Genomic DNA, 44,897 nt, shown 5'->3' with positions numbered 1-44,897 from the left:
GCACTGGGCGATGATGTCGACAATGGCATTACCGATGCAGAGCACGTCATAATCCGCATCAAAATCTCCGCCAAAAACCCGAGCCGGCTTCTTGCCATGCCGGCCGGGCGTGGTCTCGCGAGTTGAAATGGGTTGCCGCATGCGCTTGATCCAGCCGCCCTCACGCAGCTGCCGGTCCTGCTTCACGCAGCAAATCGTCAGCTTTGTCCGTCTTCTCCCAGGTGAACTCAGGCTCTTCACGCCCGAAGTGTCCGTATGTCGCCGTCTTGCGGTATATCGGGCGTAAGAGATCAAGCATCTTGATGATGCCTTTCGGTCGGAGATTGAAAACCTCGAGAACAAGGCGCTCGATCCTTTTTTCCTCGATCCTTGCGGTTCCGAAAGTATTGACCATGACAGAAACCGGACTGGCCACGCCGATCGCGTAGGCAAGCTGAACCTCGCAGACCTCCGCAAGGCCGCTGGCAACGATGTTCTTCGCGACATACCGGGCGGCATAGGCCGCCGAGCGGTCAACCTTGGATGGGTCCTTGCCCGAAAAGGCACCGCCGCCGTGACGCCCGGTCCCACCGTAGGAATCGACGATGATCTTCCGTCCTGTGAGGCCGCAGTCGCCGGCAGGCCCACCGACCACGAACCGCCCTGTTGGGTTGACCAGAAATCTGATCCCCGAAGTATCCAGGTGGGCCGGCAGGACCGGTTTTATGATCTCCTCAATGACGCCTTCGCGTACCGTGGCTTGTGAGACCGCTTCGTCATGCTGCGTCGACAGGACTATGGTATCCAGCGCCACCGGGCGGAGCCCTTCGTAGCGTACGGACACTTGAGATTTCACGTCCGGACGCAGCCAGCCAAGCTGTCCCGCTTTCCGGACCTCGGCCTGTCTTTTCGTCAAATGGTGAGCGAGTTGGATCGGCAGGGGCATCAATGTATCCGTCTCGTTGCATGCGAATCCAAACATGATGCCCTGATCCCCTGCCCCCTGCCCGAGATCCTGCCCTCGTCCTTCATCAACGCCCTGGCTTATGTCGGGCGACTGCTCGGTGAGGGCCAGAACGACGGCGCAACGTCGACCATCAAAGCCAATCGCATCATCGTCGTAGCCAATATCGAGTATCGTATCGCGGGCGACTTGGCTGTAATCGATGTGGGCATGGCTGGTGATCTCGCCAGCCACAACGACCATCCCCGTCTTCACCAACACTTCACAGGCGACGCGCGCCTTCGGATCGGTGCGCAGGACCGCATCGAGAATGGCATCGGAGATGTTGTCTGCCATCTTATCGGGGTGTCCCGCGCCGACGGATTCGGAAGAGAACACGAACTGCCTGGTCATAAAAATGCCCTCGCTTCAAGTGCTGGAGTTAGTGAGGAGTTTCTGGATTGGGGTGGCTTATCGGTCGGGGATGCCGGGAACATCGAACGCAGTGCAGAAGTCGGCAACGTCTCTTCGTACGCTCGCATGAACTTCCTGGTCATCGGGCTGGCGGCAGACCGAGTCGATGAAAGCGGCGATCTGCACCATCTCCGTTTCGCGCATGCCCATGGACGTCACCGCTGGTGTCCCTAAGCGGATGCCGCTTGTCAGCGCCGGATGCCGCCGGTCGCCCGGGACCATATTGAAATTCGCAATGATGCCTGCACGCGATAAGCGCTCCGCATAGGCTTTGCCTGACAGCGGCCGGTCCCGAAGATCAAGGATCAGCATGTGATTGTCAGTGCCCCCGGTGACGAGTTCATAACCTCGCTCCAGAAGCGCCTGGGCCAGAGCCTTGGCGTTGTGGACGATCTGCTGACCGTAGACACGAAAGGACGAGTTCGCTGCTTCCTGCAAAGCGACGGCAAGCGCGGCGATAGTATTCATATGCGGTCCGCCTTGCAGAAGAGGGAACACGGCGCGGTCTATACGTTTGGCCAGATTGTGTTTGCTCTTCGGATGATGGAGGGGCTGATAACGGTCTTCATTCCTTGATAAAATGAAGCCACCCCGGGGACCGCGGATCGACTTGTGAGAGGTGCTGGTGACCACATCGCAATGGGGCACGGGGTTCGGATGCACTCCTGCGACAACCAGGCCGCTGATGTGGGCGATGTCAGCCACCAGATACGAGTTCACCTCCGAAGCAATTTCGGCCATTGCCGCGTAGTCAAAAATACGCGGATAAGCAGTTCCGCCGACCCAAATTAGCTTCGGGCGTTCCCGCTTGGCGGTCTCGCGCAAGTGGTCATAGTCAATTTGCTGTGTCTTTTCGTGCAGCCTGTACGGGACGCGCTGATAATCGCTGCCGGAAAAATTGACGGACCAACCGTGAGTCAGATGGCCGCCTTCGGGTAAAGGCAAGCCCATCACTTTGTCACGGGGGCTCAAAAGCGCGCGATAGACAGCCTGGTTGGCTGGCGAGCCTGAATAAGGCTGGACGTTGGCGTGTTCACTGCCAAATAGCGCTTTCAGGCGCTCGATCGCGAGGGTCTCAAGCTCATCGACGATCTCGTTTCCGGCGTAGTAGCGCGCACCGGGGTATCCCTCGGCATACTTGTTGGTGAAAATCGACCCGGTCGCTTCCAACACCGCCGAGGAGGCAAAGTTCTCGGAGGCGATCAGTTTGAGAGTTGTCCGCTCCTGGCGCTCCTGTCTTAGAAGCAGTTCGCGAACGCGGGAGTCGACGGCGGCTAAGTGAGGCCGCCCGTAAGTGTCGGGCTGCGCGATGGCGCCGCCGGCGGAGTTATCCATGGTAGTCGCGCTCCATTTGGACTGATCTATTTCACGATCAAGCAAGCGGTCCCTTCAACCGCGCGTCTTGTATTGCTTCCAGGCGTTGTAGGTCTCTTTTATGATGACCATCATCGTGGGGCAGGAGATCGACCACCAATTGAGCCAGCCCGCCATCCTTGCCTCCTGCTTGCATATGGTACGAAGACTGCGGACGTTGTTCGTTGCAGCAAAGAAAGTTGGCTCTGACCAGCCGCCGGACGTGGCGTCGAACCTGCTCGCGAGGCAGACTGGTAATATCGGCCAGCTCGCCGACGGTTAGATCCGCATGCGCGCAAAGGCCCAGGATTCGAAGGCGATCAAGATGCGCTGCCGTCCTTACGCGATTTACCAGTGTCAACATTGGTTGGCATCAACCCGGACGGGATGCAGCAAGCCGCTAGCCCTTCTATCCCCATCAATCCGCATGAGATCTCTTCTTGTCATTTGCTGTAAATCCGCTGGTATGGATGCTAATGGAAGATGGATCACAGTCCTTTCTACGACTAAGACGCCAGATATTGGGGCTAATGTACCACCTGACAGGAGACTACGCTCACGAACATTATGTGAATTTTTTTTAACGTTGCTGAGAATCAAGGGTGAGGTTTGGCGAATGTCTCGCCGTCGACTGTCGAATCCTGCCCGACGGGATTATGGGGTGCGTAGCCTGCTTGTCCTTTCCACATGACCAGCGACGATGGGGCGAAGGCGGCAGACATAGCTCTGGAGCATGCTGCGGTGTCTTTGGCCTGAAGCCGAGGAAGGCGGACCGTGGCTTCCGCGCCGCTGCCGGGAGCCCCCGAACAGGCCAAGTGGATCAGCCGGGTGTTGCCGTCATAGAGCGTGAGACCCAAAGCTGGCCAGCCGCGCCCTGAGGCTGACGCACCGCTCAGCGTCCACCTTGCTCTCGAAGCCCATCGGCATAGCGCCGATAACGACTTGACCGCGTGCGTGTCGACGAGCGATCGGTGAGCGCAAGGATCGAGGGTGCAGTGCAGGATAATGCTGTTTTAGCGCTGTTTTCAGCCGACTGCCTTGAGCGTGGGCACAAGGATATAGGCCGCAGGAGATCATCGTCTGGCTGTTCGGGAGGCCGCCCTGGGCGCGCGACAGCCGTTCCTTCGGCTGCGCCAGCTCCGCCACCATCCGCGCCGTGCCTTCCGGAGACCATTCCCGCTGCCGGCCGGCGCCCGTGAAAACCTCGACCCGGCGCACCGGCTCGAGATGGCTGGGCTCAGCGTAACTCTGAAGTCGTCATATACCGAAGCCTTCACAGACTTCGGACATCTCCCTCACAGTCCGATCAAGATGGCGTCAGGAACACCGCTTGCGTTGATGCGGATGAACCCCTGCTTGTGCCACAATGACCCTTATCTCAGCGCGCGAGCCAAAGCTTCCGCGCAAGGCGACGGCTAGGATAAGGCAATGCCGACGAAGGGCACATTGCTTGCCACACTCTGGAATGATGGCATGCTCGGAAGGCCTAGGTTTTGCTCAGGGCCGCCTGCAAGGCGCGCTTGGAGGTTATTCACATAGCCTTCTGCGTAGTCCTGCGCCGTCGAGACCGAAAGATCAATGCCTGCCGCCAAGGCCTCTTCCATCAGGTGCTTTACGAGCCCATTTCGAATGGCCAGCTTGACCTCGGGGCCTGCGATAAGGCCGATCGCCTGCGCGGCCATATTGAGGCCAGCTTCCTCCAGCGCTCGCTTCATATCGCCTCCGTTAATGGCCGTACGCAGGAGATTGGCTGCTTGCGACTCAGCCTCGAGAACCATCGAGGCAAGATCGGCTACTTGTCCGAGGCCCGGAATGAAGCTGAGCAGTCCCACCGCCGTTGCCGCCAAGTCGAGCACTTTCGTCTCGATTTTGAGCACGGAGTCGACGACGTGCATGACGGCCCCGCCGTTCTTTTTGGCTGACTTAATGTCAGGCTGGTCCATCAGGCCCATCTTCATGTCCGCGACGGCATTCTGCTCTTCTGCGGTTTGGGCGCCGTGGGTGATTGGCTGCTGAACGTTGCGGTTCGCAGACGACATGTTTGTGCAAAAATGGGCAAAGTCTTTTTTGCTGATATTGCCGGAATCAACCGTATGCCCGCCGCCAAAGTCGAAGAATTTATGATGGGTCTTATAGCCCGTGATCGAATTGTTCAGGAGGCCAAACAAAAGAGGATCTGAAAGGAGCTGAGAGGCTGCTTCCCGCACTTTCGGATCAAGGCTCTTGTCGTCTTTCATTTTCGCCAGTTTGTCGCGAGTCAGAACACCGCTTCCAAAGAACGTGTCCTGATGGTCCTTGATCATCTCGACCGTATTCAGCTCAGTTTGCGTGAGGCTCATCGACGATGAGGCCACTTGCAGGAAATCCTCTTTGTGCATCTTCCCTTTCGAGCCACCGCACAACTGGTTCCAAGCATCGGGGTGATCGAGGAAATATTGCGCCGCCGCAATGACCTGGGGCGGAAATTTGCCGTTTTTCGATTCGCCGCCGACCATTTTCTTGAACTCATCCAGACTCAGGTCCTTGGACAGATTTTCGGAGTACCGGTAAAACTCCCGCAAGGCATCGCTCAAGGTCATGACCGAAGGCTGCAAACCTCCGCTGCCGTCGGATGGTATGTAGTTCTGCTCGTAGCTTTGCGCTTGGGCTTCCTGAAATGCAGCAACTTGTGGGTGGTGGTTTGAAAATCCGGCCAAGTCCTTGGCGTTGATCTTGCCTCCACAGCGGCCGTCGCCCTGCGAGCCAATCGCATAAAAAAGTCCCGAATCCTGCTGCAGTCCCTTGATCGCCGCTTTCAGATCCGGTGGCGTAGAGGGATCATTGGCTTTCTCGGTCAACGACTTCCAACTAAGCGGGCATTGGTCCTTGTGACGGTTGAGTACCGCAACAATCTGCAACTCAGCCGTGGTCAGCGACCCACCGTTCCACGTGATTCCGGGGCTCGGCCTGGGAGCCGGCTCGATCTTCGGGGTGACGCGGAGCAGATGTTGGGCTTCAGTCGCCTTGGAGCGTTGCGATTGGTCCTCCTTGAGAGCCGCCCTCATATGTGGCGGCAGCAGATCCAGTGGGTGTTGCTCCAAGCCCTTCAATGTCGATTCGACATCCGGTGCCAGATGGCCCAAAGGGTCCTGCCGCAATTTATCCATTGTCGAATCAAGATTCGACGTTGGCAGATCCCCTTGCGCGAAAGAGCCGGGCTTGTTTGCCAGCACACAAGTGGACAGCATCGCTTCGAAGCACGATGCACTTTGCTGATGCTGGGTCGCAAAATGGGAAACTTTCAGGCCCGGCCAACCCCTTGCGGACTGTAGCGAATTTGAGCGGTAGAAAGTTGAAAGATTGCTGGCCGACATTGTGCATCCTCAGACGTGACGTTGAAATCCCCACAAGAGACCCCGACAGAAGATCCCTTGCGTTTCACAAAATTCGACAATTCCAAGCGTCGGCAGGTCACGAATGCGCCTGCCCTGCCTTCAATTGCTGTGTTCCGGGCCGGCTCCAAGGTTCGGTCCAACACAATGGCCGGAGTCACCGCGAGAGCTGCCGGGACTCATCATGAGCGGATTAGCTTTCGAGAAACTGACGAGTTTGCGAAGAGTTCACAAAGGGGTAGCCGCAGTCATGTTCTTCAGAGCTGCGGCAAATCCTCAATGTTCATTTCTTGCCCAGCTCAGGCTTCCCGCCAACGCTATCCTGTTGTGGGATGTCAGAAGAATAAGAAGCATCCGGTCGTCCGTCGCGAACGACCGTAGTGGAGGAGCCGCGAAACAAGATCAGCACTGATTCCTTTGGCGTGGCCGCTATGTGAGTCTGCGCCTGCGCCTCCGCCACCAAGCCGTTAAAGGTCTGCTCCACGAGTGCGACGAAGCGCGGTGGACCGGAAACGAAGACGAGGCCATTGCCTGGCACGGGTTTGACTACATAGCGCTCGTCGGAGATATCAAGCTTGTCGAGAGCCCCCTTGAACGCATCGAAGCGAATCGACGTCATCAAAAGCATTCGAGTTTGCGATTCTTGTGCAGCAGACACATAGAGCACAAGGCCGTCATAGTACCATTGGAGACCGTAAAGGTTCGTCAAGCGGTCGAGGAACGCGCGCGGTGGCAAATCAGGCATACGTCCGCGAATTCGCCCCTTCACCGCAGGACTGATGTTGACCCTGATATTCAGGTTGTTGCCGAATTCCTGCAACGCTGCAGCGAGTTCCTGATCCAGAACCGTGTATCTATAGGGTGTCGCCGGAAGGGACAGCGGGACTGCGTGCGCCGGGTGAATCCCGGTGGACAGAAAAAACCCGGCACAGAGAAGTCTCAAAACATGCAGGGTGACGGGTTGGATAAGCGTTCTCGGCATGTCGCACTGATAAACCAAACGCTGAAATCATCACAAGTGACTAAATTGCCGAAGAGATTTTAGATGTCGAAATGACGCCGCCGTTAGTCAGCTTGTTGTCAGCTTGCCCCCCTAGGAGTGTTGCGCCGACACCGGGTGATGAATGGGCGGGGCTCGCCCGGTCAGAGAGAGCAACCGAGTCCTTACATGATGATGCCTGTCACGTCGATCTCTGCCACTCTAACGGCTGGCCTCCCCAGGGTCGGATCACCGTCGATTGTCGAGCAGGCCCAGTTTGAGCGCGCCTTAGGGCATGCAGCCGACTCGCTGAAAAACGATGCCGCCGCGGGGCCAGCGAGTGCGGCGCCAGTTGCTGCGGCGATGGATGTTCAGCGCGCGGCTGCGCCGACGAGCGGCATGGGCGATCGCGTGTTGCAGACGATTTCCTCCCTATATCCACACAACACTGTTTCCTTCCCCGCGCTCGACCATGACATAGCCCTTTCGAAGGGCGCTCTACCGGGACCGGCGCAGAAGCTTCCCGTCGCAGGTGAGGCGGGAACCGGAATCTCGGGCATTCCTCAACAAGGGCAAGACTTCGAAACGATGATGGCTGGTCTTCGGGATGTTTACAACGGCGTCACCCAGGTGGCGCTTATCTCCAAAGGCGTCAGCGGCATCACATCATCCGTGAATAAACTTTTGAAGGAAGGCTGAACCGGGCGCATGATTGGCTTGGCCAAGGGCGAAATCATGCGTGGCCTGTCAGGGTGGCGGTCGATTAGACTTGTCATGCTGCCAGTTCTCGTCGCCCTCAGTGCTTGCAAAACCGACCTCTACACGCAATTGCAAGAGCGTGAGGCAAATGAAATGCTCGCACTTCTTGAAGACAACGGGGTCGCCGCGATCCGGGTGGTCGCCAAGGATGGGACCAGCACGATCCAGGTTGACGAAAAGCTGCTCGCCTTCTCAATCAACCTTCTGAACGCCAAGGGGTTGCCGCGCCAATCCTTCAAGAACCTCGGTGAGATATTCCAAGGATCAGGCCTGATTGCCTCGCCGACCGAAGAGCGTGCCCGTTACGTGTATGCCCTGAGCGAAGAGTTGTCGCGGACGATCAGCGATATCGATGGCGTTTTTTCTGTACGTGTTCACGTCGTGCTGCCGCATAACGACCTTGTGCGAGCCGGCGCCACGCCATCCTCGGCCTCGGTGTTTATCAGGCACGACGCCAAAACAAATGTCGCGGCTCTGCTGCCAAAGATAAAGATGCTGGTAGCCGACAGCATCGAAGGCTTGTCCTACGATAAGGTGGAAGTGGTTTTGGTGCCGGTAGAACGGTCCGCACACGAGCAACGGCCCGATCCGACTGCTGTTTTGCCACAAGCATCAATACCTCTTCCTGCGCCAATTCTGGCGACCGTGACAGGTTTTGCCGCAGCCGTATTCGCCTTGGCCTGTTATCTCTTGGTCAGCGTTGTTACGCGTCGGCGCAAGCAATCAACCGGCGTTTCCAAGGTCGAGGGGCGCCGGGATGCTTCTGCTGTCGAGGCCATTCGCAAAAGAATGCCTGCAATTGGACGTGGGTGACATCTCATTGCAAATGCCTATACAGACCGCCCGACCTGATGGTCCGCACCAATTGCGTTTTCCGGGCGCGAGCGAGCTTGCGGCTTCGGCCCATCCGACCCGTCTAGCGGCGCGTCTTGATCCGGCGTTATCGGCAGAAACGTTAGTGAAGTTGCAGAAGTGTTCCAGACTGCATCCAAGGCTGGCAGAATTGCTGGGCAACTATGACGTGGATCTGAACCACATCGGCTGCAGGCCGGACCTTCTACGCGGGCACGATCCATATCGAGCTGCCCTTCTTGCTGGTAGTATCTGGCATGCCCGTTCGCTGGTCGCGTTTGTCTCTCAGCCTGAGCTTGCCATCCTTGTTAAACGCATCGGCGTGGATGCACACGCATTCGGAATCCGACACCTGCTGCATGCCGTTGAGAACAGACTGATCGCGGACCCAGAAAAACTCGCTCAGCAAATCGAATACGATGGACATGCATGTCTTGGGGCTTGGCTCCAGGACAGTTCAGCGACCGAGCGTAACCGCGTGCTTCTTCGGTTGCCCGAGGGGACTGCCGCGGAGACTCCAGCACCTGAGCATTGGACCGCCGCCGGCCAATTGCTTTCACTTGTACTAGCTCATTTTGAGACAGAGACCCCGGTGAAATGACAGCCGAACTTTCCGAGGGGCCAATAGCGCCGCAGATGCGTCCAGTCGGACCACTGATACCCGCGAGCGAGCTCGAAACCTGGCACAGCGCCGCGCAAGCGCTTGCCGCGGCAGAACGGCATCGGCAGCGCGTTCGAAACTGGGCACGCGCCGTTTACCAGCGGGCGTGGGCGCGCGGCCACATGGAGGGCTCGAATGCAGGCACCGAGGAGATGGCAGGGCTGATTGCGGAGACAATCTCCGAAATCGCGCGACGAAAGGCGGCTCTGGAGCAGGAATTGCCGCAGCTCGTGATGGAAATATTGAGCGATCTTATCGGCGCTTTCGATCCGGGCGAGCTATTGGTGAGGGCTGTTCGTCACGCCATAGAGTGTCAATACAGCGGCGCCGAAGTTTGCCTTCATGTTTCTCCCATGCAAGTCGACATGCTTGCACGAGAGTTTGCTCGATGCGACGGCCAGGATGGTCGACCAAGGGTGCGGATCGAGCCCGACCCGACGTTGTCGCCGCAACGGTGCGTGCTGTGGAGCGAGTACGGCAATGTCGACCTGGGACTTGACGCCCAGATGCGCGCGCTGCGCCTTGGTTTCGGGACGCTCTGTGAAAAAGGCGAGCTATGAGAAAGCCCGTCCCAGAACATAACGCTGACGCCGACACTCGAGCTCTCGTTCCAGCAATCTCGTCGTTGAGGGCTGCGGCCAAGCGAATTGACACGCGTGCGGTGCGGGGTCGGATCACGCGGGCTATCGGCACACTGGTTCATGCCGTCTTGCCAGACACTCGTATTGGGGAACTTTGCCTCCTAGAGGACCCGCGAACCGGGCTGTCGCTCGAGGCCGAGGTGATCGGCCTGTCGGGTGATGGTGTATTGCTGACACCGATCGGGGACTTGGTGGGCCTATCCAGCCGCGCAGAGGTCGTGGCCACTGGCCGAATGCGTGAGGTGCCCGTCGGCGGCGATTTGCTCGGTCGCGTGATCGACAGTCGTTGCCGCCCATTGGACGGCAAAGGCGAAATCAAGACCGTCGAAACTCGGCCACTGCATGGCAGAGCCCCCAATCCGATGACGAGGCGCATGATTGAGCGGCCATTCCCGCTTGGGGTCCGTGTCCTCGATGGTCTGCTGACGTGCGGCGAGGGCCAGCGGATCGGGATTTATGGCGAGCCAGGTGGTGGCAAGTCGACGCTGTTGTCACAGATCGTAAAGGGTGCCGCCGCTGACGTCGTCATAGTGGCGCTCATAGGCGAACGTGGACGGGAAGTTCGTGAATTCATCGAAAGGAATCTTGGTGAAGAGGGCCTTCTCCGTACGGTCGTCGTGGTTGAAACCTCCGACCGCTCGGCGGTGGAGCGTGCGCAATGCGCTCCAATGGCGACTGCGCTCGCGGAATATTTTCGCGATCAGGGCCTACGCGTTGCTCTCATGCTGGATTCGCTGACGCGCTTCTGCCGCGCTATGCGCGAAATAGGCCTTGCTGCGGGTGAGCCGCCGACGCGACGGGGCTTTCCTCCTTCCGTTTTTGGCATGCTGCCAGGCCTGCTCGAGCGCGCCGGCATGGGTGAGCGGGGCTCAATCACGGCCTTCTATACGGTGCTTGTAGAGGGTGATGGCACAGGTGATCCAATCGCCGAGGAATCGCGTGGTATTCTCGATGGCCATGTCATCCTCTCACGCGCTATTGCGGCGCGATCGCATTTCCCCGCTATTGATGTGCTGCAGAGTCGCAGCCGCGTCATGGATGCAGTCGTTTCGGGGACACATCGCAAGGCAGCATCCATTTTCCGCGAGCTCCTATCGCGCTATGCCGAGACCGAGTTCTTGATCAATGTTGGCGAATACAAGCCAGGTGGAGATCCCCTGACTGACCGGGCCGTCGCGTCAATCGACGAACTGAGGGAGTTTCTGCGCCAGAGCGAAGATGACGCGTCAGATTTCGAGGAGACGGTCGCATGGATGTCGCGTCTGACCGCGTGAACTGGGTTCAGTCTTCGAGGTTACGGCTTCTGAAGGAAATGCAAGAGCGTCGTGCCCTTGGCGAGCTGTCCAAGAAGGAAGCCCAGCGCGATGTGGCCGCCTCAGCCGTACAAAATGCCGCTAGGGAGCTTGCAATGATACAGCAACATTGTTCAAGAACAGAAGCAGCGCTCTATCAGCATCTGATGTCACTCGACAACTTGTCTAGCGCAGCGCTCGACCGTCACCGCCTTCACACTGAACAGCTTGCCGCTGAGATCACTTCCAGACGGCAGATGCTTGATGATGCCCAAATCGCTCAAGAGGAGGCTGAGATGGCGGCGTCCAGGACGAGGGAGCTATGGGTCATATGTTCGGCGGCAAGGGACAAATGGCAACAAATCGAGGACGACGTGCGGCGCGCCGTCGAGACTCATTCGGAGGCCGCAGCCGAGATCGAGGCCGACGACGAGATACTGCTGAAATATGCGAGGGGGTCGCTTGCCTAAATGCCGCGCAACCGGATCCGACAGTCGCAAGAGGTCGTCCGAATGACACGACCGTGCAGTCTTTGATAGCCGCTGCGGTCACACCCGCCATGTTCGAACCAGTTCTGAAACTGTCCCGCACGGTTGTCTCGTGGCTCAATGATACAGCAGCGCCCCGCACGCCGTTTCAAAGCCGGATCAACGAGGTGCCGCTATCGGTGCGAACGGCAGGGCTTGTCTGGCAGCAGGAACCTGCTGCCATTCCGATGCTTGACTGCGTCTGGAGAGTGGGAGCCGAGACGGTCATCTTGTCGCTGTCGCGCCCGCTCGTAGAGGAGTTCATCACGACAGTGCAGAACGGCTTGGCCTTCCCTTCCGAGCCAACTGCTTCGCTTATTCTCGAACTCGCTCTTGAGCCGCTTGTCACTCGACTGGAGGAGACGACGCGTCTGAACGTGCAACTCGTGCGCGTATGCGAAGCCACGATGCTGGCTCCTCATCTTGAACTCGACATCATTTTCGGCGCGGTCAAGGGCAAGGGCCGTCTATTCCTGTTCACGCCTCTTGACGGCTTAGTACCGCCTGCGTTTCGCGCGCTAGGCGAACTGCTTGCCCAGTTGCCGCGGCAGCTGGGCGGGCTGCCTCCAGAGCTCCCGCTCATTGTTGCAGGAGAGGTCGGCACGCTTCGCCTTCCTGCGGCGCTTCTTCGAAGCGCATGTGTCGGTGATGCATTGTTGCCCGATATTGCGCCGTTCGGCCGCGGCCAGATCACCCTAGCTGTCGGCCAGTTGTGCGCCGGGGCGGATCTTGACGGCGATGAATTAATCTTGCGGGGGCCTTTCCGCCCGCGACCGTGTCCTTTGGAGAATGCGCATATGACACAACCCGGATCGCAACTGGAGCTTACTAAGGATCTCGACGATGTCGAGATCGTGCTTGTCTTTGAATGCGGCCGCTGGCCTATTTCTCTTGGGGAATTAAGAAGTGCCGGCGAAGGGCATATTTTTGAACTTGGATGGCCGATCGACGGCCCGGTCGACATAGTGGCCAATGGTCAGCGTATCGGGCGTGGCGACATTGTCCGCATCGGAGAAGAGCTGGGCATCAGGCTCCGTGGCGGGTTTGCATGCAATGAGTGAAGCTCAGCCGACAATCCTGGCGCTTCTTGCGGTTACCGCCGGACTCGGTCTGCTGGTTTTAGCAGTTGCCACGACAACGGCCTTTGTAAAGGTATCAATTGTTCTTTTCCTCGTCCGCAATGCGCTCGGGACCCAGACCATACCACCCAATGTGGTGCTGTACGCCGCGGCGATGATCCTCACTATGTTCGTTAGTGCGCCCGTTGCTGAGCAGACCTATGACCGCATGTCGGATCCCAAGCTCCACTATCAGACATTCGACGACTGGGTAAGCGCCGCTAAAGCCGGAAGTGAGCCCTTGCGCGAGCATCTCAAGAAATTCACAAATGAAGAGCAGCGGCGATTTTTCCTATCTTCGACAGAAAAGGTCTGGCCAGAGGAAATGCACGCTGCAGCCACGCCTGATGACTTTGCAATACTTGTACCATCTTTCTTGCTATCAGAATTGAAGCGCGGATTTGAGATAGGATTTCTACTTTATCTGCCTTTTATTGTTATAGATCTGATAGTGACAACTATCTTGATGGCAATGGGTATGTCGATGGTCTCACCAACTGTTATATCTGTCCCGTTCAAGATCTTTTTGTTTGTTGCCATTGATGGTTGGTCAAAATTGATGCATGGGCTTGTGCTGAGTTATACGTTACCGGGAGGCTGATCATCACTGAATCCAGCATCATTACTCTTATGAGCCAATCACTGGTGGTTTTCATGATCTGGATTCTACCGCCGCTCATTGCATCAGTGGTTGTCGGCCTCGTCATCGGCATCCTCCAGGCGGCGACGCAGATCCAGGATGAAAGCTTGCCGCTCACCGTGAAGCTTCTGGTCGTTGTCGCGGTGATTGGGCTGTTTGCTCCTGTGCTAGGCGCCCCGCTCATAGAGCTAGCCGATCAGATCTTCACCGAGTTTCCCGCAATGACACTTAGCTACTAGTCCGCCCCATGGACGCGCCATCGGCCGATATTCAAATTCTGATCCAGACGGCTCTCGAACTCGTCGTTGCGGCAGGTCTTGGGGCAGCCCGCGCGATGGGCATCATGCTGATCTTTCCCGTATTCACACGCTCGCAGATCAGTGGGCTGATCCGGGGCTGTTTGGCTGTTGGCTTCGCACTACCATGCCTGGCACACGTCAGCGGCGGATTGCCGGCGCTGGATTCTGATACACGCCTGATCCAGCTAACCCTGCTCGGATTCAAGGAAGTTTTTGTCGGTGTACTCCTTGGCACTTTTCTTGGCATTCCGCTTTGGGGCCTTCAGGCTGCCGGGGAGCTTATCGACAACCAACGCGGCATCAGCAGCCCGACCGCTTCGGCCGATCCCGCGACGAACAGTCAGGCTTCCGCGATGGGCGTTTTTCTGGGGATCACTGCGATTGCCATATTCGTCGGATCAGGAGGCCTGGAAACTTTGATCAGTGTCCTGTACCGCAGCTACTTGATCTGGCCGGTGTATCAGTTTCACCCGACACTGAGCGGGCCAGGAGCAATGGAGTTGTTGGGGCTTCTCGACCGCATAATGCGCACGGCATTATTGGTATCGGGGCCTGTCGTGTTCTTCCTGATACTGATTGATATATCGATGATGCTGCTGCGTCGCTTTGCCCCGCAATTTAAGGCGAGCCAACTGTCTCCGGCAATCAAGAACATTGTCTTTCCAGTTCTCATGGTCACCTACGCTGCCTATCTGGTGGAGAGCATGAAACTGGAGGTCACACAAGCCAACGGCGCGCTGGAGTGGTTCGACAAATTGCTGCCATGAGCGACACAAGTGAAGAGAAGACACACGCCGCCAGCCCGAAGAAGTTAAGTGAAGCGCGCAAAAAAGGACAGCTGCCACGTAGCTCCGATTTCGTCCGCGCGGTCGGGACTTGCGCTGGGCTCGGCTACCTTTGGCTAAGAGGCAGCGTGATCGAGGACAAATGCCGGGAAGCGCTCCTATTAGCCACCAAGTTGCAGAGCCTACCTTTCGATACCGCGGTGCCGCAGGCATTGGTTGTGCTCGTCCAACTCACCGTCGCGGCTGTTGGCCCGCTGCTTGGAACCCTCGTCGCCGCGGTGATTTTGGCCAGCCTGCTAGCCAATGGTGGATTTGTCTTCTCTCTGGAGCCGATGAAGCTCAGCTTTAAGAAAATTGACCCCTTTGAAGGGCTGAAGCGCTTGGGGTCTGCTCGTTCCATGGTCGAAGTCTGCAAGACCATGTTCAAGGTATTGGTTCTCAGCGCAACCTTTTCCATTGTCCTTCTCGGGATGTGGAAGACAATGGTCCCTCTGCCGATCTGCGGCATGGGCTGTGTTGGCCTCATCTTTATGGAGACAAAATTGCTGATGGGAATTGGCGCCGGCGCACTGCTGGTCGGCGGACTGATCGATCTCCTGCTCCAGCGCGCGTTGTATCTGCGCGAAATGCGCATGACCAATACCGAAGTGACGCGCGAGTCGAAGGATCAGCAAGGAGCGCCAGAGTTGAAAGGTGAACAGCGTCGCATCCGCGAGGAGGCGGCCGACGAGCCTGCGCTTGGCGTGCATCGCGCCACGCTGGTCTTAACAGGAAGGGCGGTCCTGATCGGTCTGCGTTACGTTCGCGGTGAAACCGGGGTGCCGTTCTTAGTTTGCCGTGCCGAAGGTGAGCGCGTTTCACATGTGTTGAGTGAGGCGCGGGCACTACGCCTGACGATCGTCCATGACCATGTCTTAGCACGTCAGCTGATAAGCACTACAAAACTCGGCAACGCCGTTCCTATGCAATATTTCCAGCCTGTCGCGAAAGCACTCTTTGCCGCAGGCTTGGCCTAGTCATTGGAAGTCCACGACTGCCCAGTTCAAAACTGACCTGGCTCCATGCTAGCTAGTGGCAAATGTCGGCTGGCCATCCGTGCCCCAGTGTCTCTGTCAGGCCAACCGCGCAACCGCGGGCCTGGGGCAATCACTCCCCTCGGATCTGCCACCCAGCAACTACGGCAAGTCCTCCGGCATGACCTTGCAGCCTCTGCTGGCCGGTGCGTGGCGCAGTCCGAGGTTTTGAGGCCGGCAGTGCGGATTTGATTCGTGCAGCCGTTGGAATGCCCTCGTCAGCTAGTCGTCAACTAAGCGACCTATGTTGAACAGCCGTGCTAACTTGAGCTCGGTTGCGAAACATAGGAGTACGAATCGTCATGTATGGTCGAATTGGTGGCTCATCCGATAGTTACCGCGCGCATAATGCCGGCGAGCAATCGGATGCAGGAAGCGAAGGGTTCGCGGACACATTTGCCCGAATGCACTTATCCGGATCGGAAGGTAGCGGCGCCTCATCATCGGCGGCTCCCCAAGCATACTCCCTCAATTCCCGACCTCCTGTGGTGGAGATCAACAGGACTTCCTTCAGGAGACAGGTGAGGCAATTTCATGGTGATGAAATCACGCACATCGCCGACAATCCTCAAGAGTATTCGGAGTTCGTATCGTCACGAGCCAGGCGCACCGCGGACGTTGCTCAGCAATATGGCATCCGTCGAGATACGGAGCACGCGCGATATTTCAGTTACCAATTGGGAGACCGGAGTGCCGGACTGCTGAGAATGGAAGGCGGATTCAGCATGAACGAGTTCGAATCGGAAAGTTGGCGGGAACAATTTCCTGGTCGAACTGAGGTCACTTCCATAGTGGATCTTCAAGTCGCCCATCCGCTCGTCGAAAATGCGGGCGATATTCTGCTGGAGCATCAACTTCGGATAGACGGCGACCGACCGTTGCTGAATTGGCGTGCGGCTAATCCGGAAGCACAAGCGCGCGCGCAGACGATGGGGTTTGTTGAAGTGGATCATGGCGACCTGGTGCTTGACCCTACGCAGCATCCCGACAAATGGACGAAGAACAGTGCCGGTGAGTGGCAGCGTGCAGGCAAACCTCCACTCTATCTCCACAAAACCGAGGACAGCGACAGCAGCGATAGCGGGTCCGACGACGATTTCATGTGATTTGTCGACCCGCCGCCGAGCCTTGCAACTGGTGACGGTTGCAAGGCTGTTGGCAGTGAATGCTGATTGTCCGGCGATCAGCCCCGCCTTAGCGCCAGCGCCGCCGAGCAATCCAGCCCATCTCCCAGACAATAAACTGCGGATGCGCATCGTGGGTGCAGCGGGCGAGCGGATTGTATTCGGGCCGGAACTCCGCCTCTTGGATACGAGCTCTCCCGAATCCAATTTTCTCCACCACACCGTTGGGTCGTTGCAATGCGCCGATCCCGATCGGATCGGCTATGCCTGCTCCGCGCTCGCAGGAAGACCTTCCGCCTCGATCTTGGCGGCGCGATCTCGGCGATAAGTTGGATGGGAGGCAAGATACGCCGCCACGTCAACAGCAGGTAACGCGACATCGCAAATCGGCCCTGACGGTAGCCGATCGACTCCAATCGCCGGACCGCAACTCGCGCAGCGGCATTCGCGGTTTGGCCAGGAGAAATGCTCGCTGACTCACAGCGTGGCCGGCCGCATTCTGCCCTAGACCCCAAAGTACGTGCCCTGTCATGCAGCCTGCGCCGACGGGAGCTCGGCACGCGAATGGCGTGGTTGGCGGCCAAGCCCCGAGGTCAACAAGGACTTACAGAAAGCGGGGGTGAGTTTGCCGCGATGAATTATGACCTTCTCGCGACCGGACCTAGCATCGGCTTCCTCTCGCTCTCGATTGTAGCCGCGCTGTTCGTTGGATTTAACGTGGCAAGCGGTGAATTCGGAATCAGCCAGCCCTTCCAAGTTTCTGGCCATGACGGGGCGACTCGTGTGGATGTGCACCCACATCGGGCTCGGCATCCCACCATTGACCAGCATCTTGGGCTGCAGCTTCATCTCAAACAGCTTTCCTGGCTCGCCACGCAGCGCGACCGGTGCCTCCGGCGGCATCAATTCGTCGGCATTGCACAAATGTTCCAGGTATTTTTGCGCCGGAAATGCGTAGGCCTTCATGCAATCAGTCGTAATGCCGGCTTTTCCTTCATTCAGTGCGTTGGCCTGTCCCAGCACCATGTTCAGCAACCCTTTGAGCTGGTCTGTGCGTTCGTGCACTTTGGGTAGCTGGGTGGAGGTGAGTAGCAGGCGTACATTACGCCCCTGCAACCCGGCGAGACAGGTTTGCATCTCAATGGCCTGGGCTCGCAGGTACTGGGCCACATCGTCCACGACCTTACCGGCCTCCTCAGGCTTCATCTGGCGCACTTGGGAGACGACGCTTTGCTGACCGGCCAGATCGAACTGCAAAAGTTCGTCCAATCGTTTGAGCCGCTCCGTCAATACCTCCATTGACAACGCGGCGCCCCCGATTGTCGAGCCTGCCCCCGACGAACTCGCAGCCACCTCTTGCGCTCTCACCTGTGTACTCGCAACTTGATCCGAGCGCGCGAGAACCTTGGCTGCTGGCACTGTGCCGGCGTTCGCAGCGACTGGTGTTGATGGCTGCCCGGCGGCAGAAGTCCCGGCGCGAGCTGCCGACTTATGCTTTGACTTCCCTTTCCTTCGCCCTGTAGTGCCTTCTGACACTGCAGCCGTACCAGCAGTGTCAGCCGGTATCGCAGCGCCTGCCCTGGCCGGCATCGCAGCGCCCGCCTGGGCCTGTGGCGCCATGATGGCTGACGGCGGAGACTGCAGGTTCAACAAGTGCATGGCATCGTGCGCAGTGATCCATGCATCGTCCACGATCCGTTCGAACAGTTTCAATGGGAGGCCGGCATCTGGGTAGGTATGGCTTAGCTTGGTATGCACCTCGTGCAACGCCAATCCAAAATCCGAAAGCCGCTCCATGATCTTTTCTACAACCGCGCAATCATGAGCGTTGAGTGCTTTGCCATCATCCATTATGCCCTTCGCCAAAGAGAGGGCGCGAAGAGCTTCTTGAACGGCGCTTGCCATCAGCTGCACCACTCCATTTCGACCGACGAGGAGTTCCTTCAAATCTGGCTCGAACCTGCTCGCCCGCAGTTCAATCTTGGCCCGCGCAAGACCGATCCGCTCACGGACCAGCCAGATCCTGACACTCAGTACCGAGCCGGCACGCAGCCGCAGTGCGCACCGCTCGGCTTCCCGCATCACGGGCGTTCCACTGGATAGGCTAGCGGTGGCAGCGCAGGCGGATCGCTGCCGTTCGGAGCGCCATGCCTTTTTTTCCCACCACTTAATTGCCGCCGTATGGTGGTTCTCCACATTTAAAATCAACAGCTCCTGCCGGTCCGCCTGGGAGTAGGAGTAGAGTTTATCGACCATACCTGCCGCTTTCTTGGTCTTTTTGTCCAATTTCGTGATCGTCGACAGGCCAAGTTTGTCTACTTCATTCGCGGCGTCGCACACGATCTGGCAACATCTACGCACCTTGTCGTCTGGCATAATTGTCTGCGCCTCAGCCGCAGGCAGGCTAGCGCGGTACTCCAGAATTGCTGAGGCTGCATCGACGACCCGACTGATCAGCTCCACCGCCTCCTCGGGGACGTCGGTTTTCCTGGCCGCAGCCTCGCAATCAGTCAGTTGTTGAACAAGACTGTTCATTCTGAGCTGTGTCGGACTGATATCTTCATTTGACGATGAGCTGGTGCCTTCCACCTGCGCGGTTGATAGTTGGCTACCGACCGGCGCCATGGCTTCGCCCTCAGACATGGAGGGAGAACCGCGCCGCCTTGCGGCTGCGCCACGTGGCGCTACGGTTCCGCGTGGTGGCGCAGCGGCTCCACGTGGCGGTGCGTTCAGGATTTGATCTTCGCCAATCGAGGCGCCTGGCAGACTTTCGCGGGCATCGCCTGGACCGCGCGCAACTGGAAGGGAGGAGGGCCTCCTATCGGCGTCCCCAGAGCGCATCTGCTCCACAACGGAATCGAATGACTGTCCACCTTCTCCCGCAGCAAGACTTGATTGCGAAAGGGAACTGCTCGCCCGCCCCGCGCGGCTGGCTCCAGTTTCAGCCTGCGATTTCCGTGGTCGGCCAATGCCCTTCATATTGCGTCTCCGTAGTAGGCGAGAATGTGCTGCTATTGTGCTGGCGGCTGACGAGACCAGCGGCATCTTTCGGTTAACGTCACGGTCAGCCAGACCCGCGACGGCGTAATGTTCCCGCCAAAGTGCTTCTCAGTAGCAGGCCAAGATTGGCCCGAGCTCACAGGACTTTCGCATATCGATGTCCTGAGATTATCAGCGCTTCAGTCCGCCGATTTCCAGGAACAGCGAATGAAATCAGACCAACTCGGCTAGCTCCCCTTCCTAGACACGTGCCTGACGATTTTATTGAGGCGTCACTCCTCTCGTTCGCCACCGACAAAGTCACACATTTGCTTCAGAGAAGCGTGTGCGTTGCGTATCGCGCGGGAAACCATTTCGATCTATAGTTACAAAAAGTGTCGAGACGGGACCTTTGGATCCGAAGGTCAGGCACGGCCGGCCTAGATAGACCGCTTGGCTGACGATTAGCTGACGATGGGAGTTCTCACGAACAGGGCAAGAAAATCCGACCGCTTCAAGCTTTCGATATGGTGAGAAGAGGATCCGCACCGGCCTCCCAAAGCCGGCAGACCATCCCATGTTCGTACGGTCGCCGACCTTCTCGAAGCCAATGAGCTCACCGCGCCGGGCCGTGATGTGCAGGCGAGAGAATGGTGATGCAAAGACCGAGTTCCTGCTCGTTGCGTGCGCCCGTGGAGCCAGCAAGAATACGGTCATTGCGGTCATGCAGCACGTGGACCGTGTCTCCTGTTCGACACCACAGCATCGAGGATGCAAACGAGCTGCTGCGGCTGCCATTCGGTCGCGGCATGCGTGGACGGCGGGATTGGCCGAACAGCCGAGATCGTGGTCGACTGTTCGATGCGAGAGCAACATCCTGCAGAGCATACGTTTTTGCGCTGGCCGGTTTTTGTCAAAAGCCGTCAGGTTCTCGAAAGCTCCCGCCCTTAGCTTGATCGAGGTTAACCTTTAACACGTCGCCGCCAATGGCAAATGCCGGAGTACCTGATGATAGCAGCAATTGGGAGTGGAGTTGGCAACCTCGGGACTTCCTTGATCCGAAAGGGCCATGGGGATTCGAAATCCGAGCATTCTGGTGATGGCAAGCCGGCTGGTGGCAATGATGGCAAGCCAGCTGGTGGGAATGATGGCAAGCCAGCTGGCGGGAACGATCGGGCGGATAACCGGACCGTTTCAAATGATCAACTTCAAGACAACTCACAGTCTGCAGCACAAAGTGAAGCCTTCCAAAGTATCCTGCGATCGTTCGCGTTCCAATTCGCGAACGATGCGATGGCTGAGGCCGATGAAGCTTTGGATGACACAGAAGATGCCTGACGCGGGAAAATCCGGCGTGAGGTCATACAGGCCGTTATTGACGGCACAACTCCAACAGAAAAAGGAATGATCATGGCTGCAGTTGATAATAATAAAAAATCAGGCAATACCAACACCAATAGCACTGGCAACACCGATAAAACTACCGGTAGCACTCCCGGCAATACAAGCGGAGCTGATGCTACTGCTTTTCAGGCGCAAGTGCAAGAACTAACCAATGTTAGCTTGGAGGCGACGAAAAGGAGTGTCCAGTTGCGCACTCTAACGACCAATCTCCAGACCATCAAGAAGGCCGCCGACGAACGCGTTTCGTAATGTCGGAAGCGGCTTTTAGACTGCCCCTAGCGCGTCTCCTTATTGACGCGACGTAGTCCCGAAATGAGCCGCATGGCAATTGCCGTGCGGCTTCTATCCTGTTTGAGAGATGCTCTGTGGATGACGCCGTTTCCCTCCGTTTCGAAGTGCTTTCGGGGCTCTATTGCGGACTGACCGGCAAGACGGATCTTCAAACGTGTTTAATCGGCAGCGGCTTCGATGCCGATTTGGTCTTTGTCGAGCAAGGACTGGCACCGCATCATCTTCGTGTAACTCTTCTTGGCAAGTCGATCGAACTCGAGGCGCTTGCACCCGGACTCAGTATCGAGGGCAACCGGAATATCGCCGCAGGCCAGTCCGTTGTTGTGCCCCTTCCTGCCGTCCTGCTCGTAGGCGAGATGTCCATTGCTTGGTCCGTGCAGGATGCAGAGCCGCCTGGTTCGACCGGCATACCGCGCCTACCGATCGGTGTGCTCGCCATGGTCATAATCAGCTCACTCGGGATCGGCGCGCTTTCGGGCATGTTCTCCTATCTTGGCAATGCAAGTGGATCGAGCCCCAATTCACTTCGGGCTGAAGTCGCGTCCAGAACGATCAGTCACCGCGCTGACAATGAACTTACGGGGGCAGCGGCCAAAGAGCTGCAGGAGGAAGTCGATCGAGCGGGTCTTCTCGACGTCAAGATTGGCTCCGCAAAGGGTGTTGTGACCGCCGAGGGCACCGTCACGTCTGAATCGGTCATCAGCTGGCAGAAGCTTCAGCAATCGTTCGATCGTCGCACCAAGGGTACTCTAACACTGGTGAACGGAGTGCTCATCAAAGAGGAGAAGGCGCCATCCGCAATCGCGGTCGAAGCTGTGTGGCATGGGGCCCAACCGTATCTTGTCATCGACAGCGAGAAGTATTTTGTCGGGGCCATTTTGGCTGATGGATGGGTAGTCGATCGTATTGAGGACAGCCGTGTGCTGCTGAGCAGGAATGGCCGCATTGCTGCTCTCCCATATTGAAAGCTCGCAGGCCCCATCAAGCAGCACTCTATGGCCAGCCAAACATCCTGTCGCGCTCGGTGCTGACAAGCTGGCTGCGTTGGAAACATTTGCTGCCCAGCCATTTCGCGCCTGTTTGTGGCTCTCATGCAGGGTCACGCGCTGGCCAAGGCCGAGGCGCCTTCGGAGTTCGAAAGCTACGTTTCAGGGCGTAACAGCAGAGTAAGTCTCAACCGATTGCAAAGGTGTCTCGATGGCCAACGTCCTGCGTGACTTCATCAAGCGTGCGCCGGCCAGCCCGGATTTAATGGTTGCGTTGATGCTGCTTCTGGCTGTCGCGATGATGGTCATGCCTATCCCGGTCGTGGTGGTCGACGCACTGATAGGATTCAATATGGGGTTGGCCATACTGCTGATGATGGTTGCCCTGTATGTCAGTACTCCACTTGATTTTTCCTCTTTGCCCGGCGTTATTTTGATTTCCACTGTATTCCGTCTCGCGCTGACGGTCGCAACGACGCGACTGATCCTGGCCGAGGGGGAGGCCGGCAGCATTATTCATACCTTTGGCGATTTCGTCATCTCAGGCAATATCGTGGTGGGTTTCGTCATATTTCTGGTCGTCACCATGGTGCAATTCATGGTCCTCGCGAAGGGTGCCGAACGGGTGGCAGAAGTGGCGGCGCGTTTCACGCTGGATGCTCTGCCGGGCAAGCAAATGGCGGTCGACGCAGAGCTACGCAACGGCCACATCGATGCCAACGAATCCCGCCGGCGGCGCGCCGAATTGGAGAAGGAAAGCCAACTATATGGCGCGATGGACGGCGCGATGAAATTTGTGAAGGGCGATTCCATCGCCGGGCTGGTGGTTATCTGCATCAACATGCTGGGTGGAATTTCGATCGGTCTGCTCTCCAAGGGCATGTCCTTCGGCGAGGTGCTGCATCACTATACTCTGCTGACGATAGGCGATGCATTGATATCGCAGATTCCGGCCCTTCTGCTCTCCATTACTGCGGCGACCATCGTCACCCGTGTGACTGGGACGGCGAGGATCAACCTCGGTACCGAAATGGTCAGTCAGCTCACGGCCAGTACTCGAGCCTTGCGGCTGGCGGCCGGCGTCCTGGTCGTGATGGGGTTCGTTCCTGGGTTTCCCCTCCCCGTCTTTCTGATGCTGGCCGCAGTGTTCGCTGCGGTAAGCATTGTCAAGGCTGATGTGCTGGGCGCCGGCACTGCCGATGCGAAAGATGGAACTGCAGCGGAGCCTAAGCAAGCCGCGCCTGCGAAGGAATTCCCGATCGCATTTTTTTTAGCGCCAAATCTTATGCAGGCGATCGATCAAGCCGAATTGCAAAAACATATTGGGCGCGTTTCGCTCCTGGTCACAGCCGATCTGGGCATTATCGTTCCCCGCATCCCTGTCTTGGTTGACGAGCAGCTGCCTACATCGCAATTCCGGATAGATGTCGAGGGCGTGCCAGTCGAACAGGACGCGATAGATCCAAGCCAGATGACGCTCCGAGCCGATGTAGCGCACGTCGACTCGAGCGGTATCCCCCTTAGGCGTGAGCCGAAAACGGACAGACTCCCGGTCGAACATACCCCTGCACAGGCCCTTACGGGCGCCGGCACGGAGCATTGGGCTCCCGGCGAACTCCTCGCCTTGCGCGTCCATGCAACGTTGACCCGCTACGCACCGCGATTGGTGGGCATCCAAGAGACCCGACATTTCCTGGGCCGAATGGAGCAGGAATATTCTGATCTTGTGAAAGAGGTGCTGCGCACGACGCCGATTCCTCGGATTGCCGATGTTCTGCGCCGCCTCCTGGAGGAAGGTATCCCAATCCGCCACACCCGTCTCGTGTTGGAGGCATTGGCCGAATGGAGCGAGCGTGAGCAAAACGTTGCCCTGCTGACGGAATATGTCCGTTCTGGTTTGAAGCGACAGATCTGCCACCGCTATGCCAACACCGAGGGCATCGTGTCCGCCCTGGTCGTCGAACGCGAGAGCGAGGATGTGATGCGTGGCGCGGTTCGAGATTCGGATGCAGGCCCCTATCTCGCACTGGAGGATCGGCAAAGCGAAGCGATGCTATCACAGATACGTCAGGTCCTTTCGAACACAGAACCGGGTCAAACCCGCCCTATTCTGTTGACGTCAATGGATGTCCGACGTTTCGTCCGCGGCTTTCTGACGCGAAACGGGATCGATCTCGCCGTGCTGTCTTATCAAAACCTCGCCTCCGACTTTACAATTCGCCCGGCAGGATCCGTCAAACTCCCGCACGGATCGAACAGCGGATTGTTAGAGTAGTTCCACCTTTCCTAACTGAACGCGACCCGCCTCCCTGATAACCGAGAGATAATATGAAATTTGTTAGAAATACAGTTTCTCCATCGCCTATGTTTCTGCGCCGGAGCTCACTTCTTTTTGCCGTACTCGCCATTCTGCCTTTGGGCGGTTGCGCCAGCTGGCAAAAGCCCGCTCTTTCCGTGCAGGAGACATCTTCCCCAGAGTTGCTCAGCGCCGATCAAATCGATCCGGCTATGCGCGAACGCATTTTGCGCGAAGTTGGTCAGGATGTTCAAGAGCGGGCTTTGCGGGATGAGGTGAAGCAGCACCCGGACAATGTTGATGCGGCGATACGGCTTACAAAAGCCTTGGTGGCCCAGAAGCGCCCGCACGAAGCGGTTGAGGTGCTCGACAGCGTCTTGGTTGCAGCCCCAGCAAACGTACGTGCATTGAATGCGAAGGGCGTGATCTTGGACATTGAGGGGCGGCATGACGCGGCACAGGCCCTGTATCGGCGAGCTCTCGAAACCGAGCCAGGGAATCAGATGGTGCAGCATAACTTCAATCTGTCGCTTGCCTTAACGGCAAGTCCGAACAGCCAAGGTTAGCACGATCGCAATAGGTGGGCACAGCGCATGTGCAGCCTATTCCCCGGCTCGAGACGCGCTCGGCTCCCATCATAGATGGCCTCTGAAGAGAGCCATATCTGCGCAAAGCTGTTGCTCCAGATCTGGCCGGCAGAGGTCGGCAGGAGAGCCGGATGACATCTCTCGGCCACCCGCAAGGCCATCCGCCTCGCTTCGTTGCCAGAGCGCCTTCGTGGTTGCCACGCGAGATACGCTCAGGATGGATTTGATTAATTCACGCGCGAATGCCTGCCTCTAACTTGGGGCAGGCGCGACCGCTCCCATAATGCAATACGCTGCCTCTAGGCCGATGGACGATGACGGGATACTTCCCCGAGACTTCAATGGTGGGGAGCAGCGCACCCGTCGATCCATTTGCTTTCAGCGTCAACCGCCACTATGTAGCGACACTTCGCCCGACTGTGTTTCAAGCTGCCCGGAGAAGTTTATGACAGAAGAAGCCCACAACACCGACATCCTCATCGAGCTCACTGCCGATGTTGTATCAGCCTACGTCTCCAACAACCCCGTCCCGGCGGGGGAGCTTCCTGCCCTGATCGCCCAAGTGCACGGGGCTCTAAAAGGCACGGCCGGACTAATACCGGCAGAAGAGCCTGTGCCTGTGAAAAAACCTGCTGTCCCGATCAAAAAGTCGATCGAACCGGACTACATCATTAGCCTTGAAGACGGCAAGAAATTCAAATCGCTAAAGCGCCATCTGTCGACGCACTATGGTCTGACCCCGGACGAATATCGCGCCAAATGGGGTCTGCCGTCGGATTATCCGATGGTGGCGCCGAATTACGCCGCTACGCGCTCCGCCTTGGCCAAGACCATCGGACTCGGCCGCAAACCGAAAGAGCCGGAAGCCCCGGTGCCGGCGCCGGCGAAACGGACCCGCAAAAAGGTCGCAGCCTAAATCCGTATCAACAGTCGTTCGGGACGCGCGGCAGCCGTAGGCCCAATCTGCGCGGAATCAAAAGGCGGGGACGAGCCCCGCCTTTCCCGTCCAAGAGCCTCATTCCAGAGGAATTCGCGACGGCTCCAGCAATCGCTGCCGCGGCATTACCTGGTTGCATGCTCCGGCCGGGTTTCGAGCCGGTCAATGCGTTCGGAGTATGCCGCATCCTTGCCGCACGCGTTAGCCAGCCTTGCTGAGGCTGCCTGCAGAGGACTTGCCGGTGCGGCGATCCTGTTCGACCTCGTAGTTTATCTTCTGGCCCTCATTAAGGGTCGACAGGCCCGCTCGTTCAACAGCGGAAATGTGGACAAAGACATCCTGACCGCCGTTGTCGGGCTGAATAAAACCAAAACCCTTGGTGCTGTTGAACCACTTCACCGTTCCAGTCGCCATATATCCATTCCTTTGTAACAAGTCGCAACTTAGGCAGGCCATTCACGCCAGCCTGATTTGTACACGAGACTTTAGGCGCAGCAAAATCGGAAAATTGCAAGGCCCACTCGACCGCCTGATCTCCAGCAGCACCTGCCACACATGCGAGGCGCGTGCCAGACGAGGCGTATGCCAGACGTTTCGTCGTGCGCTGTCGCTCAAACGTCGACAGAAACAATGACCCAACCCTGCAAACTCGGCACATCTTGTGGACGTGCTTGGGTCGCTGCTCGACCGCAATACCCGCTCCTGACCGATATCGTCGGCCAAAATGACGATGTTTTTGTCATCAGACCGAAAGATCAGGCGCGCAGCGACACTGCACACTCAAACCGAGACCCGCGAACCTCGATTAGCTTCGGCCTGCTACGAAGCGCGGTTGCCTGCTTCTGAGGCGGGCCATTGTCGGTTTGAATCAACTGTCGGGTTCGGAACCCCAGACTGTCGGCAAGTTGACAATGCGCGTTCAGACGGCACAAACCACCCGATCGCTTGTGAGCGAGATGGTTTGGCAGATTGAGCAAGGGCGGGACTCAGCTATGCCGCCCAGGCTGCTGACAAGGCCAAAGCAGCGTAGGTGCGGAGTGAAATCCAAGGTCCACATGGGTCGTCGCGCGTCCCGTGCGCCTGGGAAGGCGCCGGCCCCGCCAAGCTTTTCCCAGATCGTCCGGATGACGCAAGCTTCGCTGAGCGTCAATGAACGTTCGGGCGATGACCAAAGGCGTCGTGCGTTGCAATCTGGACTGTCCAGGATATCAGGAGTTCCATGGCCTCAGCCCGCTTGGCTGGCCACACTTGAAGCTCCAACATACCGGCTGGCACAGGCCAATTGGACTCTGCGCTGCCCTCAATGCGCTGGTGGCACGGTCAATGCTTGTCTATCGATCCGGCCGCCCATGCGTGATGCTGTCGGTCGACGTTCGCAAACCAGACCCTCGGCGAACCCAGCGAAGGGGCTCGCCGGTACGACGAGGGACCTTACCTCTTTATGCGCGGCATCATTGTCGAGGATGACATGTTGCCTTACACGTCGTCCCCTCGCGCTCGGGGCTTTGAGGGGCGGATGAAGTCCTGATGGCGGTGGCACTGCTGCATGTTTGCGTAAGACCCATCATTCACGATCGCGTTGTCCTTCGATGTCGCGGTGCTGATAGGCGGGCAGATCGGTGTGCGCGGCGCCCGCCAAAGGATCGTCGTCACGCCGGAGGAGGCGAGCGCCGTAGCCGGCGCGCCGGCGAAAGGCGCTTTCTGTCGGATGCCCGACAATGTCGGATATCGCAAGTATCAAGGTTGGATCAAACCTTGCAAATCGGGGCTTTCTTACTTGGCACGGCGCATGCTCAGGTATCCGCAAACACCCAATGGATAACGAGCAGACTTCCCATGGCCCCACCAAAATACTGCCGAACGTTCCCCGGACGCATCCAAAGATGAGGCCCGCGTCAGGCCCGGCAACACGCTGACGGCTCATCTGGCTCGGCGTCGCGTGCCGATCCACTTTCTCCCAATAGGCGTCGGGAGACATAGAGCCTTCAAAATGAGGAACAAATCACTTTGCCAGGAACCCAGCCCATAATCCCACTCTCCCTATCAGAAGCAAGCCCCGCACTCACGGGCTTCGCAGGACGTCCGTTGCGACCGAGTTGGGCGGCGCGAGGACGGCTCCGGTCCCCGTCGCATGGGAGGACGGCAAGGCGACGGATTTCGTGCTCGACAACGGCATGGAGGTGGTCGTCATTCCCAACCACCGGGCGCCGATCGTCAGCCACATGGTGTGGTACAAGATCGGCAGCGCCGACGAGCCGCCGGGCAAATCCGGCATTGCCCATTTTTTCGAGCATCTGATGTTCAAGGCGACGACCAACCATGCGGCCGGCGAATTCGACCGCGCAGTGTTCGAGATCGGCGGCTCGCAAAATGCCTTCACCTCCTCCGACTACACCGCCTTCTATCAGACAGTGGCGCCGTCGGCGCTCGAGCTGATGATGAGCTTCGAGGCCGACCGAATGCGAAACCTCATCCTCACCGACGATGTCGTCAAGACCGAGCGCGACGTGGTCATCGAGGAGCGCCGCTCAAGCACCGACACCAACCCGCAGGACGTGCTCCATGAGGAGATCGACGCGACGCTGTGGCAGAACCAGCCCTATCGCATCCCGATCATCGGCTGGATGCAGGAGATCGAGCAGCTGAACCGCGTCGACGCCACCGCCTTCTATGAAAAATACTACTGGCCCAACAACTCCGTGCTGATCGTGGCCGGCGATGTCGAGCCGGAGACGGTGAAGGTGCTGGCCGAGAAGACCTATGGCAAGGTGGCGCGCGGGCCCGACCTGCCGCCGCGCATCCGGCCGGTTGAGCCCGAGCAGAACACCAGGCGCACCGTCACGCTCTCCGACGCCCGCGTCAGCGTGCCCAGTTTTTCGACGCAGTGGGTGGTGCCGTCTTACCATACCGCCAAGCCGGGCGAGGCCGAAGCGCTCGACCTGCTGTCCGAAATCCTCGGCGGCGGTAACCGCAGCCGGCTCTACCAGGCGCTCGCTGTCCAGCAAGGTATCGCTTCCAGCGCCTGCGCCTATTTCCAGGGCACCATGCTCGACGACACCAGGTTCGCCATCTATGGCGCGCCGCGCGGCGATGCCAAGCTGGCCGATCTCGAAGCGGCGGCCGCTGCCGAAGTCGCTCGCATTGCCAAGGATGGTGTCAGCAGCGAGGAACTGGGCAAGGCCAAGGAGCGCTTTGTGCGCGATATGATCTTTGCCGAAGACGACCAGGACGACCTCGCCTGCATATACGGCTCGACGCTGGCCACCGGCGGCACCGTGAAAGATGTCGAGGAACGGCCGTCTCGCATCCGCAGGGTTACCGCCGCGCAAATCAAAGCAGTTGCCGCCCGCTATCTCGCGTTCGACCGTTCGACCACGGGCTATCTCTTGCCCAAGACGGAGAATGAAGAGATGACGCTCGGCGCTCAGCCCCATGCTGCGATGAACATCCAGGAGGTGAAGTCCGAAAAGGGCATGATCGCCTGGCTGGTGGAGGACCACACAGTGGAAATCGTCAACATCGGCTTTGCCTTCAACGGCGGCATCAGGCAGGACCCGGTCGGGAAGGAGGGGATGGCCAATCTGATGGCCGGCCTGTTCATCGAAGGCGCCGGTAATTACGACAGCGATGCCTTCCAGATGAAGCTCGACGATGCCGGCGCCGAGATGGGTTTGGAGGCGCAAAGACACTACATCTGCGGATCGGTGTGCATGCTTCCCAAACAGCAGGACGCCGCGTTCGGCCTGCTTCGGCTCGCACTCAACGCGCCGCGCTTCGACCAGGGGCCGATCGATCGCGTCCGCGCCGAGATTGTCTCCGACATCGTCGGCAGCGAGCGCGACCCTGACGCAATCGCTCAGCGCAAATGGCTGCGCGCGATCTATGGCACGCATCCTTTTTCGAGGCCGGGAGAAGGCACAAAAGAGAGCCTGGCCGGCATCACGCCGTCCGACCTCCTCGCCTTCCACAAGGCGATTTTCGCTCGCGACGGGCTCCATATTGCCGTGGTCGGTGACATTGATGCAAACACGCTGAGGGAAAGGCTCGACCAGCTGTTTGGTGACTTGCCTGAGCAACAAACCCTCGCCCCCGTCGCCGATGTCGTACCGAAGCTCGGCCAACTGGTGGAGGAGAACTGCGACCTGCCGCAGACTTCGCTGCGATTGGCCTGGCCTGGCGTGAAGCGTAGCGCGCCGGATCACTTCGCCACCGTGCTGATGAATGACATCCTCGGCGGCTCGGGCATGACTTCCCGCCTTTTCGAGGAGGTGCGCGAAAAACGCGGCCTTGCCTATCACGTCAGCTCTGAACTGACCCTTGACAAGCTTCTGGTTACGACAGAGACACGCTCGGACTGCGCCGCCCAAACGCTGAGCATCGTGCGAGATGTGGTAAAGCAGATGGCGCAGCAAGGACCGACCGGGGCCGAGCTCAAGGCGGCGAAGAAGCACCTGATCGGCACCTATGCCATTGACCGTCTGGGCTCGACCAGCTCGATTGCAGACCGGCTCCTGGATTTGCAGATTCACAAGGCCGACGTCGACTACAACCAGCGTCGCGCCCGCAGCATCGGTCGGGTGACGCTCAAACAGGTCAAGGCGGCGGCCAAGAAGCTGCTTTCGGCCGAGCCCGCCATTTTGGTGGTCGGCCCGCCGCTGGGCGGCAAGGATGAGTAAAGAAACTCATCTCGCCTTCCTTCTTCCTTGGGGCTTCTCGTGGGAAGAGCGAATATGGAGGCCGGTGGGCCAAGCAGATCATGCAGACCCGCGGAGTCGTTTCGCGGGCCTTGCGCGGCATTGGCGGTCCAGGCGGGCCTCTCGCCGAAACGGCGCTCCTCAGCATGTATGCCGCCTTTTGCAGAATACACTCGCACGCCACCAGCAGGCAGCGGGTGGATGAAGCAAACATCCGGCTGCTCAATCCATCAACTGATGAACCGCGGGCACTCAAACTAACGGAACTGTTGTCGTATGTTTGGTCTACCAGCTGCTTTGCCGAGGCCCTAGGACGAACCCGCTGGTGCAGAATACACACCGACGGCCTGTCGACCTGGATGTTCGCTGCGTTGAGGAGGAATCCGGTATTGCCCCTGTGCCTGCCGATGATCCGCCGTCTGAAATCCCCGCACCTGTTTGGAGCCATGGACCGCCTGCCGGCACTCGGCAGACCGGTTGGCAATAAGACGTTCGAGGTCGTCAATCCGTCGACCGGCGAAGTTTTGGCAGAGCTTCCCGATATGGGCGTGGAGGAGACACGTGCTGCGGTAGACAAGGCCTATGTTGCGCAGTCGGGATGGGCCGCGTTGACTGCCCGAGAGCGTAGCGACGTTCTTTGGCGATGGCATCAGCTGATCATCGACCATGCAGGCGATCTCGCCGCGATTCTGACTGCGGAAATGGGCAAGCCGCTTGCCGAAGCCATGTCAGAGGTATCGCATGCGGCGGCGTATCTGCAATGGTATGCCGAGGAGGCCAATCGCGTCTATGGCGAGACGATCTCGGCACCCTCGACAGACCGCCGAATGCTAGTGATCAAGCAGCCCATCGGCGTTGTTGGCACGATCACGCCATGGAATTTCCCGGCCTCCATGGTGGCGCGCAAGATCTCGCCGGCCCTGGCGGCGGGCTGCGCGATCGTGCTCAAACCTGCTGAACAGACGCCGCTCGTGGCAGGTGCAATATTTGCCCTCGCGCAGCAAGCCGGCTTTCCTGACGGCGTTGTCAACCTGGTCTATGCGTCCGAAGGTGATCGCGTGGGGCCGCGAACTCTGCTCCAATGCCAAGGTCCGAAAGATCAGCTATACAGGCTCCACTGAGGTTGGCCGACTGCTCATGCGCCAGTGCTCGGACCAGATCAAGAAGGTCAGCCTCGAGCTCGGCGGCAATGCGCCCTTCATCGTCTTCGACGACGCGGATATTGACGCTGCCGTTGACGGCGCGATCCAGGCGAAGTTCCGCAATGCCGGCCAGACTTGCGTTTCATCGAACCGGCTTTACGTCCAATCGAGCGTTCACGATGAGTTCGTCGAGAAGTTCGTGGAGAAAGTCCGGCACTTATCGGTTGGCGACGGCTTCGCTCCGGGAGTGGACGTCTGACCACTCATCGACATGCATGCTTTGGCCAAGATCGAGTCCCACATCGCAGATGCCGTTGCCAAGGGTGGGATAATCGATGCGGGGCCAAACGTATCGGCAAGGATGGCACCTTTTTCAAACCCACAGCCTTCACCGAGATCTCCAGCATCATGGCGGTTGCGCAAGAGGAGACTTTCGGGCCGTTGGCGCCGATCATCCGCTTCCACGATGCGGATCAGGTTGTCTGTGAGGCAAACGACACGATTTACGGGCTCGCCGCCTATTTCCATGCCTCGAACCTGAGGCGTGTCTGGCGCGTGGCCGAGGCATTGGAATATGGCATGATTGGCATCAATACGGGGCGTATGTCTTCGGATGCGGCGCCCTTTGGCGGCATGAAGCAGTCCGGCATCGGGCGGGAGGGTTCCCGCCACGGGCTCGAAGACTACCTCGAAATGAAGTACCTCTGCATGGGTGGAATCTAAATGACGTCGCCCCGAGTTTCTCCAGTTTTGGGTTCGTTTCCGGCGTGGGTTGTGCGCTGCTGGGCGGGTGAAGCGACGGGGGCTGGCGCGGAGCCTTTCGCATAGCGCAGCGCGAGCGACCGTCGCGGATTGAAGGTGGTGGCGAACTTGGCCGGTGTCTGCCAGGCGATTTGGGAGTGCGGCCGCGCGGTGTTGCAGTCGGCGCGCCACAGGCGATAGCGATGCTTGCCATGCGCATGGAATGCCATTCGACCGGTTCTGATCCGCGCAGGAGAGGATGGCGTTCGAGATGAACTGGCTGGCATTATCACTGACCAGTGATGAGCCGGTCAATTCCCGGGCAACCAAGTGCCCTCGACCGTGCTGAATAGTGCGCCTTTGCCATACCGGCGGATTAGCGCGGCCGACCTTACTTCGGCATGATGCGAGCAATTTCTGCACCAGGCGCGCAACGTATGCCACTCCCTCAGATCGCCCAGCGATACGTCTGGGCCTGCATGTTTGCTGCCTTCTGCGATGGCTTGCCGACACTTTCGGCTCGCCGGGTGTGATGATCTTCTTCTGCGTCTTTCCCTCTCGGCGATATTGCCGTTCGGCCGTCCCGACCAAGGCCAAACCTCGGGCCGTTTTCCCGTTCCCGGGTCGAGCTTGAACGTCTCGTCGATGATGTTCTGGCGTGCTGCGAGCTCAACGCCGAGGCGCTTGGCATCGATGCATGGCACGACATATTGCGGCGGTGTCGCACGTGTTCGACGGTTTGGGCTTCAGGATCGTGCGGATGGGCCACGCTTTTCTGGCGGCGCGAAACACGGGCAATGCGCGTTCAAAACCTGACAAAGGCAGAAACTTGTCAGGTTCAATCCAACCGCCATCCGGGCACTGCGGAGGTTTTTCAAAGCATATTCATGCACTTGCGCGCTGAGCCCGCTGGCATGGACCTTGCAACGCTTGCAGCAGGACGGTATGCAATGGAGCAGACGAGGATGTTCTCTCCCCTGAACCGTGTGCCGTCTCTGAGAGGGAAATAAGCTCGTGCAGAAAATCTCACAACCTTTGACAACGGCTTTGGAGAACAACGTGGTGTTGCAGATCGAGTCCCCGGCTCCTTCGATTCAAGCGGAAACCTGGCTGCGTGGCGAGCCCCTCACCAGCTTCGAGCCCGGCAAAGTGTACATCGTCGAATTTTGGGCAACTTGGTGCGGTTCGTGTGTGGACGGGATGCCCCATCTGATGCAGCTGCAGGAGAAATACAGGGAAAGCGGCGTTGAGATCGTAGGAGTCGCGGCTAGTGAACGCGCTCCAACGGCCGATGAGGCCCGAAGCACGTTGGACGCTTGGTTGACGGAAAAGTTCCCGAATCTGAACTATCGGATCGCATTCGACTCCACAGGCGAAATGGACAAGCTTTGGATGGAGCCCAGCTTTTCTTTCTGGATTCCCACCAGTTTCGTGGTCGACCGAGACGGCTGCATCGCCTTTATTGGTGAACCGACGGAACTCGATGAGGTCTTGCCGAAGGTGCTTAACGGCAGCTGGCGCACCAGCGATCAGGCAAAATCCGCCGATGCGGAGCGGATCGCGGAAGGCGAACCCATAGCGCGCGAACAAGCGCTGAAGAAGCCGATCAAGGACAGATATCGGGCGGCGGTGGAGAAAAAGGATTGGAAGACGGCGCTCTCGGCGATCGAAGAAGGCATCGCCTTGATGCCGGACAACCTCGGTTTCCGCCGTTCTCATGTGAATCTGTTGCTTCACAAAATGAAGGACATGCAGGTCGGCTTGCCCGTCATGCGCCAATTCGTTCGCGACGCGATCAACAGAAACTCCGAGAATTGGATGGTTGCGGCGTTAGACGAGCTCTTCTTTCCGAACCTTGACCATTCGCACTTTCCGTCTGCTGAGCGCTTGGCGATGGGAAAACAGCTGTCCGAACACATCCTGGCACTGAATCCCCCGGAAAGCGACAAACGTAAGCTCCTGCCTTATCGTTTGGCAGCCCTGTACTATCACGAGAGCGGCAACAAAGATCGGGCGATCGAGTTGATCGAGATGGCATTGAAATCGCAGGGCGGTCCGGAGCGTATCCGGGACCAAGATGAACAGGACGAAATATCGCATTTGCTGCAGTTCCTGGCCTACTTCAAGGGTGAGAAGGTTTGTTACGGCGCTCTGTGTGCGGCTCCAAACAATGGCCGATTCGACAGTTGGTATACCGTTTGCGGCTGACCGCCAGCTTATGTGAGGGACAGAATTGGCCGGGCGGACAGCTCTTGATGCGAACGGCGCAAACCCCCGCCCGGCTTGCGAAATCACCTGGGCCGCTCTTTTGGACCTAAGTCCGAAGGACTGCGGCCTTCTACGATGCCCGCCTTTGTTTAGGCGGGCTATGAGCTGAGCTACGGGTTTTGCCCGCTTCTAACCGTTCGCCAGCCTAGCGCAGGTGCCTCTCAACACCTCCACCACACCAAGGTTTCATGCGGGTAGCGAATTCGATCTTGGCGGCATGGCCATTAAGCACATGGGATGGCCTCGCTGGCGGCATGCCTGTGATCTGGTGCTGCAGCCCACGCTTGCCTCCGCCAGCGGTTCGATGAGGCAGCCTGTCGCACAATTGATATCAGGACTTCAATGCCGGAACACCGGCGCCACCCTCAATTCAATAAATGAGGTGTCGCGCACCACGGTTGGCTGCTTGATCCAGGCAATTCCGGCCGCCGTCATCCTCAATGAGGTGACCTCGACCAGAGCCTCGGCCTTGAATGGCATGATCGAGGTGCATGGGTGCGGCCACCGTCATTTTCGTCAATCCGAACGGGATTTCTTGCAACCGCTTTGCGGCTTTATCCAACACGCCAAGGGCCGCGCTGTCGACAGGTGGCGCGAGCTTGGCGCCGAGGCGTCCACGTCAACAGATTCTTCTGACAATCGGGACTTGTACGATCACCCCAGGGGGGCGAGAGCCCATGACGATCATCGTCGCGCCGGCCGCGATCTGAAGCAGGCGTCGGCGCGCCTCCCGCCTATCTTCTGGCGAGGCTTCGGTGAAAGACGCCGATGGCGGAACGGAAACACCAGGACCGGCTGAATAGATCCCGAGCTGTGCGATCGCGTTCGGCCAAGTTGAGGAAAGCGAGCTGAATGCAGGACTTTGCACGCTAGCACCGCGTTGCCGGGCCATATAAGAGATTTGGCCCGGCGCGAGAAGCGGCACTCGTGGCCAAAGAACGGGATCGCACCGGCCGCCACGCTGTCAAAATGCCGAAGTTGTGATCCGGCACGACGCTTAGCTTCTTCCCGCTCTTTGGCGATGAAGCGTTCCAGCGTGTGAATCTTGAGCACACCTGAAATCACTTCGTCGCCGAGAACCAACGCCGGCGTGACGTTGATGTACAGCTCCTTGGCGAGCGCGCAATTGCGCTCGAGGACGTTTTCGATGGCGCGGTCTTCCATGTCCCGCTTGAGCTGCTCAACCTCGAGGCCAACGTGTCGTGCGATAGTCAAGATGTCGAATTGGCTGAGCTGGCCGCGAGCAGCCATAAGGGCGTGATGGAACGCCTCATATTTTCCCTGTTTGCTGGAGGCGAGCGCCGCCAGTGCGGCAAATTTGGAACCCGGTCTCTTGCCCGGACAATGTTTGTAGACAACCTTCAGCATGGGATCATGCTTGAGGGCTTGCTGGATTGTACGGTCTTCCGCCCGGCACCGCGGGCAGTTGTAGTCCAAAAATAAGACGAGAGGGACGTCGCCATTCGGGTTGCCAGCAGTTGGCGCAGCGGCGTCGTTTAAGAGTGCGTCGCGCCGCTCTGGAATGAGCTTCCGCCAAAACGCGACGAGCCGGCTATGGTTTTCATGCTGGCGCACGTAGTCTTTGGCAACTGGACCATATTGCGTCGCCAGCCCGAAAAAAAGCAGGGCTAGGGCTGAAAGAGCGATACGGCCGGCTTTTGGCGTAAGGCATGGTTAGGCTCCAATTAACAGTGAACGGCAGGGCGGCAACGGCTGGCCTTTTGACGTCAAAGGGGGCACCGCTTTAATGCCTCACCCGCTGTTCGCGGATGACGGGAGGTCAAGGGGCTCGTGCTATTCGAAGAGATGCGGTGGGATGGCTGGGCCCAACAGCCGACCCATCCGTGAGCGGCGCTGTGTGCGTGCGAACTGCCCCCGCGGTCGCCGTTCGCCGAGCGGCTTCAGGCGGCCGAGTGCGATGGCTGAGCGTGACTGCAGCAAACACCTGCACGTAAAGCTGGGATAAGAGGGCTTAGGGCGCGCGGGACTCGCGCTGCGGTGTGCGGGATTATATTCAACAATTCTTGTCTCCTAACCGGATCGAGGCAGGTTCCTCCCTCCCGGGCATCTCCCGTCGCTGCGCTCCGGTCGAACGTTGCACCAAGGGTCCTTGCAAGCCCCGCGCCAATCGCGATGTCGGCACTTCAGGAAGTGATTGCGCGGGCGGCAGGTGGGCAGTGGTCAGCGCGCCTTTCCAGAATATCGCTCGCATAAACGTCCGGCGAGCGGCTCCGAGCGTACCTGCCATCGCCGGGCTCTGCGACAGCCTGAAATCTATCTCGAACCAAATCCGAATCGCTCGTTGAGTCTCGTCCCTCCCAGCGCGGTAAACCGCGCCTCGATCTCGGCATTCCAGCAAGCCTCCCACGAAGTTCGCCCGCTGGACAGGGTGAAGGTCTGCTGTCCGATTAGCTGGTTTAAGATCAGCTCAGGCTGCGGCGGCCGCTCGATCTCGCAAAACTCTACAATTCTGCGAATGGTCTCGAGCTGAACTTCGCGTCCTTGGTCGCCTATGATCTGCTCATAGCTCAATCCAAGAACATTCTCCTGATCCGCCCACGGTGCCACTGGATGGCAGCGATCATTGAAAATGAAAGGCGCGATCTCATCGAAGTACTTCAGCATTTTGTCAGGTCCGTCCGGCTCATTGCGCCACGTAATCTCAGCCCTCTCAGGCGGGCACCAATCGCTGTCACCTACATATCGCATCTGCGACACAATTGCCGCACGCATTTCGCGCGAAAGAAAGACGATCTTGAAATCCGCTAAACAATGGCGAGTGCCGATGTCGCACGGTAGATGCCCATAGCCAAACTGACCGGGCTGAATAAAGCGCGAGGATATCTCGATCGGTATCCATAGAATATTTTCGGAATGAGTGAAGCGAGCTCGCTCGACATCCACAAAGCGGAAGTCTCCAAGATAGTCTTTATTAAAGAACACATCGGACTGTACAAGCCCGAGCAGTCCAAGCAGACGGGCATATAGGTGGGTGCCCGCCTTCGGAATGGAACATATCATAACCCGCGAGCTTGAGCGGCCGGCCGTCGGCTTGATTGACCAAGATTCATTCGAGCAGGGATAAAGTGGAAAGGGTTGACCCGCGATATCGCGCAGCTCTTCTGGAAGCGGGTGAAACATTGTGGTTTCCTCACTGTTGCAGCGGCTTTTTTAAACAGCCGGAGCCAATGCGCGACAGGACAAGTTCCTGACCAGCTTGACCCCAAGCAGTCGCGCCCTCTGTTGCCGTACCAGAGAAGTAAAGCCCGTCGCATGCGCTAGCCGCGAGACGAACCGCTAGTACGGGTGGCATCGGCAAGCTCGTGGCCAACTTGCTGAGATGAGCTATTTACCAAACGCCACGTCGGCGTTCCCTAGAGATGTAGTCACCTTGTCATGCCCCCGTTTTCGATCGGACGATGAACCTAATCATAGAAGAATGCAAGTAAGATTGGTTATGTCGCCAATATACTAATGAATATATTTTCCCAGACGGCACCGCTTGCGTTGCCGTGCAGTCGTCCCCACTGCCCTGACGACGAGGACACCACGGTTTGCGCGGCGCATGCGCAGCCAGTAAAGCAAGCTCCATTGACAGCATCGGGCCAGGAGACGTCGTTAAACGAGGCCACTCGCAAGACCGCCTCGCGAGCGGCCGAGCGCATGCCCTCGCGTCCATTGCCCCGACTGCCGAGACATGGGCGCGAACGGAGCGGCAGCCGGAATCCGATATCGACCTTGTCTATGATCTGCGTCAGTGAACCGTCAGCGAGACTCGAATATGCAGGGCTTTGCTAGGCCTTCGCGGGTCGACTGCCAGCTTGGAACGAACACTAAGACACATGCGGAAGCCCCGACATACACAGAAATTGCTGCTAGACATCATCTATGATGCAATTAACACGGCTCCGAATGCGCTCGCACGTATAGCTCTGTATGTTGCACAAGACCCCGAGGCTGTTCTGGCGCTGTCCATTGCCGACCTTGCGCGCAACACCGCTACCGGTTCTGCTTCAATTGTAAGATTTTGCCGAACCTTGGGACTCGCGGGATTTCGCGAGTTTAAGATTGCGCTCAGCGGCGAAATTGAGCGGCGGAAGTTGAGCGGCGAACTGGCTGAACGCGCGCCATCAGAAGCTGTAGACACAGCTCCTCGGATCGCCATCCTCAGTTCTGCTTTACAAAACTCAATTTCCGTGTCCGCTCGTGGTTTTGACGACCTTCAAATTAGTGGGTTTGCCAACCGCATCCGAGCGGCCCGATGCGTCGAACTGTTCGGCACGGGGCCGTCATCCGTCTGCGCTGATATTCTGGCCATGCGACTGATCTGCCTAGGTTTCCCCGCACATTGCTCGGGGTCCGCCACCGTGTCTCACGCTCTCGCGCGAGGGCTTGGCTCGTTGAGCCTCGCCATTGGCATTTCGTCGCGTGGCCACACTGTGGAAACCAAGGATTTTCTGGCTATTGCGCGCGAAACCGGAGCATACACGATTGCCATTACGACCCGCGTTGACTGCCCGATCGCCCGGACTGCGGACGAGGTGGTATTGTTTACCTCGGCTGAGGCTTGGCCACAGGCCGGGTCGGCGATGCACGTGCCGCCTCTGGTGTTGCTGAGCGAATATCTTTGCCAGTGTCTGCAGATGGCGGAAGTCTGAATCCCCACCAAGGCCAATTCGGGCAGTTCCGAGGTTATTTCCGGATCCCACCTCGGTCTTCGTCGCGCGTGCTCGCGTGCACGAGCCATTGAAGCGATAAACTTGAACCGCACTTTCGACTGTGCGTACTGCGTGCTTGTTACATGGAAACGACGAACTCACCGAGCAACCCTCTTGCCACGGCGCGCGGGTGTTTGGTGATCATAGGGGAAGCTTCAACAATTGAGAAGCTGACGAACTACTACACCGGGATCAAACCGGAGGACAAGGCAGGTTCCTCGTCGTTGGGCAAGGCTGCAGCACCAGGTCGACTCCGTGACCTAGGCGGTCCATGCGCAAGGTTCGACGGCGCGCTCGCCGACTGAGTGGCGCTGGAGGGCCTCGAGAGGGCATGGGTCGGCCGCAGCAGCGTGGGACGCAGGAAGGCAGGCAAGATCCTAGCTTCCTTCTTCACCGACAGCAAGTCAGCGGCTCCTTTTGCCGGTCGACAGATCGGTGGACCAGGTCGAGCTTCTTCCATGTCCACTTCTACGTTTGCCACGGTGTTCGGGAATTCCTGGGAGATTGGGGGCTGACATCTATCGCGTGCTGCCACGAAGGTTGGTATTGACGTATTTCGCGAGGTCTAGCGCGGAGATGCTACCAACCAATTGGTCCAGACTCATTTCGGCCGAGATTGAGGCGGAATGCTCCAGGAGTGCAAGGAGATCATCCCTGTGCTTCGAATGGTGGTTCTCCAGGTGCATCTCGACCTTTCGCGCGATGACGTCCGCGAAACTCGCCCTTGTCCCAAAAAGCGGATCGTTGATTAACGCCGTCGGTCGTTCCTGTTCGAGAACCCAATTTATCGCCAGGGTCCCGTTCGATCTCAAGAATACGATCTCCAGCTCCGCGTCGGCAGGTCGCGATGTGGCAATGGAGAACCCCGCGTCCGCCAGAGCCCTGGTATCCTTATCCACAGCCTGATTGAATGCGGCCAAATTGACATGATGAATGTCAATGTCGTTCGGCGCACGCTGGATGAACTGCGAAAGGACGCTACTGCCCGCTACCCAGCTATCTTTGCTCCGATTGCGCGAAATGGCGACCAACGCAATGCGCATCAGCTCGGGCATCATGCGCTTGTGGCCTTCTTTGATATTGAGAACAGCCTGTAAGTTACTTTGACGTCGGGATAGGTCCCGGCTCGCAGAAGCACAGATGTGAGATCATTTGAACCCGCAATCTTTTCAAGAAGGTCGTCACGGGCATTAGTGCCGAACCCAAGAACGATACGACCTGATTCCGTAAGGAACCTTGGGCCATCTGAAAGAAATCTCTCGAGCAAGTTGTACCCTGGATCGATCGCACCACCTTCGAGGTCGTGGACAAACTCGTAATCTTCTGGAGCGTAGCTCGACGGGTAGTTCCAAAATATGATGTCGAACCTTCTGCCAGGTGGAACATTGTTAAATATATCGCTTGCGATGACCTCGACGTTACTAATGCCGTTTCTTGCAGCATTCTCCAACGTGTTCGCGACGGCCCTCGGATTGATGTCACAAGTCAGCAACGACAGCGCGCCAGTCTTTGCCAACAGAAGGCCGGGAAGACCGAAACCGCAGCCGATTTCTAAGACGGTCTTTCCGTCGAATGGGGGAAAATTCTCGCTAATCCAACGCCAACTCTGGAAGTGCTCTGGAGGAAAAACCCCTTCCTGTACGACCAGATCCAGTCCGAATGCCTGCATCTGACGCGGGAAAGTGGCTTGTTGACTTGTCCGAAGCGTTGTCCTGATACGATCAAGTTCGCTCATTGTTCTCCGGCCTTCCGGCGCGGTGCCATGCCTGGTTGTTTTCCCGGCTCGACGGCATCAACGGTTCGCTTCAGTAAGCAATTCCAAAGAGGCATTGAAAACAGACCGGCCTCAAGAATGAGGCGGTCCCAAGATGAGCGGAGGGGTGCATACCGGAAGAGGCCTTCTAGACCGGCTCGATCCCCCTGGAAATACCGCTGGACGGCTGTCGTTAGGCCCGACTTTGCTGCGGTTAGGAGTGCTCTGTCGTAACAGAATCTTGCGTGGGCAAACGCGCTACCATCACTCCGATTGTCCGGCATCGGCGCAGCTCCCCTGTCGCCGAGAACGTTTAGCAACATTTGGAAAGATGAATGGGCAATGTAGCCGGAATCGAGAGAAATCCAAGCAGTCGCTTCGTCGCCCAACGACCGGCACCTAAGTATTCTCAGCTCAGCATCCATTACTTGATGACTATCGCTCACATGAAGGAGGTTCGTCACGGGATTATCGCAGAAAAAGAGACTACGTACGGTGCCGGATAAAGCCTGGGCCGGCTGTGTGTTACCCTTCAGTTTTTGCGACAAGTGCAGCGCATTAGGTCCGCTCCAGATCGTGGCGCAAACCGGACGCATGTCGAATAAGTCCAGCACCAATGGCCAATGCTTCCCGCCGGTGGAACAGGTAAGGGTATAAAACGCATCAATGGATTTGCGACTATGAATCGAAAAGAACCGTTCCGAGAGTTCCAAACCGGTTCGCCGGCGAATAAATTCGTCGAGCAGCGAGGTTAGGCCAGAGCGCGCGACTTCCGGGCCATACACTATCAGCGCCGTGGATGACATCATGCCGCCCCCCCCAAAGGGTCGCTTGTGATATGGGCCTTCCTGCTCGCGACGGTGATCCTAGTCGCTCTAACGCGTCTCCCTTCCAGCCAATCGGCGAGACGAGCGGGATGACGGGCATTAATCACAACGCCGGGAAGGCTTTTCTTCGCCATGAATTCGACCGCGCAGGCGTCAATCGAGGTGTGGCCGAGAAGGACAAGATCTTGAGCAGCGATCTGCTCTATAAGTGCAGCGGGATCGTCGGTTGCTCCACCGCGATACACGCCATCGACATCTGTCAAAATCACCAGCTGTGGTGCCCCAGTTAACCAAGCGATCCACGCGGCAACGGCGTCGGATGTGACGTCCCAACTCCATTCCACTGGGTCAGCCGCAAACAGCAAACGGGAAGGCAGCAGCACTGGAATCTTCCCAAGTCTCGCGAGAGTTCGGCATTCGCCTAGGCTGGCCGATGGAACTAGTTTGGAAGAGAAGGCGGCATCCGCAAGCAAATACCCCGTTTGGTCCTGTGCTAGAGCACACGCATGATGCGCGGTACACGGATCTAATCGCTCGGCTGCATCAATCGCCTCAATTGCTTTGTCCGGGATGCCGCCGCCTGGAACAAGTAGGATTCGATGGCCCTTATCGGCGAGACGCTCAAGTTCAGCCAGTGCGAGCTTACACACGGCAAGATCACGCATGATGCTCCCGCCGAATTTGAGAACAATCGAAAAGCCATATGGTGGAAAACCTTTTATTGAGCAGTCCATCGGCTTGCCATCCCGCCCTCAGGCAACAGATACGATCTCAGGAATTTTTGAAGCTAGGTTTGGAAGCGCTGCCCAGACCTTTTGAAACGCGGCCGCGTACAATTTCATCACTTCAACGTCGTTTGGTGGAGCGATCTCCGACACGTAAAACATGGTGTTCAATATCTTCATGGCGTTTGGAAAATCGGTCCTTGACCATTGGCCGCAGATATCCGGCAGATATTCAAAGACGGGCTTCGTCAGCCAGACCGCAACGGGAACTCCCTCGGCTTGAAGAAGCTTAATGATGAAATCCCTGGCCGTAGGGCCAGGTAGAAAACCGAGCTTTTCCGGCTCAAGACGCAACGGGAGATTCAGCATCGATTGTTGATGATCTGCTGGATCGAAAAGAGGCAGAAGCCCTGAGAGGTGGCCAATCTCCTGCCAAAGGAACCTAGCATTCCTTCGCCTTTTTTTAAGCTGCCGGTCAAGCTGCTTGAGCCTGTGATTAGCAATGGCAGCAGAGAATACATTGGGTCGGTAATTGTAGCCTTTGGAGTTCGGGGAGAATATCCTAGCTCCACATCGCGACGAGCTTGTCAGCGAAACATTATCTACATGGTGGATCAGAGCAGGGTCCCTCGTCAGGACAAATCCAAGCTCACCTGCCCCGAGGTGTTTAGCTCCGTTGCCGGAGAGAGAGAGTGCATCGCTCTCCAAGTAAGCTCCATTGACAATATCTTTCGCAGCGCCAATTGATTGGCAAACATCATCGATAATCGCCACGCCTCGCGCTCGCGCCGCGAATCTCAAGCTGGGAACCAAGAGGTTATTTCCGAACAGATGAGTTATGAGCGTCGCCGCGTCACCTGGCTTGATGAGGGAGGCCGCCATCTTCTCATCAACTCCGGCAAGGTCTGGCTCAACATCGACAAAGACCGGTTCGAGTCCACTGATCGCGATTGGGCCGACGGCTCCCGGCCAGTTCAAAGCCGACGTAACGACTCGGCGACCTCGGTTCCGGTAGTAGTCGAGAGCCACGTGAATAGCGGCTGTGCCGCTTCCAACGGCGCGCACAGACCAGTTACCCGACCAATCCGCTAGCCGCTTTTCGAGCTCAATCACCATAGGGTGATTGACGCGATGATATTTGCCGCTTTCGACAACATTTGCGAGCGCCTTCAAATGTTTACGTTTCGCAGCTGGCCAAAGAACAACTCGCCCAGCCGGCACCGTGGGATCTCCTCCAAAGAGCGCAAGAGAAGTGTCCTTCTGGTGGACGCATCGTGTGCTTGCTGCCGTGGCTAAGCTTACATCCTTGGTCATATGATCAAGCCTGGTTGTGTTACATCGGCCATCGGCCACTCGCGAAGTCACGAGCCGAACCGACCCGTCTCTCGCATACTTTTGCGTCTTGCAACGAGGCTCGGCTAACCCACAAGAGCAGAGTCGCTCCTGAGAACAGGCTGGGCGCCGTAGCGCCCTCGCTACGTTGAGTTCAGGAAAGAGCTTTCAAGCTCGCAACCGGCGTATGAGGCGTCAACCTCGTCGGAAATGAACTCGCTGAACGATGCAGTCCCTCCTTCGTAAATCAACACCTAATAGACCCTGACAAGAAGGGGAAGTGGTCCTCTGAAATATATTTATGGATATATTATTTATTCTCCGCCTACCTTTAGCCTCCTATCTGA

Annotated in this window: 37 protein-coding genes and 3 pseudogenes; 23 read left to right on the top strand and 17 right to left on the bottom strand. The window is 57.9% G+C overall.

Going from position 1 to position 44,897, the window contains the following annotated elements:
• The 6 genes from EN738_RS35310 to EN738_RS02890 form a co-directional block, all read right to left on the bottom strand.
• Positions 1 to 186, bottom strand: a 186-nt coding sequence (locus EN738_RS35310; protein WP_189605728.1) for a hypothetical protein, incomplete at its 3' end; no start/stop codon positions are given.
• A complete protein-coding gene (gene metK / locus EN738_RS02915) occupies positions 161 to 1,336 on the bottom strand; it encodes a methionine adenosyltransferase (protein WP_063169265.1) in 1,176 nt (391 codons plus the stop codon). The genes metK and EN738_RS35310, both read right to left, overlap by 26 nt.
• A 57-nt stretch (positions 1,337 to 1,393) precedes the next feature.
• Entirely contained in the window at positions 1,394 to 2,731 is a 1,338-nt protein-coding gene (gene glyA / locus EN738_RS02910; protein WP_091595829.1) for a serine hydroxymethyltransferase, read from the bottom strand.
• A 37-nt stretch (positions 2,732 to 2,768) separates the two neighbouring features.
• A complete protein-coding gene (locus EN738_RS02905) occupies positions 2,769 to 3,113 on the bottom strand; it encodes a helix-turn-helix domain-containing protein (protein ID WP_127282368.1) in 345 nt (114 codons plus the stop codon).
• Positions 3,114 to 4,164: 1,051 nt separating this feature from the next.
• Positions 4,165 to 5,976: an HrpF/NolX family T3SS translocon protein gene (locus tag EN738_RS02895; protein ID WP_236370748.1), complete on the bottom strand. Its 1,812-nt coding sequence runs from the start codon at positions 5,974 to 5,976 to the stop codon at positions 4,165 to 4,167.
• A 427-nt stretch (positions 5,977 to 6,403) separates the two neighbouring features.
• On the bottom strand, positions 6,404 to 7,102 hold the full coding sequence (locus EN738_RS02890) for a secretin N-terminal domain-containing protein (RefSeq protein ID WP_091595837.1): 699 nt from the start codon (positions 7,100 to 7,102) through the stop codon (positions 6,404 to 6,406).
• Positions 7,103 to 7,288: 186 nt separating this feature from the next.
• On the opposite strand from EN738_RS02890, the gene EN738_RS02885 reads away from it, so the two are divergent.
• The 12 genes from EN738_RS02885 (at position 7,289) to EN738_RS02830 (ending at position 16,852) form a co-directional block, all read left to right on the top strand.
• Positions 7,289 to 7,798 (top strand): nodulation protein NolB, encoded by a 510-nt coding sequence (locus EN738_RS02885; RefSeq protein WP_095521281.1) that lies wholly within the window; start codon positions 7,289 to 7,291, stop codon positions 7,796 to 7,798.
• A 9-nt stretch (positions 7,799 to 7,807) separates the two neighbouring features.
• Positions 7,808 to 8,671: a type III secretion inner membrane ring lipoprotein SctJ gene (sctJ, locus tag EN738_RS02880; protein ID WP_095521257.1), complete on the top strand. Its 864-nt coding sequence runs from the start codon at positions 7,808 to 7,810 to the stop codon at positions 8,669 to 8,671.
• Positions 8,616 to 9,311 (top strand): nodulation protein NolU, encoded by a 696-nt coding sequence (locus EN738_RS02875; protein ID WP_281034022.1) that lies wholly within the window; start codon positions 8,616 to 8,618, stop codon positions 9,309 to 9,311. Before sctJ ends, EN738_RS02875 begins: the two co-directional genes overlap by 56 nt.
• The gene (gene sctL, locus EN738_RS02870; protein ID WP_095521256.1) at positions 9,308 to 9,931 is read left to right on the top strand and encodes a type III secretion system stator protein SctL; all 624 of its coding nucleotides are present in this window, start codon (positions 9,308 to 9,310) and stop codon (positions 9,929 to 9,931) included. Before EN738_RS02875 ends, sctL begins: the two co-directional genes overlap by 4 nt.
• A complete protein-coding gene (gene sctN, locus EN738_RS02865; protein WP_024505372.1) occupies positions 9,928 to 11,286 on the top strand; it encodes a type III secretion system ATPase SctN in 1,359 nt (452 codons plus the stop codon). Before sctL ends, sctN begins: the two co-directional genes overlap by 4 nt.
• Positions 11,262 to 11,774, top strand: a complete 513-nt coding sequence (locus tag EN738_RS02860; RefSeq protein WP_091595843.1) for a hypothetical protein — start codon at positions 11,262 to 11,264, stop codon at positions 11,772 to 11,774. Before sctN ends, EN738_RS02860 begins: the two co-directional genes overlap by 25 nt.
• A gap of 89 nt (positions 11,775 to 11,863) precedes the next feature.
• On the top strand, positions 11,864 to 12,892 hold the full coding sequence (gene sctQ, locus EN738_RS02855; protein ID WP_187331393.1) for a type III secretion system cytoplasmic ring protein SctQ: 1,029 nt from the start codon (positions 11,864 to 11,866) through the stop codon (positions 12,890 to 12,892).
• A complete protein-coding gene (gene sctR, locus EN738_RS02850) occupies positions 12,885 to 13,550 on the top strand; it encodes a type III secretion system export apparatus subunit SctR (protein ID WP_029354851.1) in 666 nt (221 codons plus the stop codon). The genes sctQ and sctR overlap by 8 nt, the downstream gene beginning before the upstream one ends.
• Positions 13,551 to 13,579: 29 nt before the next feature.
• The gene (locus EN738_RS02845; RefSeq protein WP_189523703.1) at positions 13,580 to 13,828 is read left to right on the top strand and encodes an EscS/YscS/HrcS family type III secretion system export apparatus protein; all 249 of its coding nucleotides are present in this window, start codon (positions 13,580 to 13,582) and stop codon (positions 13,826 to 13,828) included.
• A gap of 8 nt (positions 13,829 to 13,836) precedes the next feature.
• The gene (gene sctT, locus EN738_RS02840) at positions 13,837 to 14,655 is read left to right on the top strand and encodes a type III secretion system export apparatus subunit SctT (protein ID WP_091595845.1); all 819 of its coding nucleotides are present in this window, start codon (positions 13,837 to 13,839) and stop codon (positions 14,653 to 14,655) included.
• On the top strand, positions 14,652 to 15,689 hold the full coding sequence (locus tag EN738_RS02835; protein ID WP_095521255.1) for an EscU/YscU/HrcU family type III secretion system export apparatus switch protein: 1,038 nt from the start codon (positions 14,652 to 14,654) through the stop codon (positions 15,687 to 15,689). Before sctT ends, EN738_RS02835 begins: the two co-directional genes overlap by 4 nt.
• Before the next feature lie 359 nt (positions 15,690 to 16,048).
• Complete coding sequence (locus EN738_RS02830; protein ID WP_024505378.1) at positions 16,049 to 16,852, top strand: hypothetical protein; 804 nt, start codon at positions 16,049 to 16,051, stop codon at positions 16,850 to 16,852.
• 546 nt (positions 16,853 to 17,398) lie between these two features.
• Here EN738_RS02830 and EN738_RS02825 read toward each other — a convergent pair.
• Entirely contained in the window at positions 17,399 to 19,513 is a 2,115-nt protein-coding gene (locus EN738_RS02825; RefSeq protein ID WP_245494315.1) for a hypothetical protein, read from the bottom strand.
• A gap of 1,344 nt (positions 19,514 to 20,857) precedes the next feature.
• On the opposite strand from EN738_RS02825, the gene EN738_RS35305 reads away from it, so the two are divergent.
• The 6 genes from EN738_RS35305 (at position 20,858) to EN738_RS02795 (ending at position 26,329) form a co-directional block, all read left to right on the top strand.
• Positions 20,858 to 21,187 (top strand): hypothetical protein, encoded by a 330-nt coding sequence (locus EN738_RS35305; RefSeq protein ID WP_091595908.1) that lies wholly within the window; start codon positions 20,858 to 20,860, stop codon positions 21,185 to 21,187.
• A gap of 72 nt (positions 21,188 to 21,259) precedes the next feature.
• Entirely contained in the window at positions 21,260 to 21,502 is a 243-nt protein-coding gene (locus tag EN738_RS36095; protein ID WP_236370642.1) for a nodulation protein NopA, read from the top strand.
• 116 nt (positions 21,503 to 21,618) lie between these two features.
• Positions 21,619 to 22,509 carry an EscD/YscD/HrpQ family type III secretion system periplasmic domain-containing protein gene (locus tag EN738_RS02810; protein WP_029354836.1) on the top strand — a complete coding sequence of 297 codons (891 nt, stop codon included), beginning with the start codon at positions 21,619 to 21,621 and terminating at the stop codon, positions 22,507 to 22,509.
• 232 nt (positions 22,510 to 22,741) lie between these two features.
• Positions 22,742 to 24,805 carry a type III secretion system export apparatus subunit SctV gene (gene sctV, locus EN738_RS02805; RefSeq protein ID WP_127282367.1) on the top strand — a complete coding sequence of 688 codons (2,064 nt, stop codon included), beginning with the start codon at positions 22,742 to 22,744 and terminating at the stop codon, positions 24,803 to 24,805.
• Between the two features lie 53 nt (positions 24,806 to 24,858).
• Entirely contained in the window at positions 24,859 to 25,392 is a 534-nt protein-coding gene (locus EN738_RS02800) for a tetratricopeptide repeat protein (RefSeq protein ID WP_101918715.1), read from the top strand.
• Between the two features lie 466 nt (positions 25,393 to 25,858).
• On the top strand, positions 25,859 to 26,329 hold the full coding sequence (locus tag EN738_RS02795) for a MucR family transcriptional regulator (protein ID WP_029354830.1): 471 nt from the start codon (positions 25,859 to 25,861) through the stop codon (positions 26,327 to 26,329).
• A 222-nt stretch (positions 26,330 to 26,551) separates the two neighbouring features.
• On the opposite strand, the gene EN738_RS02790 is transcribed toward EN738_RS02795, so the two are convergent.
• The gene (locus tag EN738_RS02790) at positions 26,552 to 26,764 is read right to left on the bottom strand and encodes a cold-shock protein (protein WP_008874821.1); all 213 of its coding nucleotides are present in this window, start codon (positions 26,762 to 26,764) and stop codon (positions 26,552 to 26,554) included.
• Between the two features lie 1,682 nt (positions 26,765 to 28,446).
• Here EN738_RS02790 and EN738_RS02785 point away from each other — a divergent pair.
• From EN738_RS02785 to EN738_RS02775, 3 genes and pseudogenes are all read left to right on the top strand, one after another.
• A pseudogene (locus EN738_RS02785) lies at positions 28,447 to 29,751 on the top strand (pitrilysin family protein); the annotation flags it as partial.
• 9 nt (positions 29,752 to 29,760) lie between these two features.
• Positions 29,761 to 31,026: a pitrilysin family protein gene (locus tag EN738_RS02780; RefSeq protein WP_348629072.1), complete on the top strand. Its 1,266-nt coding sequence runs from the start codon at positions 29,761 to 29,763 to the stop codon at positions 31,024 to 31,026.
• 464 nt (positions 31,027 to 31,490) lie between these two features.
• Positions 31,491 to 32,909, top strand: a pseudogene (locus tag EN738_RS02775) (NAD-dependent succinate-semialdehyde dehydrogenase).
• Here EN738_RS02775 and EN738_RS02770 read toward each other — a convergent pair.
• Positions 32,906 to 33,227, bottom strand: a pseudogene (locus EN738_RS02770) (hypothetical protein); the annotation flags it as partial. The pseudogenes EN738_RS02775 and EN738_RS02770 overlap by 4 nt on opposite strands.
• Positions 33,228 to 33,941: 714 nt before the next feature.
• Between EN738_RS02770 and EN738_RS02760 the strand changes: the two are divergent.
• Complete coding sequence (locus tag EN738_RS02760; RefSeq protein ID WP_245460610.1) at positions 33,942 to 35,135, top strand: TlpA disulfide reductase family protein; 1,194 nt, start codon at positions 33,942 to 33,944, stop codon at positions 35,133 to 35,135.
• A 399-nt stretch (positions 35,136 to 35,534) separates the two neighbouring features.
• On the opposite strand, the gene EN738_RS35300 is transcribed toward EN738_RS02760, so the two are convergent.
• From EN738_RS35300 to EN738_RS02745, 3 genes are all read right to left on the bottom strand, one after another.
• Positions 35,535 to 35,675, bottom strand: a complete 141-nt coding sequence (locus tag EN738_RS35300) for a hypothetical protein (RefSeq protein ID WP_164746818.1) — start codon at positions 35,673 to 35,675, stop codon at positions 35,535 to 35,537.
• A 204-nt stretch (positions 35,676 to 35,879) separates the two neighbouring features.
• Positions 35,880 to 36,770 carry a DsbA family protein gene (locus EN738_RS02750; RefSeq protein WP_236370657.1) on the bottom strand — a complete coding sequence of 297 codons (891 nt, stop codon included), beginning with the start codon at positions 36,768 to 36,770 and terminating at the stop codon, positions 35,880 to 35,882.
• Between the two features lie 699 nt (positions 36,771 to 37,469).
• Complete coding sequence (locus tag EN738_RS02745; RefSeq protein ID WP_108722861.1) at positions 37,470 to 38,336, bottom strand: sulfotransferase domain-containing protein; 867 nt, start codon at positions 38,334 to 38,336, stop codon at positions 37,470 to 37,472.
• A 728-nt stretch (positions 38,337 to 39,064) separates the two neighbouring features.
• On the opposite strand from EN738_RS02745, the gene EN738_RS02740 reads away from it, so the two are divergent.
• Positions 39,065 to 39,853 (top strand): MurR/RpiR family transcriptional regulator, encoded by a 789-nt coding sequence (locus EN738_RS02740; RefSeq protein ID WP_189347427.1) that lies wholly within the window; start codon positions 39,065 to 39,067, stop codon positions 39,851 to 39,853.
• 578 nt (positions 39,854 to 40,431) lie between these two features.
• On the opposite strand, the gene EN738_RS02735 is transcribed toward EN738_RS02740, so the two are convergent.
• From EN738_RS02735 to EN738_RS02715, 5 genes are read right to left on the bottom strand one after another with little or no spacing between them, the layout of a single operon-like run.
• On the bottom strand, positions 40,432 to 40,971 hold the full coding sequence (locus EN738_RS02735; protein WP_051695334.1) for a hypothetical protein: 540 nt from the start codon (positions 40,969 to 40,971) through the stop codon (positions 40,432 to 40,434).
• Complete coding sequence (locus tag EN738_RS02730; protein WP_127282365.1) at positions 40,968 to 41,648, bottom strand: methyltransferase; 681 nt, start codon at positions 41,646 to 41,648, stop codon at positions 40,968 to 40,970. The genes EN738_RS02735 and EN738_RS02730 overlap by 4 nt, the downstream gene beginning before the upstream one ends.
• Positions 41,645 to 42,475 carry a nucleoside-diphosphate kinase gene (locus EN738_RS02725; protein ID WP_236370659.1) on the bottom strand — a complete coding sequence of 277 codons (831 nt, stop codon included), beginning with the start codon at positions 42,473 to 42,475 and terminating at the stop codon, positions 41,645 to 41,647. Before EN738_RS02725 ends, EN738_RS02730 begins: the two co-directional genes overlap by 4 nt.
• On the bottom strand, positions 42,472 to 43,227 hold the full coding sequence (locus EN738_RS02720; protein ID WP_127282364.1) for an aspartate kinase: 756 nt from the start codon (positions 43,225 to 43,227) through the stop codon (positions 42,472 to 42,474). Before EN738_RS02720 ends, EN738_RS02725 begins: the two co-directional genes overlap by 4 nt.
• A gap of 18 nt (positions 43,228 to 43,245) precedes the next feature.
• Positions 43,246 to 44,532 carry a DegT/DnrJ/EryC1/StrS family aminotransferase gene (locus EN738_RS02715; protein WP_095521241.1) on the bottom strand — a complete coding sequence of 429 codons (1,287 nt, stop codon included), beginning with the start codon at positions 44,530 to 44,532 and terminating at the stop codon, positions 43,246 to 43,248.
• Between the last annotated feature and the right edge of the window lie 365 nt (positions 44,533 to 44,897).

The organism is Mesorhizobium sp. M4B.F.Ca.ET.017.02.2.1, from assembly GCF_003998955.1.
In the GTDB taxonomy this organism is placed as follows: Bacteria; Pseudomonadota; Alphaproteobacteria; order Rhizobiales; family Rhizobiaceae; genus Mesorhizobium; species Mesorhizobium abyssinicae.
This window is presented reverse-complemented; position numbering and strand designations above follow the sequence as displayed.

What these genes read in the sequence shown, in the direction of transcription:
- EN738_RS35305 (WP_091595908.1), top strand. Translation starts at nt 20,858, where the DNA reads ATGATAGCAGCAATTGGGAGTGGAGTTGGCAACCTCGGGACTTCCTTG.
- EN738_RS02825 (WP_245494315.1), bottom strand. Translation starts at nt 19,513, where the DNA reads ATGTCTGAGGGCGAAGCCATGGCGCCGGTCGGTAGCCAACTATCAACC.
- EN738_RS02830 (WP_024505378.1), top strand. Translation starts at nt 16,049, where the DNA reads ATGTATGGTCGAATTGGTGGCTCATCCGATAGTTACCGCGCGCATAAT.
- EN738_RS02890 (WP_091595837.1), bottom strand. Translation starts at nt 7,102, where the DNA reads ATGCCGAGAACGCTTATCCAACCCGTCACCCTGCATGTTTTGAGACTT.
- EN738_RS02905 (WP_127282368.1), bottom strand. Translation starts at nt 3,113, where the DNA reads ATGTTGACACTGGTAAATCGCGTAAGGACGGCAGCGCATCTTGATCGC.
- EN738_RS02730 (WP_127282365.1), bottom strand. Translation starts at nt 41,648, where the DNA reads ATGAGCGAACTTGATCGTATCAGGACAACGCTTCGGACAAGTCAACAA.
- sctQ (WP_187331393.1), top strand. Translation starts at nt 11,864, where the DNA reads ATGTTCGAACCAGTTCTGAAACTGTCCCGCACGGTTGTCTCGTGGCTC.
- EN738_RS02790 (WP_008874821.1), bottom strand. Translation starts at nt 26,764, where the DNA reads ATGGCGACTGGAACGGTGAAGTGGTTCAACAGCACCAAGGGTTTTGGT.
- EN738_RS02780 (WP_348629072.1), top strand. Translation starts at nt 29,761, where the DNA reads ATGACGCTCGGCGCTCAGCCCCATGCTGCGATGAACATCCAGGAGGTG.
- EN738_RS02895 (WP_236370748.1), bottom strand. Translation starts at nt 5,976, where the DNA reads ATGCTGTCCACTTGTGTGCTGGCAAACAAGCCCGGCTCTTTCGCGCAA.
- EN738_RS02885 (WP_095521281.1), top strand. Translation starts at nt 7,289, where the DNA reads ATGATGATGCCTGTCACGTCGATCTCTGCCACTCTAACGGCTGGCCTC.
- EN738_RS02845 (WP_189523703.1), top strand. Translation starts at nt 13,580, where the DNA reads ATGAGCCAATCACTGGTGGTTTTCATGATCTGGATTCTACCGCCGCTC.
- EN738_RS02720 (WP_127282364.1), bottom strand. Translation starts at nt 43,227, where the DNA reads ATGGACTGCTCAATAAAAGGTTTTCCACCATATGGCTTTTCGATTGTT.
- EN738_RS02745 (WP_108722861.1), bottom strand. Translation starts at nt 38,336, where the DNA reads ATGTTTCACCCGCTTCCAGAAGAGCTGCGCGATATCGCGGGTCAACCC.
- EN738_RS02875 (WP_281034022.1), top strand. Translation starts at nt 8,616, where the DNA reads ATGCTTCTGCTGTCGAGGCCATTCGCAAAAGAATGCCTGCAATTGGAC.
- EN738_RS02725 (WP_236370659.1), bottom strand. Translation starts at nt 42,475, where the DNA reads ATGATGTCATCCACGGCGCTGATAGTGTATGGCCCGGAAGTCGCGCGC.
- glyA (WP_091595829.1), bottom strand. Translation starts at nt 2,731, where the DNA reads ATGGATAACTCCGCCGGCGGCGCCATCGCGCAGCCCGACACTTACGGG.
- metK (WP_063169265.1), bottom strand. Translation starts at nt 1,336, where the DNA reads ATGACCAGGCAGTTCGTGTTCTCTTCCGAATCCGTCGGCGCGGGACAC.
- sctN (WP_024505372.1), top strand. Translation starts at nt 9,928, where the DNA reads ATGAGAAAGCCCGTCCCAGAACATAACGCTGACGCCGACACTCGAGCT.
- sctV (WP_127282367.1), top strand. Translation starts at nt 22,742, where the DNA reads ATGGCCAACGTCCTGCGTGACTTCATCAAGCGTGCGCCGGCCAGCCCG.
- sctJ (WP_095521257.1), top strand. Translation starts at nt 7,808, where the DNA reads ATGATTGGCTTGGCCAAGGGCGAAATCATGCGTGGCCTGTCAGGGTGG.
- EN738_RS02795 (WP_029354830.1), top strand. Translation starts at nt 25,859, where the DNA reads ATGACAGAAGAAGCCCACAACACCGACATCCTCATCGAGCTCACTGCC.
- EN738_RS35300 (WP_164746818.1), bottom strand. Translation starts at nt 35,675, where the DNA reads ATGCCATTCAAGGCCGAGGCTCTGGTCGAGGTCACCTCATTGAGGATG.
- sctR (WP_029354851.1), top strand. Translation starts at nt 12,885, where the DNA reads ATGAGTGAAGCTCAGCCGACAATCCTGGCGCTTCTTGCGGTTACCGCC.
- EN738_RS02835 (WP_095521255.1), top strand. Translation starts at nt 14,652, where the DNA reads ATGAGCGACACAAGTGAAGAGAAGACACACGCCGCCAGCCCGAAGAAG.
- EN738_RS02715 (WP_095521241.1), bottom strand. Translation starts at nt 44,532, where the DNA reads ATGACCAAGGATGTAAGCTTAGCCACGGCAGCAAGCACACGATGCGTC.
- EN738_RS02860 (WP_091595843.1), top strand. Translation starts at nt 11,262, where the DNA reads ATGGATGTCGCGTCTGACCGCGTGAACTGGGTTCAGTCTTCGAGGTTA.
- sctT (WP_091595845.1), top strand. Translation starts at nt 13,837, where the DNA reads ATGGACGCGCCATCGGCCGATATTCAAATTCTGATCCAGACGGCTCTC.
- EN738_RS02800 (WP_101918715.1), top strand. Translation starts at nt 24,859, where the DNA reads ATGAAATTTGTTAGAAATACAGTTTCTCCATCGCCTATGTTTCTGCGC.
- sctL (WP_095521256.1), top strand. Translation starts at nt 9,308, where the DNA reads ATGACAGCCGAACTTTCCGAGGGGCCAATAGCGCCGCAGATGCGTCCA.
- EN738_RS36095 (WP_236370642.1), top strand. Translation starts at nt 21,260, where the DNA reads ATGGCTGCAGTTGATAATAATAAAAAATCAGGCAATACCAACACCAAT.
- EN738_RS02735 (WP_051695334.1), bottom strand. Translation starts at nt 40,971, where the DNA reads ATGATGCCCGAGCTGATGCGCATTGCGTTGGTCGCCATTTCGCGCAAT.